Source organism: Sphingobium sp. YBL2 (genome assembly GCF_000943805.1).
GTDB lineage: Bacteria > Pseudomonadota > Alphaproteobacteria > Sphingomonadales > Sphingomonadaceae > Sphingobium > Sphingobium fuliginis.
The window spans coordinates 1,130,344-1,186,026 of sequence record NZ_CP010954.1 but is presented as its reverse complement, the minus strand read 5'-3'; the positions used below and the strand labels follow the sequence as shown (position 1 = coordinate 1,186,026).

Here is a 55,683-nt window from a genome sequence, read left to right as displayed (position 1 = left end):
CCGGCTGCACGACCGCGACTGGATGGAACGGGCGCTGATGACCATAGGAGAGATTCAGCGCGCCCAGCCCCGCTGCCTGATCCATGGCGACACGCATCTGGGCAATCTCTACATATTGGAGGACGGCACGCCCGGCTATTTCGACGCGCAGGTGGCGCAGACCGCCTGGCACCATGAAGTCTCCTATCATATCGTCTGCGCCGCCGACCTGGCTGACCGCGCCGCATGGGAAGGCGATCTTCTGCGTATCTATCTCGACGCGCTGGCGCGGGAGGGTGGTCCCGTTCTGGATTGGGAATCGGCCTGGCTCGACTACAGGCGGTCCATTCTGTGGGGCCTGTTCATCTTCCTCACCAATGAGGTGCGCTTCCAGACCGAGGCCGTCAACACCGCCTATGCCGCCCGCTTCGGGCAGGCGGCGCTCGACCACGATCTGCGTCTCCTATTGCCCTAAGGCAAATAGGAGACGCAGCGCGCGTTCATATCGCCAGTTCATTCATGAACTTGTCGATTCTGGCGTTCAGCCTGTCGACCAAAGCCCGGTCCGAAAGCTCCACATAATAACCAAGCTGCTCCACCGTATCGAGGTGGATCACCGCCGCATCGCCATTGGGCATTTTGGCGCCCCAACTCTCGAACACGCAATCGACGCCATCGGGCCGCTGCGACAGGTCGTCGACCGCATAGCCGAGATGGAAAATGCCTTCACCGCGCGTTTCCAGCCATTCCCTGGCGTTCCCTTGGCCGACCACCGGCTCGATCATTTCCAGATAGACGTCGCCCCATTTGGTGAAGGCGTTCCTATTGGCGAAGCGCCCGCGCCAGTCGCGATAGCGCCCTTCATAATCGGTATCGAGCCGCCAGAAAGGCCCAAGGCCCAGCAGATTGCGATAATGCGCCATGCCTGCATCGATGTCGCGCACGACGACGCCGATCTGATAGAAGTCGCCCTTGAATTTCATGGTCATGCTCGCTTCCATTCTGTGATCAGCCCGCGGCTTGGGCCTTCGCCTGGTCGCGCAGCAGGAATTTCTGGATTTTCCCCAAGGGCGTGCGCGGAAAGTCATCCACCAGGAACAAATGGCGCGGCACCTTGTAATTCGCCATCTGCTCGCGACTCCAGGCGGTCAGTTCAGCCAGCGTCAGCGCCGCGCCTGCCTTAAGGATGACGCAGGCTGCGCAGACCTCGCCCATGCGATCGTCGGGCCAGCCGATGATGCAGACATCAGCGATGGCGGGATGTTTGCGCAGGATATTCTCGATCTCCGCCGGATAGGCGTTGAATCCGCCGACGATGACGACATCCTTGAGGCGGTCGAGAATGCGGAGCGTGCCGTCCTCGCCAATGCACCCGACATCGCCGCTATGAAGCCAGCCATCCGCGTCGATCGTCGCCGCGGTCTGCTCCGGCTCCTCGAAATAGCCCTGCATGACCACTGGCCCGCGAATCAGCAGTTCGCCGCTTTCTCCGGGAGGCAGCGGATTGCCGTCCCCATCGACGATGCGCAGTTCGACGCCGGGCAGCGGCTTGCCGACGGTCTTCGCAATGGTTTCAAAGCTGGCGTCGGGATAGTTGACTGTGGCCAGCGCCGTGCATTCGGTCTGGCCGAAGCTGGTCAGGAACAGGTCGAACCCGAATATTTCCCGCCCGGCGCGGATCAACTCCACCGGAACATTGGATGCGCCCGTATGCCCGACCCGCAGGGATGAGATGTCGAACGCGCCGAAACGCGGATGCTCCATCAGCGAGAAGAAGATGGTCGGCGGTCCCATCAGCACGCTGATCTTCTCGCGCTCGATCAGCCCCAGCAGCGCTTCCGCGTCGAATGTCGCCAGCGGATAGACGGTGATTCCCGCGACCAGCGCGGAAATCCAGCCCGACCGGTAACCGAAGCTGTGGAAGAAGGGATTGACGATGGCCATGCGGTCGCCCGCCCGCAGGTCGTTGGATTCGTTCCAGATGGCCGGCACCCACAGCGCCTGCCCATGATTGTGCATCGCGCCCTTCGGCTGCCCGGTGGTGCCGCTGGTGAAAAGAATGTCCGCGATGGTCTGCGGCGTCACGGCCGCGATTCGCGCCGCCAGCGCGGCCTCGTCCGCCTGTTCGCGCTGGAAGGCGGCGAAGGCAGGCCCGTCCAGCGCCACGATATGGCTCAACCCCGGCAGGTCGCGCACCGGCCCGGTGTCGCCTGCGCCGCCGCCCGCCTGAACCAGCATGGCGGCATAGTCATTGCCCAGAAATCCCGTCACGGTGAACAGGATCTTGGCGCGCGTCTTCGCCAATATGTAGAGCGCTTCCCCACCCTTGAAGCGGGTGTTGACCGGCACCATGATCGCGCCGATGCTTTCCGCCGCCGCCGCCGCGATCATCCATTCCGGGCTGTTGGGCGCCCAGATCGCCACCCGGCCGCCATGGGCGACGCCATGGGCGATCAGGGCGCGGGCAAGACCGTCCACCCGGTCCTTATATTGCGCGAAGCTGATCCGCGCTCCGTCCTCGCCTATGATGAAGGGCGTGCTGCCATAGCGTGCCGCGACATGCGCGATGACTTCCGGCAATGTGTGTTCCAGCGTCTTCGGCAGGTCGGAAAAATGCGGATTCGCCATGGTCGTCGCGCCGGTCACAACAGCCCCTTTTCCTCCGCCGTCTGCACGTCCGGGGACACGCCCGCTTCCCGCATGGCCTCGATGACCGCCGTGGTGGCGGAGGCGATGCAGGGGAAGCCGACATAGGGCGTAAGCTGCACCAGCAATCCCTCCAGCTCTTGCGCCGTCAGTCCGTTGGCGATGCCGATCTTGACGTGGTTCTTCAGTTCCAGCGACTGTCGCATGGCGATGAGCGCCGATATGACGGCCATGCTCTTTTCCCTGGGCGCAAGGCCCTGATGCTGCCACGCGTCGTGAAAGGCCCAGCTTGCCGCCATGCGCGGAATGGGCGAGCCGAAACGGTCAGCGGTGCAGGCTTCCCGAAAGGCGTTGCCGAACCCTTCGCCCATGATGCCGCTGATGAAGTCGACGCCCGATTTCTGTTTCTCGTCCAGCTCAGCCATCCATTGCCTCCATGCGTTTTGATTGTCTGGCCTATGGGTGGCGGCGTGCCCGCGTCAATAACGCCGCCACCGCCATCGGAGGGTAACACACACTGATCGGCCATCTGATGGCATCAGCATCCCATCGCCTATGTGATGGCAGGGCCGGGCCGATATTCGCGACATGCAGCCATGCCTATATAGATTTCGACACTTACAGGTTTCGACACTCGGCGCCCGGGTTTGATGGCGGCGTGGTCCAGATCATATCGAATAACGTCATGGTTTTGGGGAAGGAACATCATGTCTGCACAAATCGAAGCGGCGGAAACTTCGCCTGTCTATTCCGGTCCGATCTTCGATGCCGATACGCATTTCTGGGAAACGGATGAGGCGTGGACGAAATATCTGCCCCAAGACGCCGCCGAACGTTATGGCGTCACGTTCAAGACAGGACCGGACAGCGACTTCGCCATGTATGTGGGGCCGCGCAAGGTGGAGATCAGCGCCGACCATCTGTTCGAGGATGGCCGCGTTCCCGCGCCCGGCAAGCTGCATGAATGGCTGCGCGCCATGAAGGAAGGCAAGGCCGAGATCGACATGCATGTGCCCAAGACCCCGGCCATGGTCGAGCCGGGGGAACGGGTGAAACTGCTCGATGCCTGGGATGTGCGTTCGTCCATCCTCTTCGTCGGCAACATGATCACGGCCATCAGTTTCCTGGACGACCCGCGCTATGCCTATCCGGTATTGAACGCCTATAATGGCTGGATGTACGACCAGTGGAAGTATAATTACAACGACCGCATCTTCTCATGCCCCATCATGACGCTCGACAATGTCGAGGAAGCCTGCAAGGCGCTGAAGGATGTCGTCGCCAAGGGCGCGAAGCTCATCCTGATGCCGATGGGCCCCTATAACGGCAAGGCGCCCGCGCATCCCGATCACGATCCCTTCTGGGCGATCGCCAATGAAGCCGGCATCCGCGTCGTCTTCCATGTCTCCGAAGCCATCTACATGAAGGATCATATGGCGCTGTGGGGGGAGGGGATGCAGCAATCGCGCATCCGGCAGTCCGCCTTCGTGTGGATGCACGGCTATTCGGAACGGCCGGTGATCGAGACGCTGTCGAGCTTCATCTTCTGGAACTTCTTCGAACGCTTTCCCAATATAAGGCTGCTGTCGGCCGAAAATGGCGCCGAATGGGTTCCGTCCATGCTGGTGAAGATGGACAAGTGCCGGGGCATCGCGAAGAACGGCCATTGGCCCGCCGGCCAGTTGAAGGACCGGCCGAGCGCCATCTTTGCTCGCCATATGTCGGTCGTCGCCTATCCGGAGGACGATCTGAAATCCATCATCGATCAGGTCGGCAATGCCGATTGGGTTCTGATGGGATCGGACTATCCCCATGCGGAAGGCGTCGCGGAACCGCGCCTGTTCGCGGAGGAAGCGTGCAGGGGCCTGTCGGCATCGGATGTGCGCAAGGTCATGTATGAAAACGGCATGCGCTTCATGGGCCTGCCGGTCTGAACCTGATCCGACCCGTCGCCGCGCGTCAGCTTCCCGCTGAGGCGTGGCGGCCCGCCTCCACCGTGGCATTCAGAAGCCGTTCGAAATTCTGCTTCATCCGGTCCAGCGGAGCCGCCAGCATGAGCGCCCCCAGCAGATCGCCGTCAGGGCCCATGACCGGCACCGCCAGGGCCGCGGTGTCGCTCAACATCTCCCCGAAGCTGGCGCAATAGCCCTGTTCGCGTATCGCCGCGAGGCCGGCGCGGATGACATCGGGGTCGGTCCGCGTGCTGTCCGTCAACTTCCTGAGATGGGCGCGGGCCAGATATTCCTCCACCTGTTCGGGGCTGGCAAAGGCCATGAGGACACGCCCGGCAGCGCTGGCGTAGAGCGGCGCACGCAGCCCCGCCTGCATGGCATATCGCACCGGCTGCGGGCTGTTGCTCGCCTCGGTGTAGATGGCCTGCCCGATTTCCCAATCGGCAATGGCGAACCCCACCGACTCGCGGGTTTCGGAGGCGAGCTGCTTGACCAGGGCGCGGATGAGTTCCGGCGCAGACCAATGGCGCACGATCCGGCTGGCGAAATGATAGGCCGCCGGACCCAGTCGGTATCGCCCCTCCTGACAGGACAGATAATGCATGTCGCACAGGCCCCGCAGCGTGTCGATGAATGTGCTCTTGGGCACCGTCATGACCACGCTGAGTTCGGCCAGGCTCATGCCGTCCTGCTTGCCTGCCAGCAGGGCCAGCAGATCGAGCACGCGGGTGATCGCCTTCGGTCCGCGGGCGCGGGTTTCCTCTGATTTGGCCTGCTGCATCGTCCCCTGTTCACCTTTCCGGTCTCAACTCGCATTGCATAGCCGTTCGAAAATTCGAACGCAATTCGAAAAACCGTTGGACATTATATTCATGATGCGGTACGAAAATCCGTGCAGCAGATGCAATTTCATGCATCCGCGGGAGGAAGAGGAAAGCCAATGGCCACCAGCGCATCCCGGACCATCAAATCCGCGCATCGAGTGCTGGAGATCCTGGAATATTTCGACCAGGATCGCCGCGTCGCCACCGTCATGGAAATGTCGCGCACGCTGAACTATCCGCAATCCAGCACATCCGAACTGCTCCGCTGCCTGACGCGGCTGGGCTATCTCCACTATAATCGCGTTCGCCGGACCTACAGTCCGACCGCGCGGGTCGCCCTGCTCGGCGCCTGGGTGAAGCCTTCATTGTTCCGTGGCGGGCCGGTGCTGTCCGCAATCGACGAGATCGCCAAGCTGACGGGCGAAACGGTGCTGCTGTCGACCAGTTCCAACTATGTGCTGCAGCATCTGCATGTCATCCACGGCAATAATGAGGATGCGCTCGATGCTCATGCGGGCGATCAGCTGTCCATCCTGCACAGCACGCAGGGGCGGCTGCTGCTTTCGAGCTACCGCAATGAAGGCATCCGTTCCGCGGTCCACCGCCTGAACGCGGAGGAAACAGACCTGTCCCGGCATGTCCGCCTGGCCGAGCTTCTGTCCGAATTCGCCGTGCTGCGTGAAAAGGGCTGGGCCATCGAACAGGATCGGGACGGGGTCGGCTGCGTCGCTGTATTGCTGCCTTTCGGCCGGAATATGGATCGGCTGACCGTCAGCGTCATCGCCCGGCCGTCCGTGATTGCGGAGCGCGGACAGGAAATGCTGGACCTGCTGATCAGCCGCAAAGCCCGGATTGCCGAACTGCATCAGGAGGAAGACGGGCTGGAGCGGGACAGCAGCAATGTCGTGAAAATGCCCGAGACGATCAAGATCGCCAGCTACCGGCGGCATTTCGCCTGAGCGCAGGGCCGGTATCGGCGTGAACCGCGCGGTGCTGCCCTGCGGAAAGGGGCGTGTCCGCCTTGCGGAGGCGCCGGCGCCGTCCGTGCCCCGGAATGATGAAGTGCTGGTGCGCATGGCCTATGCGCCTGTCAATCCGGCTGACCTTCTGGCGATTGAAGGCGGATATTCCTTTGATCTGCCGCATGACCAACCGCTGGGAGCCGAGGGCGCGGGGCTGGTGGAGGCAGTGGGCGAAGCCGTTGCCGACCTTCGTCCGGGCGATCTGGTGATGGTGCTTGGCCGGGGCAACTGGTGTGCGATGCGCCTTTTGCCCCGTCGCCATCTGATAGCTCTGCCGGCCGGATTCGATCCCGTGCAGGCGGCGATGTTGCGCATCAACCCTCCTACTGCGCATCTGCTCCTGCGCCATGCTGGCGTGCTTCCGGGCGATGCGATCATTCAAAATGGTGCGGGATCGGTCGTGGCGCATTGGGTTCGCACCTTTGCCGCGCGCATGGACGTCAAGGTTGTCGATGTCGTGGGAAGGCCGCATCCCGCGACACCCGATGCGCTGTTGGACGGCGACGGTCTGGCGGAGCGCGCACTGGCGGCGTCGGGCGGGCGGCCTGTCCGCGCCGCACTCGATTGCGTGGCGGGCGCGGCGACCGACCGGCTTGCAAGCTGCCTGGCGCCGGGCGGCCGGCTGTTGCTGTTCGGCCATCTCTCCGGCGAGCCGATCCAGGTTCGTTCGCAATTGCTGACCGGGGGTGGCCTCTCGATCTTGGGCTTCAGCCTTCGCCCCGCGGAGGAGGCCATGGGTGTTGAGGGCGTGCACGCCATGTTCGCGGAACTGGCCGCGCTCCATGCCGCCGATCCGCCGTCCCTGCCGGTGCGCGCCATCGTTCCGCTGTCCCGTGCGGAGGAGGGGATTGCGCTTGCCCGGACGGGCGGGGGCGGGCGCGTGCTGTTCGATCTGACGCAATGATATCGGGCATGTGAAGGCCTTGGTCGCGCCGTTGACTTGGAAGCCCGATGCCTGCTGGGGAAGGGGTTCTTATATGGGAACAGCGCGATGAAATTGGATTTTACGCCCGAGGAAACGGCCTTCCGCGATGAGGTGCGGACCTTCCTCAAGGAAGCCCTCCCAGAGGATCTGCGGCGCAAGATGATCAACCGCGATCATCTGACCAAGGAGGATACGGTGCGGTGGCAACGCATCCTCAACGCGCGGGGATGGGCCGTGACGCATTGGCCCGTCGAATATGGCGGGCAGGCCTGGACGCCGGCTCAGCGCTATATCTTTCAGGAGGAGATGGCGTTGGCCCATGCCCCGGAAGGATCGCCGTTCAATGTCAACATGATCGGTCCGGTGCTGTGCAAGTTCGGCACCCCCGCGCAAAAGGACAGGTTCCTGGCGGTCACCGCCAATATCGACATCTGGTGGTGCCAGGGCTTTTCCGAACCCGGCGCCGGTTCCGACCTTGCCAGCCTCAAGACGACGGCGGTTCGAGACGGCGATCATTATGTCCTCAACGGGCAGAAGATCTGGACGACACAGGCCCAGCATGCGGACTGGATGTTCGGCCTGTTCCGCACCGACAGCAGCGGCAAGAAGCAGCAGGGCATCACCTTCCTGCTGCTGGACATGAAGACGCCGGGCATCACCGTCCGCCCGATCGAGACGATCGACGGCGAGCATGACGCCAATGAAGTCTTTTTCGACGATGTGCGCGTGCCGGTGGAGAATGTCATTGGCGAGGAAGGCCGGGGCTGGGACGTCGCCAAGCATCTGCTGGGCAGCGAACGCAGCGGCATCGCCCGCATCGGTCTTTCCAAGGAAAGGCTTTCGCAACTGCGCGCGCTGGAGAGCCGCCTTGCCGCGGACGGCACCCTGACCGACGAAGAACAGCGCCGCCTTGCGCACAAGCTGGCGGAGGTGGAGGTGGAATTGCGGGCGCTGGAACTGACCCAGTTGCGCGTCGTCGCCGCCGATGCCCATGGCGGCGGCGCCAATGCGGCGGCGTCCATCCTGAAGGTCAAGGGCACGGAAATGCAGCAGCGCATGACCGAACTGGTCGCTGAGCTGGCAGGCCCGGCGGGCCTTGCCATGCCCGATCATGATCATGCGCCGAACGATCCGGACGATGGCTGGATCGGCGCTGCCGCTCCTTTCTATTTCACGATGCGCAAGGTGTCGATCTTCGGTGGGTCCAATGAGGTCCAGAAGAACATCATCGCCAAGACCATGCTGGGACTTTGACGCGCCATGGATTTCGACCTGAACGACGAACAGAAGATGCTGCAGGAAACCGTCACGCGGTTCGTGGCGGAAACCTACGACTTCCAGAAGCGCGAACATGCGCTCAGGACGCCCGATGGCTGGAGCCGGGAGGCCTATGCAGGTCTTGCGGAGATGGGCCTGCTCGCGCTGCCGTTCGCGGAAGAAGATGGCGGCTTCGGCGGCGGCGGCGTGGAGATGATGATCGTCATGGAGGCGCTGGGGCGCGGCCTGATGGTCGAACCCTATTTCGCAACCGTGGTGCTGGCGGGCGGCGTGCTGCGCCATGGCGCGTCAGCGCAGCAGCGCGGGGACATCGTTCCGGGCATTGCGGCTGGCGAGCGCATCCTGACGCTGGCGCATGGCGAGAAGGGCCTGCCGCGCCATACGCTGGCGGCGCGCACGACCGCGTCTGCGTCGGGCGATGGATGGACGCTCGATGGCCGCAAGATCGCGGTCCTGCATGGGCAGAGCGCCGATACGTTCATCGTGAGCGCAATAACGGGAGAGGGCCTTTCGCTCTTCCTCGTGGATGCGGCGGCGGCTGGCGTGACGGTCGAGGGGAAGCGCGGCTATGATGGCGTGCCGGTCGCCACGCTCGCCCTGTCGGGCGTCAATGTCCCGAAGGATGCGCTCATCGGCGCGACGGGGCAGGGGGAGGGCATATTGGCCCGCGTGTTCGAGGAAGCGACCGCTGCACTGGTGGCGGAATCGGTCGGCGCCATGGCGGAGACGTTCGATGTCACCGTCGACTATCTCAAGACCCGGCAGCAATTCGGCGTCGCCATCGGCAGTTTCCAGGCGCTCCAGCATCGCGCCGTCGAAATGCTGATGCAGCTTGAACTGTCGCGCAGCATGGCGATCCTTGCGGCGCTGTCGCTCGACAGCGATGCCGATCAACGGAGCCGCAACATCTCCGCAGCAAAGGCGCAGATCGGCAAGTCAGGCCGCATCATCGGGCAGGAAGCGGTGCAGATGCACGGCGCCATCGGCATCACCGCCGAATATAAGGTCGGGCATGCCTTCAAGCGGCTGACCGCCATCGACGCGCTGTTGGGCGACCGGGACTGGCATCTCGCCCGTCTCGTGGAAAAGCGCGGCGTCTATCCCGCCTCTGCCTGAGGGTCGTTGCTGATGTCGCTGACGGGGATCGGCGCGCTTCCGTCAGCATAGGGCGCATGTTCCAGGCGGTTAGGCCGCGTGGAGAGTTTCGGAATGGCGGGAAATTGGCCAATCCAAGACATTCCCCTCCCGTAAACGGGAGGGGTTAGGGGTGGGCGCGAGCGTAGCGAGCTTCTGACTTAGCCGTTGCAAAACAGCACAGATGCCGCGCCAGCCCACCCCCTAGCCCCCTCCCGCCTGCGGGAGGGGGAATGTCCTGATTCCACCCAAATTACTCAGTTCAGCGAGTCCTGAATTTGTCCACCCCGCCTAGAAAGTCGAACTGGGATTAGGCCTCTGACGGACTCGCCCCCAAAAGGCCTGCGCGGGGGCATCCAGCATGTCGGCGCCATAGGTGATCAGGCCCTGCTCCACGCGGTAGAGCATGGCCCATTCATAATGGATGTCCTCGCCATTCGCCGCGCTTTTGCGGTAGGCGCGGGCGTGGACGAAGGCGCATTGCCGGTCGACGCAGGTGATGGCGATGATCTCGTCCCGCCTTTCCGCCAGAGCCTCCGCGCAGGAGGCCGCGAATGCGAGAAAGGCGTCGCGCCCGACCAGCGTCTCCTTCGTGCCGCTGGGGCCGAACAGGCTGTGCACGACATCGGGATGGAAATAGTCCGCCGGCGACGGCCGGCTTTCGCCTCCGACAGGAAAGATGTCGGGACGGTGCCGGCCTTCTTCCGTGAAGCCGAACATGCGCGTCAACAGCTTCACGGCATCGTTCATCGCCTTGCCCTTATCCCTCCGCCGCCTTGCGCAGCATGACGGCGCGGTCGCCATCCCGCACCACGACCAGCCGCATGCCGGGCTTCATATAGGTGACGAAGCCATCGAAGCTCTCGCGCACGCCCGGATCGATGGGGCGCAAATAGCTGTCCTTGTCGATATTCAGCGTGATCTCCCCGACGCGATCCGCATCCACGGTGACGGTCGTGGGCGTGAAGGACTTGACGGTGGCCGCGATGGCGCTGGGGTTGGCGGCGGACTGCACCCGCGAGTCGAAGGAGACGCGCAGCCGGTCGCTATTATTGGGAAGGCCGCAATGCGGCGTGCACGGATGCACGACCAGCACGTCCCCCGGCATATAGTCGGTCGTCGCCCAGCTTTCCGCCGGGATCGCGTCGCGCGGGATCGGAAAGGGATTGGGCTTGCCGACATTGTGGAAATAGCCGCGCTTGTTCTGGCCAACCGCCAGCGCCAGCCCGCCCATGTCGCGGGTGCAGGGGGTCAGCGACACCCAGACCGGGCGATAATCCTGAATGCCGGGGCTGTAGAAGCCGTCCTGATGCACGGTGCCCAGCTTGCTCTGGGGCGGATAGGTCCGATATTGCACGATCGGGACGGAGCAGGCCGGTTCACCCAGCACCTTTTCCATCACCGCCTGATTGGCCGGGTCCTCGATCAGACGGGCGGCGATCCCGGCATAGAGATCGCTTTCCTCCATGCCGCCGACCGAAGGCTTGCCCGTCCACTTGCCAGTGGGATCGCCCGGCTCGACCAGCCCCATCTGAGCAGCGACCGCGAGCATTTCATCCCGCGCGCGCGCCACCGTATCCCTATCGAACACGCCGCGCAGCAGGATATAGCCCTTCTCCTCGTAGAAGCGGTTGAGCGCTTCCGGGTCGTCCAGCAGATGGTTGCAGCTTTCCAGTTCGCCCGCCGCGACGACATCCTGCACATGCAGGTCTTCGGCTTCCGGGCGATTGATCACATCGACGGTCATCTCTTCCTTCCTCTCCACTCGGACCGGCCAACCTTTGGAGGCGCCGGGACGGGACCATATTATCATGGCCGGGATCGGTAGGGTGGGATGATTTTCGTCTACTTTCGGCTATTATTGCTCATTGTCCGGCGCCAGCAGCTTCAGCATCTGCATCAGCTTCTCATCCTGCCGGGCGGCGATTTCCGCCACGCTTCGCCCGGCAGCGGCTTCCTCCATCTGCTCGACCAGCATCGCCTGCAAGGCCGGGTCGGCCAGCGGCGGATCGGCCATGCTTTCCCAGCGCCTGACGATGCCCGGCCCGAATTTGGGAAGGAATTCGGCCAGACCGCCCGCGCCGCCCGATGTGTGGAAGGTGGTGAACTGCCCCTGGATCGCCCATTTGAGCGCGAAGCTGTGTTTCATCGCCTTGTCGATGTCACCGACGCTGGCATAACCCTCCGCCACCAGCCGCACCGCCTCCCGGAACATGGCGGCGGTCAGCCGGTTGCCGATATGGCCGAATATCTCGCGCTTCAGCCGGATCGGCTGCTTGCCCATGGCGGCATAGAGGGCGAAGGCGGTGTCGACCGCTTCTTCTGCGGTCCATTCGCCGCCGCCCACTTCGACCAGCGGGATCAGGTGCACCGGATTGAACGGATGGCCCAGCACGAAACGATCGGCGGTCGCAAGGCCGGCCTGCAACTCGGTGACGGGCAGGCTCGACGTGCTGCTGGCGATCAGCACATCCGCGGGCGCCAGCCGGTCGAGATCAGCGAACAGCGCCTGCTTGACCTCGGTGCGTTCGGGGGTGCTTTCCTGGACGAAATCCGCGCCTGCGAGCGCGTCGGCCACCGTGTCGTGGACCGAAAGGCGCACAGACCAGTCGTCGTCGGCCTGGGCCAACCCAAGTTCGACCATCTGGTCCCATGCGCCCGCAACATGGGCGCGGGTGCGTTCGCCCGCGCCGGGCATCGGATCGTAAAGGCGCACGGCCCGGCCGCTGCCCAGAAAGGCAGCGACCCAGCCATTGCCGATCACGCCGCCGCCGATCGCGGCGACGGTGCTTATGCTGTCCGCGTCGCGATAGGCGGCCATGGCGATCAATATCCCTTGAAGACCGGCTTTTCCTTGTTGGCGAAGGCGGTCGTCGCTTCCTTGTAATCCTGCGTCAGCATCGTCATCGCTTCATAGGCGATGGACAATTCGCCCGTCAGGTTCACCTGATCGCGGATGCACTTGTTGACCGCCGCCTTGGACCAGCGGACCGCCCACATCGGCTGTCCGGCGATCTCGCGCGCGATCTTCAGCGCTTCCTCCAGCACCTGCTCCTTGGGGAAGGCATAGTTGACCAGGCCGATCTCCTCGGCCTTCCTGCCGTTCAGCAGCTTGCCGCGCATCAGATATTCCTTGGCCTTTTGCGGCCCGACCAGCAGCGGCCACATCACCGATCCGCCGTCGCCCGTCACCAGGCCGACGCGCACATGGGTGTCGCCCAGTTTCGCATCCTCCGCGACGATGCTCATGTCGCAGAAGGCGAACAGCGACGTGCCAAGGCCGATGGCGTCGCCATTGACCGCCGCGATGATCGGCTGCGGCGTCATCAATATCTGGTCCCAGATGCGCAGCGTGTTGATCGGCACGCGCAACGCATATTTCAGGCCATATTCGGTCTGGGCGCGTTCGGCCATCAGCTTGATGTCCCCGCCAGCGGAAAAGGCCTTGCCCGCGCCGGTCAGCACGATGACCTTGACGCGCTCGTCGCGCGCCAGCTTCAGCCAGATATCCTCCAACTGCCAATGATTATGCGGTCCCACCGCATTCAGCTTGTCGGGATCGTTCATCGTGACGGTGGTGACGCCGTCCTCGGCGATTTCGACCTTGAAGAAGTCGAACTCGCTATAGTCGATGTCGCGCTGAAACTCGTTGTCGCTCATAATCGTCTCCGAAAAATCCCTGTAATATTCTCTGTCTCGTTCAGGCCGCGGCGCGGCTTTTCTGCCAGTCGGCGAAGTTCTGGCCCCCGTCCGCCAGCTCTACCAGAAGCGCGGCGGGTTGCAGCGACGGATCGCCCGGCGTTTCGGCCGCCATCTCGCGCAGCTTGGCGACGATCGTCGCCAGGCCGGTTTCGTCCGCATAGAACATGGGCCCACCCAGATGCCGGGGCCAGCCATATCCGTTGATCCACACCAGATCGACGTCGGACGCCCGCAGCGCGATGCCTTCTTCCAGGATGCGCGCGCCTTCGTTGATCAGCGGGAACAGCAGCCGCTGCACCATTTCCTCCTCCGCTATGTCGCGGCGGGTGATGCCCAGCTTTTCCGATGTCGCGATGATGAGCGCCTCCGTCTCCGGACTGGGATGGGGCGTGCGGTCGCCCGGTTCGTAGCGATAATAGCCTGCGCCCGTCTTTTGTCCCAGCCGCCCGCTCTCGACGATGGCGTCGGCAATAGGGAAGGGGGTGCCGCGGCGCTTGCGGATCGAATAACCGATGTCCAGGCCGGACATGTCGTTCGTGGTCAGCGGCCCCATCGGGAAGCCCAGATTGGTGAGGGCGGCGTCGACTTGTTGCGGGAAGGCCCCCTGCTGCAACAGCCGTTCGGCCTGTGCGGAGCGCTTGGCGACCATGCGGTTGCCGATGAAGCCGTCGCAATTGCCCGACCAGACCGGCACCTTGCCGATCGTCTTGCCCACCGCCATCGCGGTCAGGATCGCCTCGGGGCTGCTGTGCCGGGCCACCACGACCTCCAGCAGCTTCATGACATTGGCGGGCGAGAAGAAATGCATGCCGACGAAATCCTGCGGACGCTCCAGCACCGACGCGATCTCATCCACGTCGAGCGCCGAGGTGTTGGAGGCAAGGATGGTGCCGGGCTTCACCCGCTTTTCCAGATCGGTGAAAATCTCCTTCTTGACGTCCATATCCTCGAACACCGCCTCGATCACGATGTCCGCGTCGGCCGCCGCCGCGCGGTCGGTGGCGCCCGCGATCAGCGCAAGGCGCTCGTCCATCTGCGCCTGACCGATGGACCCGCGCTTGACCGAGGTGGCGTAATTGCCCTTCACCCGCTCCAGACCACGATCCAGCGCTTCCTGCGTCGTGTCGACCACGGTGACGGGCACCCCGGCCCCGGCAAAGCACATGGCGATGCCGCCGCCCATGGTGCCCGCGCCGATGATCGCGGCTTTCTGCACGGGCCGCGCCTTTGCGGTTTCCGGCAGGCCGGGGATGCGGGCGGCTTCCCGTTCGGCAAAGAAAAGGTGACGCAGAGCGCGCGACTGGCTGCCCGCCATCAGTTCCCGATTGGCGGCGGCGTCGATCGCCAGCGCTTCGTCCAGGCTCATGGTGAAGGAGCGGCGGATCGAATCGATATTGGCCTGCGGCGCGGCCTGGCCCTTGCTGCGCGCCGTCAGCTTCTTCGCCAGCGCGTCGAAGGCCGAAGGATCGGCGCGGGTCGCCGCCAGCTTCTCGTCGCGGTCGCGCACCGGCACGGCAGGGATGTTTTCGTCGATCACGCGGCGGGCGAAGGCGGCGCCGATGACGGCGGGATCGCCTTCCTCCACGGCATCGACAATGCCCAGCTCCAATGCCTGCCTGGCGCCCACCGGCTTGCCGGACAGCACATGCTCCAGCGCTTTTTCCGGACCGATCAGGCGCGGCAGCCGCTGCGTGCCGCCGCCGCCTGCGAACAGGCCCAGGTTGATTTCGGGCAGGCCCATCCGGGCGGAAGGGATCGCGACGCGGAAGGCGCAGCCCAGCGCCGTCTCCAGCCCGCCGCCCAGCGCGGTGCCGTGGATCGCGGCGACCACCGGCCTGGCTGAGCTTTCCAGCGCGGCGATGATGTCCTGCAGGGTGGGCGACTGGCGCGGCTTGCCGAATTCGGTGATGTCGGCGCCCGCGAAGAAGGTCCGTCCCGCGCAATAAAGCACGATAGCCTTCACGCCCGGGTCGGCGTTCAGTTCTTCCAGCGCGCCGACCAGTCCCTGCCGGACGCCGATGCCCAGCGCGTTCACAGGCGGATTGTCGCTGACGATGAAACCTATATCGCCTTCGATGCGGGTGGAGATCTTGTCATTGATCTGGGTCATGGCTGGATCGAGGGGCCCTGTCTTGAAAATGCGTCTGAAACCTGTCCCCACAAGCTATTTGCCGGTCATAACTGTCAAGCTGGGGCGGCGGGCGGCGGCGATGCATCGTAAATGTGAAGGATCGCAGCGGTAATCTTCGCATCGCGATCATCCCCGATTAGGTCGAGGATAGCAGTTTATCCGCGGCATATGAGCCGCCCTATGGGAAGCGATCGAATGCAGTTCGACCTGAATGAAGAGCAGACCATGTTCCGCGACGCGGTAGCCGCCTTCGCGCAGCGCCATCTGGCCGCCGGAGCGCTGGAGCGCGCGCATAGCGACGATTATCCGTGGGACGTGGCCAGGATGATGGCCGAACAGGGCCTGATCGGCATCACCGTGCCGGAGGACAAGGGCGGTCTGGGCGGAAGCCTGATGGACGCGGTCATCGCGATCGAGACGATCGCGTCGGTGTGCCCCCGGTCTGCGGATGTCGTGCAGGCGGGCAATTTCGGGGCGATCCGCACTTTCGCCCAGTTCGCCACCGACGCGCAGAAGGAACAATATCTGGCCCCCCTGCTACGCGGCGAGGGGCTGATTTCGGTCGCCATGACGGAGCCGAATGCCGGTTCCGCCGTGACAGAGCTGACCACCACGGCAGTGGAGGATGGCGATGGCTACCGCATCACCGGGCAGAAGATCTTCACGACCCACGGCACCCATGCCACCGTGTTCCTGGTCTATGTCCGCTATGGGCCGGGCACCGGCAATATCGGATCGGTGCTGATCGAGCGCGGCCAGGAAGGCTTCAGCTTCGGCAAGCCGATCCGTTTCCTGTCGGGCGAGGAATGGAACCCGCTGTTCTTCGACAATGTCTATGTGCCCAAGGACAAGGTACTGCTGGGGCCGGGCGGCTTCAAGAAGCAGATGTCGGGCTTCAACGTCGAACGCATCGGCAACACGGCGCGCAGCCTTGCGCTCGGCCGCTACGCCTTCAACGCGGCGGTCGAGCATGCCAAGACGCGCAGACAGTTCGGCAAGGCGCTGTGCGAATTTCAGGGGTTGCAGTGGAAATTTGCGGAAATGAAGCTGAAACTCGATGCGGCCCAGTTGCTGCTGTATCGTGCGGCGACCAATGCCGACGCGGGCCTGCCTTCGCCGGAAGAGACCGCCATTGCCAAGGTCGCGTGCAACCGCGCCGGTTTCGAATGCGCCAATGAGGCGATCCAGATCATGGGCGGCGCGGGCTACAGCCAGGACAGCCTGGTCGAATATTGCCTGCGCCGCACGCGGGGGTGGATGATTGCAGGCGGCGCGATAGAAGTGCTGCTCAACCGTATTGCGGAAGGCGTATTCGACATGCGTTTCCCCCAGGGCCCCGCAAAAGGCTGAAAGGCTGAAGCGTCCCGCCAAGGAGAGGATCGGACAATGAACGAAATGATCAGCGTTTCGAGGCAGAAAGTCGCGGTGACGGCCGATCGCATCCCGGTCGACGCCTATATTTCGCGCGACTATGTGCGGCTGGAAAAGGAACGGCTCTGGCCCAAGATATGGCAGGTCGCCTGCCGCGCCGAAGAGATTCCCAATCCCGGCGATTTCTACACCTACGACATCGCGGATGAATCGATCGCGGTCGTCCGCCAGAAGGACGGGACCATCGCCGCCTATTTCAACGTCTGCCCCCACCGGGGCCGCCGCCTGACGGAAGGCTGCGGCCGGATGGGCAAGTTCCACTGCAAATATCATGGCTGGCAGTGGAGCCTGGACGGCAAACCGACAGAGATTGTCGACCGCCACGACTGGGGCGATGCCCTGCCGGACGAGGACGTTGCCCTGCAAAGGGTGAAGGTCGGGCAATGGGGCGGCTGGGTCTTCATCAACATGGACCCGGACAGCGAAAGCCTGGAGGATTTCCTGGGCGAGGCCAAGACGATCCTCGACCCGTTCGAGATCGAGCATATGCGCTATGCCTGGCGCAAGCGCATCATCATGCCCTGCAACTGGAAGACCGCGCAGGAGGCCTTCATGGAGGGCTATCATGTGCAGACGACGCACCGCCAGCTGCTCGCCTACCAGGACGATTACACCTATTCCAAGGCCTATGGGAAACATGCGATGTTCGGCTATGCGCCGACCGCGCTGTTCGGCCTGCCCAGCCCGCGCGTCAGCGACCAGAGCGGCGACATCCGCAAGGGTTTCTACGAGTTCAACAAGGAAATCTGGGACACGCTCCAGGCGACCACCACGCAGGAAATGCTGGCGGCGGGCAAGCGCCTGATGGAATTGCCCGAGGGCGTCGATCCCTTCGCGCTCTACGGCGCCTTCGCCCAGTTCCATGCGGAGGAATCGGCCAGGAGCGGCCGTCCCTTTCCGGCGATCAGCGGGGAGCAGTTGATGAAGGCGGGGACCGACTGGAACATCTTCCCCAACCTCGTCTTCCTGCAACAGGCGACCAATGTGCTCTTCTATCGCGCCCGCCCCTATGGCGACGACCCGGACAAGTGCATCTTCGAAGTCAATGTGCTGGAGCGTTACGCGCCGGGCGCCGAGCCCAAGGTCGAGGTGAAAGACGGCGGCGACGGCAGCGACGGCCAATGGCGCGCCCTCAATTGGGGCCTCATCCTGGAGCAGGACTTCCAGAATATGGAGGAAGTGCAGAAGGGCATGAAGTCGCAGGCCTTCAGGACCGCCCGGACCAATCCCGTTCAGGAGGTGGAGATCAGCAATTTCCACCACGTCTATCATGACTATATGGGGAAGGCGGACTGAATGGACGAGACGAAGTTCGACGAGGTTGCCGACTTCGTCATCATCGGTTCGGGCGGCGGGTCGATGGCGGCGGGGCTGTACCTGAAGTCCATCGGCAAAACGCCGCTGATCCTGGAGAAGACCGACAGGCTGGGTGGTTCCACCGCCATGTCCGGGGGCGTGCTGTGGGTGCCCAACAATCACATCATCAGGGCCAAGGGCATCAAGGACAGCCATGAGATGGCCCGCACCTATATGGATGCGACCGTCGGCAACGATGGCGGGCCGGGCGCCACGCCGGAGCGCAAGGAGGCCTATCTGCGCAACGGGCCGGTCATGCTGAAATGGCTGGAAGATCAGGGCATGAAGTGGCTGCACACCGAAGGCTGGTCGGACTATTATGACGACCGGCCCGGCGGCGTGACGCGCAGCCGCTCCATCGGCGCGCCGATGCTGGATGCGCGGGAGATGGGGCCGCTGTTCGACAAGCTGCGGCTCGGGCCGATGGTGATGCCGCTGCCGACGGACAAGGCGGGTATTATCGGCCTCGCCACGCGGACCCCCCGCGGCATGTGGGAGGGGCTGAAGCTGCTATGGCGCATGCGTGTCGTCGCCAGGCGCGGAAAACCGATACTCAGCTTCGGTGGCGCATTGCAGGGGCGTCTGCTGATGCTGGCGGACAAGGCCGGCGTCGACATGCGCACGGAGCATGGCGTCACCGAGCTGATCGAGGAAGACGGCAGGATCGTCGGCGTCATCGCGGAGCATGGCGGCAGGACATTGCGCATCGGCGCCCGCGATGGCGTGCTGATCAATGCGGGCGGTTTTTCCCGCAATGCGGAGATGCGCAAGCAATATGGTCCTCAACCCAGTTCGGTGGAATGGACCAACGCCAATCCCGGCGACACCGGAGAGCTGATCCAGATTGCCGAAAGACATGGCGCCGCACTGGACCTGATGGACCAGGCCTGGTGGGTTCCCGGCACGGTCGTGCCCGAAGGCGGACCGGCGAACATGCATAATACGGACATTTCCAAGCCGCATTGCATCATCGTCAACCGCCATGGCCGCCGCATCCTGAACGAAAGCGGCTCCTATATGGAGAATGGCCAGCGGCTGTACCGCAATGACGTGCCTGCCTATGTCATCCTGGATAGCCGCCACCGCAAGCGCTACGCCTGGGGCTATTATCCGCCCGGCAAGACGCCGCAGTCCTGGCTGGACAGCGGCATGATGAAGAAGGCGGATTCGATCGAGGAACTGGCGCGCATCACCGGCATCGATCCCGCCGGGCTGAACGCGGAGATCGAGAAGTTCAACGGTTATTGCGAGACCGGCAAGGATCTGGACTTCAACCGGGGCGGGCGCGGCTATGACAATTGCTTTGGCGATCCGACGGTCAAACCGAACCCCAATCTGGGCAAGATCGACAAGCCGCCCTTCTACGTCATGGAGATCGTGCCCGGCGACGTCGGCACGTCGGGCGGTGTCGTGACCGACGAGAATGCCCGTGTCCTGCGCGCTGACGGATCGGTGATCGAGGGTCTCTACGCCACCGGCAATTCCACGGCTTCGGTGATGGGCCGCTGCTACCCGGCGGCGGGCGCGAGCATCGGCGCGTCCTTCATTTTCGGATGGATCGCCGCCCACCATGCCGTAGGCGGCAATGGCTGATCGGGGCCAGGCCCCTCCCGAACAGGGCGGGGCCTGTCAGTCAGGCTTCATTTTCGCCGCGGTTTCGCCCGCCATTCGCTAGCGGTCATGCCGGCATGCTGGCGGAACATCGCCCGAAACAGTCGGCTGTCCGAATAGCCGACCAGTTGCGCGATGCGGTCCACCGATCGCGTGGATTTTTCGAGCATGCGCACCGCCGCCTGAAAGCGAAGCTGCCCGACATAGGCCTTGGGCGACAGGCCCAGCGCCTTGTGAAAGCGGCGGTTGAGCGTCGCCGGGCTGGTCGACAGATGCCCCGCCAGTTCGGCCATGTTGATCGGCCCGGTGAAACGCTGCTCGATCCACAATTGCGCGCGGGCGACCAAAGGGTCGGGCGCCAGCAGTTCCTTCTCCTCATAGTCCTGCCCCACGATCGAGGAGAGCCATCGGGCAATGTCGGGGGAGATCATCCGCTCCAGCACCCGGATGATCAGTTGCAGGTCGTTGCCCATGCCGTTGCCGATCAGCAGATGGCCGTGATCCACCAACCCAAACCGCTCCTCGAACGGCTGGCGGGGGAAAAGCATGCGGGTCAGCGGCTGCATCGCCCGCGCCACCGGAACCGCAAGATCGGCGGTGAAACCGCCCGCCATCAACAGGGTGGAAGCCGCTCCGCTGGCGCCGATCACCGCGCCCATCGCCGATTGGCGGCGGAGCCAGTCGAGCAGCGGACCTGCCTCCGCCAGGCGGCGTTCCAATGGCTCGCGCCCCCCGGCGCGGAAGGCGGGCAGCCAGATGAAAGCCATCGGTTCATCCCGGTTCGCGGGGCCGTCGACCGGAAAGGATCGGCCGTCGCCCAGCACGACCGGCCCGCCGTCGGCGGAGAGGATATGCAGCTTCGTTTCCATGCGCATCTGGTCTTCGCCGGCGAAAACATGCTCCACCCGGTCGCGGGCGATCAGGAAGCTGTCCACGAGCGCGCCGATGCTGCTGAAATAGGCGCCGGGCAGCGCGACAAGGGCGAAATCAAAGGCCATGACTGAGAGAAAATAGCCGGTATATGCGCAAATACTCCCTGTCAATCTGCCTCGCCCTGGGCGAACAGCAGGTCTTGCACGCTGGACGGATCACGCGCTTGGGTCCATCTGCGCGACCGACGAGGAGAGAGCCCGCATGCCCGAACCGATCCGCCATTATGACCGCCTTGCCGGAAAGGTGGCGATCGTCACCGGCGCTGGAGCGGAAGGGGATGATGTCGGTATCGGTCGTTCCATCGCCCTGCTCATGGCAGCGGAAGGCGCACGACTTGTTTGCGCCGATCTGGACCCGGCGCGGGCGCAGACAACGGTGGAACGGATCAAAGCCGATGGTGGGTGCGCCGTTGCGGCTGGAGGCGATGTCGGTGACCCGGACGTCTGCGGAAAGCTGGTCGATGCGGCCGTTGCGGCATTCGGCAGGCTCGACATATTGGTCAACAATGTCGGCATTTCGGGACCGGCCACGCTCGAAACCATGACGCTGGACCAGTGGAACCGGACGCTGACCACCAATCTGACCAGCGTGATGCTGATGAGCCAGGCGGCCATTCCCCTTATGGTGCGCGGCGGCGGGGGATCGATCGTCAACATCTCCTCGCTGGCGGGCATAAGGGCGATGGGGGCGATCGCCTATGGCCCGTCCAAGGCGGCGATGGCGCAGCTTTCCCGCGAGATCGGCGTGCTGCATGGCCGCGACGGCATCCGCGTGAACACCGTGGCGCCCGGCCATGTCATGACGCCCCATGCAGCGCGTTACATGTCCGAGGAGATGCGCGAGATGCGGCGGAAGGTAAGCCCCCTCGGCATTGAGGGCGACGCCTGGGACGTGGCGCAGGCGGTGCTGTTCCTCGCCAGCGACGAGGCCCGCTTCGTCAACGGCGTCGAACTGGCGGTCGATGGCGGCGTCGTGGGGATCGGACCGCTCGCAGGCCATGGCTTCATCGCGGAAAGCTGACGGGGTCGCGGGCAAATATCATGACTGCGATCAATCTCGTCCCGACGCTCGGGACGATTGAGTAAAAATATCCTTTCGACATGATCGTTCCCCAGAGCCGCAACAGCGGCCAGACCGGCGCCAGTGCCGGACGATCAGGAGAGGAAGGATGACCATGTTCCGGTCCGCATTGCTTGCCGCCACATCGCTCTTCGCCACCGCAGCCGCCGCGCAGGACGCCGCACCGCAGGACTCGGGCATGGCCCAGGCGTCCGACATCATCGTGACCGCCCGCCGGCGCGAGGAGGCGTTGCAGGACGTGCCGATTTCGATCACCGCCGTCAGCGGCGACTCTCTTGCGCGAAGCGGCGTCAGCGACGCGCTGGGGCTGCAAAGCCGCGTGCCCTCGCTCAGCCTCACCAACCAGGGCACCAGCCGGAACGAGCTGGGCTTCGCCATTCGCGGTCAGCGCACCCAGGAATCGCAACTGCTCACCGATCCGCCGGTCGGCACCTATTTCGCTGAAGTGGTCCAGGCCCGCAGCGTCGGCTTCGCCTACGCGCTCTACGACCTGCAATCGACCCAGGTGCTGAAGGGCGTGCAGGGCACGTTGTTCGGCCGCAACATGACCGGCGGCGCGGTGCTGATCGAACCCAACAAGCCGGTGGACGATTTTCATGCCGAATTGCGCGGCCAGATCGGCAATTACGACATGCGCGACATTTACGGCATGGTGAACCTGCCCCTTACGGAAGGTCTCGGCGTGCGTTTCGCGGGCAAGATCAGGAAGCGGGATGGCTTCACCAGGGATGTTCTGACCGGTCGCGACTATGACGATCAGGATTACCAGACCTTCCGAACCTCGATCCGCTTCGCGCCGACGCCTGAATTCGAATCCAATACGATCGTCGATTATATCAAGACGAACGAACATGGCACGGCGCTGGTCGGCACCGCCGCCAATCCCGCCGCGCCCGCCATCGCCGGATATGCGACGCTGCGCGGCTTCGGCATTCCGGTATCGGACGTCGTCGGCCAGTTCGCGGCGCAGCAGGCGCGGCCGCATTATCGCTTCGCATCGGGATCGGGAACGGGCGGCACGCTCGACGCCTATCAGACCCAGCCTTTTGAACGGCTGAAGAACCGGGGCGTCACGAACCGCACCACCTACAGCCTTGATACCATCACCTTCAAGAATATCGTCGGCTATCGCAAGCTGGACTTCGACCAGGTCATGGACCTGGATGGCGTGCCCGCCTATCTCATCAATTCCAATCGCTATCGCAGCATCGAACAGTTCAGCGAGGAATTCCAGATCCAGGGCAAGGCGATCGAGAACCGGCTGGATTATGTATTGGGCGCCTATTATTTCGTCGAGAAGGGGAAGGATGGTTCCACGTCCAGCCAGTTCCCGGAACTGGCGATAGCCGGCTCGGGATTGCCGCTCAACACTCCGGCCGCGACTTTCCTCAACGCCTATGCGGGCAGCGGCAAGGCGAAGACTTTCGCGCTGTTCGCGGCGGGCACCTATGCCTTCACCGACCAGTTCAAGGTTTCGGCGGGCATCCGCTACACGACCGACAAGCGCAATGCGCGGATTTTCGCCTATTATCCCAATCTGGGCACATGCCTGTTCCGCGTGGACACCGGCACGACCTCCTTCGTTCCCGCGACGCTGGCCGACTGCCCGCAGACCAACAGCAAGAAATGGGACGCCTTCACCTGGGACGTCACGCTGCAATATGAACCCAACGCGAATCTGACGACCTATATCTCGACCCGGCGCGGTTTCCGCTCCGGCGGTTTCTCGCTGCGGGCGGCGTCGACCGAAGAATTGCAGCCCTTCGATCCGGAAACCGTGCAGGAATATGAGGTGGGGCTCAAGACGCGCCATCCGCTGGGCGGCGCCACGCTGACCAGCAGTCTCGCCATCTTCTATCAGGACTATAAGAACGTCCAGAAGCAGACATCGTCCATCGACAGCGCGGGCAATGTCAACACGATCATCGACAACACCGCCCGGCAGAAAAATTATGGCGGCGAGCTGGAACTGGGCCTCATCGCGGGTCCGCTCAACATCAGCGCCTTCTATTCCTATGTCGGCGTGGAGATCAGCCAAGGCCGCCAGCCGGGCGAATTCGCGCTGGTCGGGTCGCCCCATCATCAGATGGGCGCGAATGTCAGCTATGAGATCCCCCTGTCGGGCGATGCGGGCGCGATCAACCTCAACGCCAATGTCAGCTATCGCACCAAACAGCATCTCGACAAGAATGACGTGCTGGCGACCGAACCGGGATATGAACTGGTCAACCTGCGCGCGGGTTGGGACAATATCTTCGGTACCGGACTGGGCGCGGCGGCCTTCGTCAACAACCTGACCAAAAGCTATTATCGTGTGGGCGTGATCGGCATCTACAACGAGGCCGGCTACATCTCCTCCGTCTATGGCGAACCGCGCACCTATGGGATGGAATTGTCCTACAAATTCTGATCGAAGCGTCACCGGCGCCGGACCTTCGAGTCCGGCGCCGATGATTGAGGGCGGGCATGGCCAAGCCGCTTCGACATCCAATCCCGGTACATCAGCACATCGCCAATCACCGGACCGATACTTGCCGAATAAACTATCCTCCCGTTCCGAGTGCGTCTAACGGGGCGGGATGAACGGTGGCGGACAAGGGTATCACGACAATGCGCGCGGGGCGCTGTGGATGCTGGCCTCCGGCTTTGCCTACAGCATCGCCATGGCGCTGGTGAAGCTGCTGGGCGACGACTATTCGTCGGCAACGCAGAATTTCGTGCGGCAGGGCGTCGGCCTGATCGCATTGGCGCCCTTCATCCTGCGGCGGCCCCGCAGCGCTTTCATGCTGCGCCGGCCGATGCTGATGATCCTGCGCTGTGCGGCCACCAGCCTGTCGATCATCCTTGCCTTCAACAGCTTTCACTTGTTGGGACTGGCGGAAGCGAACGCCCTGTCCTTCACCCGCACCCTGTTCCTCGTGCCGCTTGCCGCCCTGCTGCTGGGCGAAAAGCTGGATCGGCAAAGGCTCTTCGCCACGCTGGCGGGCTTTGCCGGGGTGCTGATCATCATCGCGCCCGGCTCCGCCCATTCGCTGATCGGCTGGCCGGCGGCCCAGGGGCTGCTGGCCGCGCTGCTCGTCTCCTGGTCGGTGATCAGCGTGAAGCAGATGACGCGCGATCATAGCGACCTGTCGCTTCTCACCTGGTCGACATTGCTGGGCCTCATCTTCACCGCACCGCTGGCCTGGAGCAGCTGGCGCATGCCCACCGCCGGGGATGCGCTGCTGCTGGCCGCCATGGGCGTGCTCGGCGTCGTGTCCCAAGCCTGCTACATTCGCGGCATGACCTTGGGAGAAGCGAGCCTGATGGGGCCGCTCGACTATGTCCGCATCCTTTTCGCCACGGCGCTGGGATATATGCTGTTCAGCGAATGGCCGCAGCCCGGCACCTATGTGGGATCGGCGCTGATCATCGGCACCGCCATCTACATCACCCTGCACGGGCGGCGGCGCGCTTGATCCTCGCTCAGCCTCTTTCCACGTCCGGGCCGAAATCGGGCGTCTCGGCGGCCGTCCAGGGCAGATGGCGGAAATAGCGCGCGCCTGCTTCCGCCTGATTGTGCACGGGCGTGAGCAGGCTTTCGTCCCCGATCTCCCCGATCCTTTGGGCGACCCGCTCGGCGCTGATCTCCGCGTCGAAAATCTCCCCTGTTTCCGCGAAGATCAGGCTCGACAGGCGACCGCCGCCCGTCAGCAGGATGCGGCCGGTCTCGGTGCAATCGCGGCTCAGGAACCAGGCCATTGCCGCCGCCACCTTCTCGGGCGGCAGGTTGTCGCGGAACCAGGCGACCGTGGAGGGATCGGGTATCTGCTCGATCAGCCGGGAATAGGATGTCGGCATCACGGCATTCACCACTATGCCCAGCGGCCCGCCCTCAATCGCGGCGTCCAGCGTCAAGCCCAGCATGCCCGCCTTGGCCGCAGCATAAGGGGCATTGCCGCCGACGCCAAGCGCGCCGTTGGAACTGACATTGAGGATGCGGCCATGGCGCTGCGCCGCCATATGCGGCCAGGCGGCGCGCATCAGATGGTGGCCACCGATCAGGTTCGTCGCATAATGGCGCTCGATCGCCTCGTCATCATGGGCGGTGAAGGGTCCGGCAATACCCGTGCCGGCATTGTTGACCAGAACATCGATCCGTCCAAAGGCACTCAGGGCCGTTTGGACGATGGCCCGCGCATTCGCCGCCGTGCCGACCGCCAGACCATTGGCGATCGCCTGCCCACCCGCCGCCGTGATTTCCGCGACCACCGCTTCGGCTGGAGCGGAACTGCCATTCTGTTCGCCCAGAACGCCGCCGCCATAGTCGTTGACGACCACGGCGGCGCCGCGCCGCGCCAGTTCCAGCGCATAGGCGCGCCCCATGCCACCGCCTGCTCCCGTCACGATGGCCGTCTGGCCGGAAAAATCGATGGTCATGCTGTCATCGCCTTCACCAGTTCCGGCATGATCTCCGCGCCGGACGCAAAAGAGCTGGTCCATTCGGGCTGCGCGGTCAGGCCCCGCATCACGCTGTCGATGTCGCCTTCCGACAATTGGCGAACCGGCCCTTCCAATATCTGGACGCGGCGGACATGGCCTGCGCCCGCATGATAGATGCCGCCCGAGGTCGAACATCTGTCGCTGCATAGCCAGCCAACGACCGGCGCGACATGATCGGGCGAGGCATAGTCGGCCCATTCCGCCGGAATGCTGCCCGAGGACATAGGCGTATAGGCTGCGGGAGCGACGACATTGACGCACAGGTCCGCGCCAGCCGGGACATCGATCGCCAAAGAACGGGCGAGGCCCACCATCGCCGCCTTGGACGCCGCATAATCGGCCGATCCGACCTGTCCCCACAGTCCGGCGCTGGAGCCGGTCAGCACGATCCGCCCATAGCCCGCTTTCACCATGGCGGGCCACACGGCCTTCAGCCCCACCAGCACGCCGCGCAGGTTGATGTCGAGCAACGCATCCATTTCCTCCAGCGTCACCGTGCCGAAATCGCGGAACGCCTGAACACCCGCATTGCTGACGAAAATGTCGGGCGCGCCGAAATGCCGCCCGGCGATCCGCACCATTTCGGCGGCGGCCTGCGGCATCTGCACAGGCCCGTCATGCGCGACCGCCCGGCCGCCTGCCGCCACGATCTCCTCCACGACGGCCCGCGCCGAGGATGAGCCGTCCGGCGCCGGACGGTTGCTCACGACCACGGCGCAACCATGGGCGGCGAGCCATTGCGCATAGGCGCGGCCCAGCCCCTTAGCGGCGCCGGTGACGATGGCGGTGCGGCCCGAAAGGTCGAGCATCCCGCTCACAACATCATCTGCCCGCCGTCGACATTGATCGTCTGGCCCGTCACATAACGGCTGTCCTCGCTCGCCAGGAACAGCACGGCAGGGCCGATGTCCTCTGCGCAATCGCCCAGATAGCCGAGCGCGATCAGCTTCATGACCTTCTCCGCTTCTTCCGGGAAGTCCTTCACCCATTGTTCGGCAATGGGGCTGAGAGCGGCCGGGCAGATCACATTGACGCGGACTTTATATTTGCCCAGTTCCCGCGCGGCGGTGCGGGACAGGCCGCGAATGGCCTCCTTGGTCGCGGCATAGGCGGCGAATCCGACGCCGCCATGAATCCCCTCATAGGAACCGAAATTGATGATCGATCCGCCCTTTTCCTTCATATGCGGGACAGCCGCCTGCATATGCTGGAACGTTCCATAGAGACCGGATTCGATCGTCAGCGCGAACAGCGCGTCGTCCGTATCCTCGAACATGGTGCCGGGTTTGGACGTCTGGGCGTTGTTGACCAATATGTCGAGCCCGCCGAACAGTTGGACCGCCCTGGCGACGGCGGCCTCCGCATCGGCGCGCACGCCGGCGGTCCCCGCGATCCACGCCGCTTCGCCGCCCTCCGCCTTCAAGCCGGCGACCGCCGCTTCCAGCTTGTCGGGCGTGCGGCCGGTGATCAGCACCTTCGCGCCTTCCCGCAGGAAAACCTGCGCGATGCCCAGACCCACGCCCTGGCCGCCGCCGGTGACGATCGCGACCTTGCCGCTCAATCTGCCAGCCATATTCTCTCCTTTTGAATCTTTTGGGGTCAGGCGCCGATGAACTCGCGCAGCGCCCGGTGGAAATTCGACACGCTCCGTTCCTGCACGGGATTGGTGCGCGATCCGGTGAAGCCCGTGGAGCGCATGCCCCGCTGCACTTCGGTCATATTCTCGAAATCCTGCGTCAGGATCAGGCCCCAGGCGTCATGATCGCGCCAATCCTTGAATTCCTGCCGTTCCAGCGGCGGCTCCTGTCCTTCGGGATAGAGGACCAGCGAATAGACTTCGAAGATGCACCGTTCCGGATCATTGCGGTCGGGACGCGCGCGATAGGCGAGCATCGCATCGGGCGCGGGCAGGAAGACCATGTTCGGGAACAGGTGCCAGTCCGCCCCGGCTCGCCCGATCTCCTCCGGCGTCAGCGATGGGAAGGGGATGCCGCGTTCCTGCGCCGCCTCGAAGGCGATCTGGCCATATTTCATCAGCACGTCGAGCAGGGAGGCGTCCTCCGGCAGTTCGTCGACAAGCCGGTCCGCCAGTTCCGCCATGTGCGGCGGGATCGAGGCTTTCAGATCCTCCTCCAGCATCAGGACGAAGTCGCGGACGTTGCGGCGATAGTCGACCTGCGTGCTGGCAAGCCGGGGGGAGCGCTCGCCCAGCGAAATGCGCCCCGGCGCAAGCTGGTAACTGCCATGGCGTCCCTCGGCAAAGGACAGGGCCTCGTCATCGTGGACGGGCAGCAATTGGGTATGGGTCGTCTGGACGTGATAGCCCTCGTTGAAGGCTTCCAGCGCGGTCTTCCAGTTGCAGTCGATGCCCGTGCGCTTGTACCAGCGATAGCGCATCTTCTCGAACGGATAATTGCGGAAAACATCCGGAATGGGCGAGAGGAAGTCGAGCAGCGGTTCGGCATCCCCGTCCATGCAGATGAAGACGAATCCGCCCCAGCGATCAACCCGGACTTGCGGCAGGGCGATGTCCTCGTCCTTCAGGCTGCCGTCCCAATTATCGCGGTCGACCACATGGGCGATGGTGCCGTCCAGCTTCCAGGACCAGCCATGAAAACGACAGTACAGGCGGGCGGCATGGCCGCACCCTTCCGTCAGGCGGCGGCCGCGATGCTGGCACGCATTATGATAGGCCGCGATCCTGTCCGCCGCGACACGCACGACGATGATGGATTCGTCCAGCACGTCATAGGTCACATAATCCCCGACGCGGGGAATCTCCTCCTCGCGGCAGGCCATCTGCCAGGTGCGGGGCCAGAGCCGCCGTTGTTCCAGCCGCGCGAAATCGCGGCTGACATAATCTTCCTTCGGGATGAAATCCTCTGGCCCTGCCTTTTTCCTGCGGGTGATCTTCGGCTGTAGCGCGGCGGCTGGCTGGTTCACGATTGCTGCCCTCTCCTGAGACCTTGCCATCAGCTTCCCGCGCCCACATGGCGCAAGTCAATGTCGCGGGTCCACGCGGCCCGGATCATCGCCAGTCTGATCCCTGCCCGCCCGATCGGATGGATTTACCGTCAACCGTTCGGCTGCGAGAAGCGGATCATGGCAGGCTCACATCGGCGGCGACGCGCCGTCATGGGCCGCGATGGAGGCCATGATCTCCGCCGTGGTGGGATTGCGGCGCAGCGTCAGCCCGCCCGTCACATGGAAGGTCTGGCCCGTCATGAAACATTCGTCGCTGGCCATGAACAGCGCCGCATTGGCGATGTCTTCCACCGTGGTGATCCGGCCCAGCGGATATTCCTTCGCATAGGCCTCCACCATGCCGGGCACGTTGAACCCGCCCAGCATCGGCGTGATGGTCAGGCCCGGCGCCAGGATGTTCGCGCGGATGCCATGCCTGCCATATTCATAGGCGACAAAGCGCGTCATCTGGTTGAGCGCGGCCTTGGCGCCCATATAGCTGCAATGATCGTCGGACATGATGTCGGCCACGGCGGAAGAGATGTTGACGATCGCGCCGCCCCTTCCGTCCGGCCGTTCCCGCTTCATCGCGCCGACCATCACCTGCATGAAGAACAGCCCGCCCTTGAAGATGACGGAGAGGATCGAATCGATCTGCTCCTCCGTCTCCTCCTCGAAGGGCGCGAGGAAGCCGATGGCCGCCGCATTGACGGCGATGTCGATCGCGCCATGCCGCGCCAGCACCGCGTCCGCCAGCGACTGGATCTGGTCGCGGCTGCGGATGTCGCACGGAATGGCGGTGGCTCCGGTCGCGGCGGCGAACGCGTCCAGCCCTTTCTGGCCGCGACCGGACACGACGACATGCGCGCCTTCCTCCAGGAAGCGATGGGCGATCGCCTGTCCCATATTGCCTTCCCGCGTCGCGCCCATGATCACAGCGACCTTGCCTGACAGACGGCCCATGATGCTCTCCTTATCCATTCTGTTCCGACGACCGCGCGATCAGCGATTCAAAGTCGCGATGGGGCGGGAATTTGCGGCGGAAGACCGCATTGGCGCGCAGCGCTATCTCGCCGTCCGCGCTGAAGCGGCATTGCGCGAAGCCAAGATTGGGCGTCCAGCGCAGAACCTCCGCCCGTCCTTCCACCCATTGGCCTTCCGCCGCCGCGCCCAGGAAGTCGATGCTCATCGAAACGGTGGGCCCGCTCAGTCCTGTCACGAACCCGACATTCACGCCCATGACCACATCGGCCATCGTGGCCCAGGTGCCGCCATGACAATGGCCGCGCGGGTTGCAGTGCTGCTGTCCGACATGAAAGCCCAGCGTCACATGGCCGTCCGCTTCCCGGCGGATGTAAACCGGGTCGAAGCCGCCGATCACATCGTCCATCCGGTCCAGCCGGTGGAAGCCCGCCGGCACGTCCGCCATCCTCGCCTTTGCATTTTGCATAAGCGGCAGGACTGCGCCCTCCACCCGGACGGGGCAAGACGGGGAGGGTGCAAGGATCACATGGCCGATAGGCGGCGGGGCCAGCCTCGCCAGCGCGGCACGGGGCGCGCTATGCTGGCGCGATAGGGATTTGGAGAGCGGAACATGGGCATGAAATGGCTGAAATCGACGGACTGCATCAGCTTCGCGGTGCGCGACAATGTGGCCCGCATCACCCTGAACCGCCCCGAAAAGCGCAACGCCCTGTCGGGCCAGATGCTCAAGGAATTGCATCAGGCGCTGCTGGAAGCGGACGACCGGCGGGACGCCAATGTCATCCTGCTTTCGGGCGAGGGCAGGGATTTCTGCGCTGGCTACGACCTGACGGACAGCTATGGCGGCGCGGCCGACGCGGCGACGGACTATCATCCCGCCGCCTATCGCAGCCGCGCGGGGACCATCGACGACGACATCTGGAATCTGGAGCGGCAGCAGGAGCTGACCTCCATCATGCTGGACCTGCACAAGCCGATCGTGGCGAAGGTGCAGGGCAATTGCCTGGCGGGCGGCACCGACCTCGCTTTCTCCTGCGACATCGTGCTTGCCGCCGACGACGCGAAGATCGGCTTCCCCGCCGCCCGCGCCAACGGCACGCCGCCGACGAACCTGTGGTTCTATCATTGCGGTCCGCAGTGGACCAAGCGCATGCTGTTCACCGGCGACACGATCAGCGGCATCGACGCGGCGCGCATCGGCATGGTGCTGGAAGCCTATCCGGCCGAGGAACTGGATTTCGAGGCGGATGAGATGGTGCGCCGCATCGGCAGCGTCGACGCGGAAATACTCGCCACGCACAAGCGCGTCGTCAATGCGCAGATGGAGCTGGCGGGGGCGAAACAATCCCTGCGCTATGCCGCCGAACTCGATGCCCGCGCCCATCTCAGCACCGGCCCGCGCCGCAGCCGGTTCCGCAAGGACATGGCGGAAAAGGGATTGAAGGAAGCGCTTGCCAATCGCGACGCGCCGTTCGGCAAGGGGCGGATAGAGCTTCGCGCCCGCCGTCCCCGGCCGGAATAGGGACGCCGCCTCATCCTTCACAATTGCGATATGGCAGGGGCGGGGCTTTCCTGCCCGCCAAAACATGGCAGATGCTGGACGGCGTATAGCGAAAATCCGGCCTTTCGAAAGGACGTCTGAAATGAGCAACAGGGCAACCCCCGATGCGGCGACACAGTTAGAGATCTACCGCCGCATGGCGCTGATCAAGGCGAATGACGAACGGTCGCGCAAGGTCATCATGAACGGGCGGCTGGTCATGCCCTATTACAGCCCGCGCGGTCAGGAAGTGATCCCCAGCGCCATTTCGGTCAATCTGACGGATGAGGATTATATCTGCACCATCTATCGCGGCAGCCACGACCAGCTAGCCAAGGGCCTGCCGCTCAAGGATCTGTGGGCGGAGGTCGCCGGCCGCACCACCGGCACCTGCAAGGGGAAGGGCGGTCCGATGCACGTCACCTATCCCGCCAAGGGCATCATGGTGACGACCGGCATCGTCGGGTCCACCATGCCCATCGCCAACGGCCTTGCCTGGGGATCGCAGCTGCGCGGCGACGGTCGCGTGACGGTCGCCTCCTTCGGGGATGGCGCGGCCAATATCGGCGCCTTCCATGAATCGCTCAATCTGGCCGCCGTCTGGAAGCTGCCGGTGATCTTCGTGTGCCAGAACAATGAATGGGGCGAGCACACCGCCTATGACAAGACCAGCAACGTCAAGGTCGCGGATCGCGCCGCCGCTTATGGCATGCCGGGCGTGCGGGTGGACGGCAACGACCCCTTCGAAATGTACGCCGTGGCGCAGGAGGCGATCGCCCGCGCCCGCGCCGGAGAGGGGCCGACGCTGATCGAGGCGATGACCTATCGCTTCTTCGGCCACGTCTTCGGCGATGCCGACGCCTATATGGACAAGGCGCGCAAGGCCGATGCGATGGCGAACGATCCCGTCCCGCGCTTCCGCGCGCAGCTCATCGAAACCGGCGTCGCGACGGAGGAGCAATTGGCCGAAATGGAAGCCGCCATAGAGAAGGAGATCGACGAAGCGGTCGAATTCGCGCTGGCAAGCGACTTCCCCGGCGTGGAGGAACTGAAGCGCGACGTGTTCGCGGAGGAGATGGCCTGATGAACGCCGAGACCCCAATGGCCCCCGCAAATATTGTGAAGGCCGCCAAGGCGAATATCCTCCAGGGCATCAACGCCGCCATCGCGGACGCCATGGAGGAGGATGAGAATGTCATCGCGCTGGGCGAAGACCTGGCCGATCCGGAGGAAGGCGGCGTCTGCGGCGTCACCAAGGGGCTGTCGTCGCGCTTTGGCGAGCATCGCGTGCGCTCCACGCCCATTTCCGAACAGGCGATCATCGGCGCGGCCATCGGTGCCAGTCTGGTGGGCTTCAAGCCCATTGCCGAGATCATGCTGATGAACTTCACGACCGTGGCGATGGACATGATCGTCAACCATGCGGCGAAGCTGCGCTTCATGTCGGGCGGGCAGACCCATGTGCCCATCGTCATCCGCACCATGACGGGGACGGGTTTCGCCAGCGGCGGGCAGCATTGCGACTATCTGGAAGCCTGGTTCGCGCATACGGCGGGCATCAAGGTGGTCGCGCCCTCCAGCCCGAAGGACGCCTATGGCCTGATGCGCAGCGCCATCGACGATCCCGATCCGGTGCTGTTCATCGAGAATCTGCCCACCTACTGGTCGCCCGCCGAAGCGCCGGAAAAGGGCCATCGCGTGCCCATTGGCAAGGCCAATGTGCTGAGCGAGGGCAGCGACGTCACCATCATCGCCTATGCCCGCATGATCCAGGAGGCGATGCCCGCCGTCGCCAAGCTGAAGGAAGCGGGCATCTCCGCCGAACTCATCGACCTGCGCACCATCGCGCCGTGGGACAGGGAAACGGTGGTGAAGTCGGTCGCCAGGACCGGCCGCGCCATCATCGTGCATGAGGCGGTGACGCCCTTTGGCGCCGGCGCGGAGATCGCGGCTGTGCTGAACGAGGAACTGTTCGGCAGGCTCAAGGCCCCGGTCCGACGGCTGGGCGGCGCTTTCTGCCCGGTTCCCTTCTCCAAACCGCTGGAAACCGCCTTCGCCCCGCAAACCGCCGACATCGTCGCGGCGGCAGAGGCCCTCGTCAAATCCTAATATCGCTCAGGGAGTTCCCAATGGCTGTTGAAGTATTGCTGCCCAAGATCGGCTTTTCGATGAATGAAGGCACGCTGGCCGAATGGCTGGTGGAAGATGGCGGCCAGGCCGTCGAAGGCCAGCCGCTCTATGCGCTGGAATCGGAAAAATCGACGCAGGAAGTGGAAAGCCCCGCCAGCGGCACCCTCAGGATCATCGCCCAGATCGGGGAAACCTATGAGGTCGGCACCCTTCTGGCGACCATCGGCTAAGCCCGATGCGCTACATCCTGCATGTCACCTCGCGCGCGGTGGCCGGGCGCGAGGCCGAATATGACCGCTGGTATGATGAGGTCCATTCGGTCGAGATGTGCCGGTTGCCGGGCATCCTGTCCTGTACCCGCTACAGGGAACTGGACATGACCGGAACCGAAACCGGCCTGTTCGTTGCCGATTATGAGGTTGAGACGAACGATCCCGCAGCCCTGCTGAATAGCGTGTTCGCGGCGGCGCCGACCATGCGGCTGACGGATTCCATCGACATGGAAAGCCCGCGCTTCACATTCCTCAAGCCAACGGGGCCTGAGCGCATATGAGCGATCTCCTGGCAGGTCTGGCCCCCTGGCCCACGGGCGACTTCTCAGTCTTTGGAGAGGTCGAGCAGCGCCCCCTCAGCAAGATCCAGAAATTCGTCGCGGCCTTTCTGGGCCGCAACTGGGTCGCCATTCCGCACGTCACCCATCAGGACGATGCGGACATCACGCAATTGGAGGAACGGCGCAAGGCGCATAACGCGGCGGGCGGCACGAAGCTGACCGCCGTGCCGCTGCTGGTGAAGGCGCTGGCCGACGGCCTGGCCGCCTTTCCGCAATTCAACGCCTCGCTCGATCCGGCGAGCGGCATGCTGACGCTCAAGAAATATGTGCATGTGGGCGTGGCGGTGGACACGCCGGGCGGCCTGCTGGTGCCGGTCATCCGGGACTGCGACCGCAAATCCGCGACGCAGATCGCGGAGGAGGTTGCCGCCCTTTCCGACAAGGCGCGGACCAAGGGCCTGTCGATGGCGGAAATGTCCGGCGGCTGCATCACCCTGACATCATTGGGGCATATTGGCGGGACCGGCTTCACGCCAATCGTCAACGCGCCCGAAGTCGCCATTCTGGGCGTCACGCGCGCCCGGCCGGTGCCGGTCCCGGGGGATGACGGCGGGATTGCGTGGCGGCAGATGCTGCCTCTGTCGCTCAGCTATGATCATCGCGTGATCAATGGTGCGGATGCGGCGCGTTTTTGCCGCTTCATCGCCGACCGGCTGGCGGCGGCCGACCTCTTCGCCTGAAAGCCGAAATGCGGTGCTGAACGAAATGCGGTTCTGGGGACGTCTCGTCTTTCGGCGGATCATTTTCCCGCTCTCATGGCCGCGAGCGCGTCCGCCGTCTCCGTCCAGATCGCGCCCATGTCCGGATGCCGGCGCGCTTTCGCCCGATAGCCCGCCAGATTGGGGCAGTCCGCGAGAGGATCGTCGAGCCCGAAGATTTGGGCGACCACCTCGCACAGCAACAGGCTGGGCAGCAATATGCAGTCCGCCTTGCTGATGGCGCCGCCCGCGGCGAAAGGGGCGTCTGCCGTGAACCGGTCGGTGAGCGCCAGCCCGTTGCGCCAATTGGCGATCTCGGCCGCGACCGTCGCCTCGTCGCGGGTCACAGGGTCCATCTGCTTGAACAAACGCGACATGGCAGGCGTGGCATAGAGTTCGAAACTGCGGATGATGTTGCGCATCCGCACCCGTTCGCCCGTATCGGCGGGCAATAAGGATGGAGCAGGGAAGCGCTCGTCCAGATAGTCGATGATGGTCTCCGATTCGGCAATCGCCAGCCCGTCGTCCGTCACCAGCACCGGCAATTTCCCGATCGGATTGATCGCCAGAAATTCGGGCGACCGCGTGCCGCCGCCCGGCGGAGGCTGCATGGCATAGTCCAGCGTCTTGACGCGCAGCGCCAGCCGCACGCGGGCGGCGAAGGGCGAAAGGGTGACGGCATAGAGGATCATGCCTCATCTCCATCGCGATAGAGGCGCGCCAGCGTGCCTGCGAGCGGCGTCGGCACGAAACCGTCGCCAAAGGGCCAGTCCAGCATGCCCGCCGCCGCCATGGTGCCGCCGTCGACATGCAGCGTCATGCCCGACACGAAGGTGGACAGGTCAGAACCCAGGAACAGCACGGCATCGGCCAGCGCATCGACCGGCGGCTGCTCGCCCCTGGGGATGTACATTTCCAGGCCCTTGCCCTGGGCGTGAGCGGGCAGCCTGGCAAAACCCTCCGCGAAGGAGGGGGGCATGGCGGCCATATTGCCCCGGCTCAATGTCGTGTCCGGCGCGATGCAACTGACGCGGATCCTGTCCTTGCCCAGTTCCACCGCCATCGAACGGGTGAAGTTCGTCGTCGCCGCCTTGGCGCCCGCATAGACCGAAAAGCTGGCGGCGCCGCGATGCGCCTCTATGGTGGTGAAATTGACGATGCTGCCGCCATCGCCGGAACGCTTGATCAGCGGCACGGCGCGCTGCACTGACTGGACGACATAGCCATAGTTGCGATGGATGTCCCGGGCGATGTCGGCCCGGCTGGCTTCGGACAGCAATTGCCGCTTCGTTCCGCCCGCCACGTTCACCACTATGTCGAGACGTGGGCAGGCGCGTTCGACCTCGTCGTAAAAGGCGTCCAGCGCGGCTTCGTCGGTGGCATCGACGACCATGGCCGTGACCTGGCGGCCCATGGACCTGACCGCTTCCTCCGTCCCCGCCAGCGCAGCCGCATCGATGTCGCAGATCGCAAGGTCCACCCCGGCCTTGGCCAGCGCCAGCGATATGCCTGCCCCAATGCCGCCTCCGCCGCCGATGACGGCCGCCACTTTGCCGGCCAGATTGGCGCGTTCGTCCAGAAAACCGCTCATTCAGGACTCCTCTCCGGATCATGTTGTTGCAGGGTTGCATGCAATGCGGCAAGGACGCCGCGGCAGACATCAAAAGGCCGATGAGATGGGGAGGAAGCCTATGCCGCGCGGCATTCCGATGTAGGATGCACGGCTCGACCATCCGGAACTTCCACAGCCTTGCCGAACGCTTCCTCGCATTTCCCTATTCCGGTCCGCCTGCGGCTCTGGACCGTTGCTGACCGCGGCAGGAGCAGAAGATGGATCGACTGACCGCGATGGAGGCCTTCGTCGCCGTGGCTGAGGCCGGTTCCTTCACACGCGCCGCGCTGCGCCTCAACATCTCGACGCCGATGGTCACCCTGCATGTCAGGCGGCTGGAGGAACATCTGGGCGTGCGGCTGTTCAACCGCTCGACGCGCCGCGTCGACCTGACCGCCGAAGGGGGCCATTATCTGACCTATGCGCAGGCTGCGCTGGACGCCGTGGCCACGGCCGACATGGCGGTGCGGCCGGGGGCAGGCATAGCGGGACGCGTGCGGCTGGATGCCCCGGCCTCCATGGGGCAGGCGTTCGTCATGCCAGCACTGGCCGAATTCCAACGGGCCCATCCGCAGCTGATCCTCGACCTGACGCTAGGCGATCGAGGGACTTTCTTTCGCGTCGACGGCTTCGACCTGGTCATCCGCGCGGGCGAAGCGCCGCCCACGGGATGGAAGACCCTGACGCTCGGCACGACAAGGCTGATCTGCCTGGCATCGCCTGACTATATCGCACAGCACGGCCAGCCGTCGGAAGCCGATGACCTGACTCAGCATCGCGCCATACTCTATGCCAGCGTGGAAATGCCGGGCGGCAATCCGCTTCAATTGCGGCACGGCGACCGCACCGTCCGCGTGCGACCGCCGACGGCCTTCACATTCAACGACGGCGCGGCGATATTGTCCGCAACCCTCGCCGGTCTGGGCGTCGGCCAGACGCTGGAAATGCTGGCCCGCGACCATATCCGCGCCGGTCGCCTGATCCCGCTGCTGCCGGAAGCGAACTGGCCCCGGCTGCCTGTCGTGCTGATGGGCGCCCCGGATCGTATCGCCCTGCCGCATGTGCAGGCCGCGCTCGCCTTCCTGACGGAGCGGATCGACTGGCGCCTCGACCCCGGCTGATCCGTCAGGCCGCCAGATCGGCCGGCCTGCACAGCGCGGGCGTGCCCTTGGTGCTGATCCGGTAGAGCAGCCGCCGCTTGCCGGGTTCGTCGGAATATTCGATCGGCGTGGCGCTGTGCAGCACCTGGAAATTGTCCCACAGGAAGATGTCGCCGGCCTCGACCTTGTAGCGCGTGACGAACCGGGGCTGCGTGCAATGGGCGCGCAACCGGTCGATCAGCGCGCGCCCCTCGTCAACGTCCAGCCCCTCCGCGCCGAAGGCCGAACCGGACAGATAGAGCGCCTTTCGTCCCGACACCGGATGACGCATCACCAACGGATGCGAAACAATGCCGTGCCGTGCGGTATTTTCCGGAATGAAGGGAATCTTCTCGCCCGGCAGGGCCGGGGACCCGCCCAGGCAATGCAATCCGGTGAGCCCGTCGATCCTGGCCTTCATGTCCTCGTCCAGCGCATCATAGGCCATGACCGTGCTGGCGATCAGCGTTTCGCCGCCTTCATCGGGCGTTTCCACACCATAGAGCATGGTCACGCTGGCGGGCACCGCTTCATAGCTGCTGTCCTGATGCCAGAATTTGGCGCCGTCGCGATAGCGCTCGGGCGTGGCGGCGGCATTGGTGATCCGGATCATCTCCGGAAAGTCATCCTTCCTGTGCGACGGCAGGTGGAACATCAGCGGGTCGCCCCATTGATGGCCAAAGGCGACATAGTCCGCATCGGTCAGCCGCTGCCCGCGTATCGCGAGAATTTGATGTTCGTGCAGCGCCGCGATCAAGGCGCGCAAGGTCTCGTCGCTCTGGGGGACGGAAAGGTCGACGCCTTCGACGATGGCGCCGAAGGGACCGGGCATGGCGCTGATGATCATGGGGAATCCTCTCAATTTCCTGGGAGGCATCATAGGCTCCAACAAAAATAAAGCAAATGCTTTAATATGAGGTCTGGCCATCCTTTGCGGGCCAGCTACAAGCATCGCCATGGCCTCCTCTTCCCGCAGCGAAACCACCCGCCGGCAGCTTTGCCTCGCGGCAGAGACATTGGTGGCGCAATCGGGGATCGGCGTGGCGACGCTGCGCGCTGTCGCGATTGCCGCCGGGCAGAAGAACACCGCCGCCGTCAGCTATCATTTCGGCAGCGTGGAGGAACTGCTGCGCGCCGTCATCGACATGCGGCTCCGGGATACGGAGGCGGAGCGCGCACGGATGATCCGGGAAAGCGGTCCCTCGCTGGAGGATGTTGACGCCTTCACCGCCTGGCGCTGCATGATGCGGCCCTATTTCCTCCTTGACGATGAACAGACGCCGCACGCCCATATCCGGTTCATGATGCACATGAGCGCGGCGGGCCTGCTCAGCGATCCGTTCGATGCGCGCATCCCGCGGCCCGGCGCGCCCAGCATCGCGGCCCTGCTGGAGCGGTTGCACGCCGCGCTGGCCTGGCTGCCGCCGCAACTGGGCCGGGTCCGCATTGCGCTGGCGGGGACGATGATGTGGAATGCGGTGGCGCTGTTCGACAAGCATGGCTTTGGCGAGGAGCAGCCCGCGCTGGAGATGGAGACGCTGCTCACCGATGTCGAGAAACTGGTGCGGCTGGTGTTGAGCGCACCCGCCTAAAGGAGGGCAGGGCGCGCCCATTCCGCCCTGCTATACGGTTTCGGCCGTTCCCAGCACGACCGTCGCTTCGCTCGACAACACGCCGCCATTGCCATGCGCGACGGCAAGGCGGGCATTCTTGACCTGCCGTTCGCCGCATTCGCCGCGAAGCTGACGCGTGGCTTCCACCAGCAGGAACAGGCCATACATGCCCGGATGCACGCAGGACAGGCCGCCGCCATTGGTATTGAGCGCCAACCCGCCGCCCGGCGCGACATGCCCGCCCGAGACGAAGCGTCCGCCTTCCCCCTTGGGGCAGAAGCCCAGATCCTCCAGGAACAGGATGGGCGTGATGGTGAACGCGTCGTAGAGCATCGCCACATCCATGTCGGCGGGCTTGACCCCGGCCTGCGCGAAGGCCTGCGGACCGGAAATCGCCGCCCCCGTCACGGTGAGGTCGGGCATGGAGCTGATTTCGCGATGGGTGACAGCATGGGCCGCGCCCAGCACATGGACCGGCGCCCTGGCGCAATCCTTCGCCCGGTCGGCGCGCACCATCACCACGGCGGTCGCGCCGTCGTTGAACAGGCAGCAATCGCGCACGGTCAGCGGATCGGACACCATCCGCGCCTTCAGCACATCCTCGATGCTCAGCGGATCGCGCACAGCCGCTTCCGGATTCAATTGCGCCCATTGCCGCGCCGCGACCGCCACTTCGGCCAGTTGCTCGCGGGTGGTGCCGTAGAGATGCATGTGCCGGCTCGCCGCCAGCGCATAGGAGGAGAGGGGAGCGAGCGGCTTGTACGGCGCTTCCCACGGGCTCTGGCGCGTCATGCCGACGCCGGGCGGCGGGTTGCTCGCCGGGTTTGAGCCATAGGCGATCAGCGCGCAGTCGATCAGCCCCGCCTCCAGCGCGAGCGCCGCCTGCTGCACATAGACTTCGAAAGCGGAGCCTCCGGTGCGGTTGCAGTCAGTGACCTTCGGCGTCAGGCCCAGATATTCGGCCAGTTCCATGCCGCCCAGCGCCTCATAGGGCGCGGAGGTGTAGAGCGCATCCACTTCCGACAGGGCAATGCCCGCATCGGCCAGCGCCAGCAGCGCGGCCTTCGCCGCCATGTCCACGGCGGACAGGCCGGGGCATTGGCCGATGCCATAGGTCGACGCGCCCACGATCGCGGCGCGCCCGCGCGGAAATCCATTGCCCATGCTCATGCGGGCACGAAGACGAGCAAAGGCTTGTCCCCCTCCTGGATGATGCTGGCCCTGACGGCCATGCCGATATGGATGTCATCGACCGGCACGCCATCGACGCGGCTCATGAGGCGCGGTCCTTCGGCCAGGTCGACCAGAACGACGCTGTAGCTGTCGGCCGGGTCCTTCTTGCGCACGATGGTGACGGCATGCACCGAGGCCGCGCCGGATGCGCTCACCCATTCCAGATCCTCCGCGCCCGTGCCCGGCTCCATGACGCGGGGGTAGAAAACATGGCCGCCGGTCGACCGGCTGCGCTGGATCATGAAACGACCCTCGGCCAGGTGCGCGCGCCATTCCGCTTCGGGCTGGAGCATCCGCGTCACTCGCCCCGGAACAGCGGCTTGCGCTTTTCGCGGAAGGCCGCCAGCCCTTCCTCATGGTCTTCGGTGCGGCTCATCAGCGGCTGGATCGCGGCCTCCAGCTCCAGATATTGCTCGAACCCGTTGTTCCAGCTCAGATCGAACTGGCGCTTTGCCATGCCCATGGCGATGCTGGGGCCGGACGCGAAGCTTTCCGCCAGTTCCATCGCCCGGTCCATCAATGCATCCTGGGCGACCTTCTCATAAGCGATGCCCATGGCCACCGCTTCGTCGGCACGGATGATGCGGCCCGAATAGACCAGTTCCTTGGCCTTCTGCACGCCCAGCGACTGGCGCAGGTGCCAGACAAGGCCGCCATCGGGCGCCAATGCGATGTTGCGGAATATCGCGGCAAAGCGGGCCTGTTCGCCCGCCAGCACGATGTCGCAGGCCAGCGCGTAGGAAAAGCCCACACCCACGCATATGCCCGGCACGGCTGCAATGGTCGGCTTCTTGAGCGAATATATGGCCTTCGCGATGCGGTTGAGCGTGTACATCCGGTCCATCGATCCGGTGACGCCGCCCTTGCGCATGCCCGATACGTCCATGCCCGAACAGAAGTCGCCACCTGCTCCGGTCAGGATGACCGCGCGCACGTCCTGATCCATCGCGATGTCCTCGAACGCGCCATATAGCTGGCCGCGCATCTCCTGGGTGATCGCATTCTTGGTCTGCGGGCGGTCAAGCGTCACGATCGCGACCGGACCCTGCTTTTCGACGATGATGGTCATGGGGAGCGCTCCCTGTTTCTTGTCAAACCTGCTTTGTGGACCGGCATGGTCCGGGTCAAGAATGGCGCGCGGCTTCATCAAAGACGTGATGAGGCAAGCGCCTTTATGGAAAGCCGCGCCATCAGCCCCTATCTGCGCCCCAGCTTCTGACGGGAGATTTCGAAGCATGAAGGATGCGGCCATCGTCGCCACCGCGCGCACGCCGATCGGTAAGGCGCACCGGGGCGCTCTCAACAATATCCATGGCGCGACGCTGGCGGCGCACTCCATCCGCGCCGCCGTGGAACGTGCCGGAATCGATCCGGGGGAGATCGATGACGTCCTGCTGGGATCGGCGCGGTGCGAAGGCGCTGTGGGTTCCAACGTCGCGCGCCAGGCTGCGTTGCGCGCGGGCCTGCCGATCAGCGTGTGCGGCATGACGCTGGATCGAAAATGCTCCTCCGGTCTCCAGACCATCGCCATCGCCGCGCAGCGCATCCGCAGCGGGGAGGGGGGCGTCTATGTAGCCGGCGGCGTGGAAACCGTCAGCCTGGTCGACCCGCATCGCAACCTATTTCGCAGCAAGGACGAATGGCTGCTGGACCATAAGCCCGAAATCTACATGGCGATGAACCTGACCGGCGACATCGTGGCCCGCCGCTACGGCATCAGCCGCGAAGCGCAGGATGCATTCGCCGTGACGAGCCAGTCTCGCACCGCGAACGCCCAGGACAAAGGCTGGTTCGACGAGGAGATCGTGCCGGTGGCCACGACGAAGAATGTCGTGGACAAGGCGCTGGCCGTCACGGGTCAGGAAAAGGTCACGCTGACGCAGGACGAATGCAACCGGCCCGGCACGGACATGGAGGGGCTCGCCAAGCTGAAGCCCTTGTTCGAAGGCGGTTCGGTGACGGCGGGCAATTGCAGCCAGTTGTCGGACGGCTCCAGCGCCTGCGTCATCATGGACGCGGACGAAGCGGCGCGGCGCGGTCTGCCGATCCTGGGTCTCTACAAGGGCATGCAGGTGGCTGGATGCGAGCCGGACGAAATGGGCATCGGGCCGGTCTTCGCCGTGCCGAAGCTGCTCGACCGGGCCGGGCTTTCGGTATCCGACATCGACATTTGGGAACTGAACGAGGCTTATGCCAGCCAGGCGCTCTACTGCATCGACCGGCTGGGCATCGACCGGGCCAGGGTCAATGTCGACGGCGGCGCCATTTCGATCGGACACCCGTTCGGCATGACCGGATCGCGCATGACCGGCCATGCCCTGCTGGCCGGCAAGCGGCTGGGCGCGAAGAACGCCGTCGTCACCATGTGCATCGGCGGCGGCATGGGCGCCGCCGCGCTGTTCGAAATCATTTGACGGCCAGGCGGGCGATGGCGCCCGCTTGCCGCTTCCTTTGCGGCAGGGCGGGGACGTTCAACCGCCCTTCGTCACCGGAATCAGTGCTCCACTGACGGCGCGTGCCGCCGGCGAGGCAAGGAACTGGATGACCTCGGCAATCGCGCCCGGTTGCACCCATTGGCTGAAGTCGGCATCCGGCATGTCGGCGCGATTGGTCGGCGTGTCGATAATGCTAGGCAGGATCGCGTTCACCGTGATGTCCTTGCCCGCCAGTTCGGCCGCCAGGCTCTCGGTCAATTTATGCACGGCCATTTTCGATGCGGCATAGCCGCCCATGCCCGCTGCGGCGACGACGGCGCCCCCCGCGCCGATGTTGACGATGCGGGCTTGCGCCGCCTTCTCCAGTTCCGGCAGGGCCGCCTTGGTCATGTTGACGCAGGTGGTGGCGTTCATCGCGAACATGCGGTTCCATGTCGCGCTGCCTCCATCCGCCAGCGTCTCCCATATGAAGCCGCCCGCGACATTGACCAGCACGTCGATCGATCCCAGCGTTTCCACGATGTCCGCCACCAGCTTCTGCGTTGCGGAGAAGTCGGTCAGATCGACGCCGCCCATGTCGAAGCAGCCCGCCGGAGTCTCCGCCGGGGCGGGGGCGTAATCGACCCGCGCTACCCTGTCTCCTGCTGCCGCGAAGGCAGAAGCGACGGCGCCGCCCAATATCCCGAAAGCGCCGGTGACGACGACAGTTCGTGCGGTCATGCAATATCCTCTGGTCAGATGTTGAACCTGTCATATCCATATATTCGGCAAGTGGAGCGGGCAAATCAGCCCGCCGCAGCCTTGCGCACCAGCGGCCGGACATAGGAGATGTCGCTCTTGTCGCGCCGGTTGGGGCCTGTGCTGAAGATGCGCGCCTTCCATTCGTCGGGAATTTCGGCCGCCGTCAGCGTCGCCGTCATTTCATTGACGCAGACCCTGTCGGCAATGCGCCACTCGCCGTTGCGCCTTTCGAACCGGTCCACATAGCGGCCGAAGCTGAGCTGGGGCGGTGCGCCCTTATTCTCGCCCCAGAAAGTATAATAGGTTTCCCCATGCGCCGTCTCGCCGTCGATCTCGACCGTGTGGTTGCTGATCGCGTGATGATGCCTGGTCTGGAATTCGCCATGCCATCCGATCGCCCAGTCGACGAAATCGGCGGCATAGCCTTCCGCAACGCCATGATCGTCGAAAGCGTCGGGCCAATAGGCCGACAGCATCAGTTCGCGGTCGTGCCGGTCGACGCCGCGCGTATAGCGCAGCAGGCAATCGTGGATGGCGGTGCGGTCCTTCATCTCCTGAAGGAAGGCGATGAGGTCGGGCGTGAGTTCGGTCATGGCAATCCCCTCTGCGCTGTCGGTGCATGGGCGGGCGAGGCGGCGGTCCGCTTCGCCCGCCCTGATCCTTCAGGCCGGCTGCAGGCTCTTTTCGGGCGCGGTTTCCGGCGCTTCCTTGCCCCCGCGCACGAGGCGGCCGGGCAGCGCGCCCGTGGAGCGGCCGTTGCGATAGGTGACCACGCCGCTCACGATCGTCGCGTCATAACCGTCCGCGCGCTGTTGCAGGCGGCGGCCGCCCGTCGGCAGATTATAGACGACATGCGGGGCGTAGAGGTGCAGCCTTTCCATGTCGATGATGTTGAGGTCCGCCTTGTACCCCGGCCTGATCAGGCCGCGGTCGTGCAGGCCGACGGCATGGGCCGGCTCATAGGTCAGCTTGCGCACGGCGTAGGGCAGGTCGACCTTCCTGTCGCCCTTGGCGTCGCGCACCCAATAGGTCAGGAAGTAGGTGGTATAGGCGGCGTCGCAGATCATGCTGTAATGCGCGCCGCCATCCCCCAGCGCCGGGAAGGTCCTGTCGTTCTTCACCAGATTGCGGCCGGAGCTTTCGAACTTCTCGCCTTCCGAATTGCCGAGAGGACGATAGAGCACTTCCCGCCCGTCGCGCTGGAGCAGCGCGTCATAGATCAATTCCTTGGGATCGACGCCCATGGCGCGGGCGCGGGCGCCGATGCTCTCGTCGCTGCGGGGATTGTAGTTCGGCGGATTGCCGAGCACGAACATGGCGTCAAGATCGGAGATGACATAGACGAAGAAGGCCTGCGGATCGTCCGGCTCCTCCGCGATCAGCTTCTTGCGGAACTCCGGATCGCGCATCCGTTCCACCTTCTCCTCCAGCGGCAGATGCTCGATAGCGCGGAAGCTGGGGTTGAAGGAGAAGGGATGCATGGACAGTTCAAGGCCCAGCAGCGCGCCGGTCGGACGCGGAATGATCTGGCCGCGCACTTCCAGGCCTTTATGTTTGGAGGCCTCCAGCCGGGCGACCATTTCCTGCCAGTCGCCTTCGCCCTTGGGCGTCTGCATGAAGGTGAAGGAAACCGGGCGGCCCGACGTCCGCGCAATGTCGTCCAGCAGGTCCATGCGCTCGGCCGCCGTCACGTCATAGCTGGGCACCATCTGGAACACGCCTTTGCCGGCGTCGCGCAGGCCCTCGGCCAGCGCCAGCACTTCCTGGTCCTCGCTCTTGACCGAAGGGGCGGGGCGACCGTCGCGGAACTGGTGCGCATAGCTGCGCGACGTGGTGACGCCCAGGGCGCCGGCGTGGATCGCCTCCGCAGTAAGGCGGCGCATTTCCGCCAAATCCTCTTGCGTCGGCGGTTCCAGATTGGCGCCGCGTTCGCCCATCACATAGACGCGCAGAGGACTGTGCGGCAATTGCGCGGCGAAATCGATGTCGCTTTCGCGCTTCTCCAGCGCATCCAGATATTCGGGGAAGGTTTCCCAGTTGAACGGCACGCCTTCGGCCATGACGACTTCGGGAATGTCCTCTACGCCTTCCATCAGCTTGATCATCAACCTGCGATGCTCGGGACGGGAGGGAGCGAAGCCGACGCCGCAATTGCCCATGACCACCGTCGTCACACCATGATCGGAGGAGGGGGCCAACCTGTTCTCCCAGGTGATCTGCCCGTCATAATGGGTATGCACGTCGACAAAACCCGGCGTGACGATGCGGCCGGCGGCGTCGATCTCTTCCCGCGCGATGCCCTGGACATCGCCCACCGCCGCGATCAACCCGTCCTTGACGGCGACATCTGCAACGAACGGCTCTCCGCCGCTGCCGTCATATATGCTACCCCCCCGGATGATGAGATCATAGTCGGGCATGAATGCTTCCTCTCAACTTGGCCTTCGGGCCTGTGATCTGATTGAGCAGTTCGATCGCAAAGCCTGCATCGCGGCCATTGCATCCTGTCAGCACGGAAGCCTGACTTATGGCCGCCCATGTGCCAAGCCGTCTCGTCCCGCACCGCGCCACATTTCAGATAAGCGATACCTGCACGGCCGATGGAGGAGGAGGAGGAAGAAGGAAGGAAGCAACGCCAAAATCCACGAAAGTACGATAATATATCTTATGTTAAATCAAATTGCGGCCGCTTCCAGCCTGTTCGTCCTGCCCAGCTTCATGGCGGCGGGCTGCGTTTACCTGATGATGGGCCGCTATCCTCGACACAAGGACTAAGCGCTGTCCCACCAATGCCCGCCCGGAGGACTCCACCGATAGTTAGGCCCCTAAAGGACTTTTCGTTCAATCCCGGAACAGCACCCCTTATGCTTCCGTCCGGCATCATGACGGAGGATGGGATGACTGAAATCACCAGGGCGAAGACACAGGAGCCCAAGGAACGGCGGCTGAAGACTGCGGTCGATCATGTCTTCGATCCTTTGGACCCGGAAACGATCCGCAATCCTGGCCCCGCCTATTCGGCGCTTGCCGCCCAATGTCCCTTTTATCACTATAAGGGAGAGGAATATCAGTTCTACATCACCAGCGATTACAAGGAAATTCGCGACAAGATCCTGTCCGACAATCCCATATGGTCGTTCAAATGGGGCGATGCACCCATGGATTGGGAAGCGTTCAGCGATTTCGGGATATTGACCGATCCCCCCTTCCACCTCGAATATATCGCCGCCCTGCGCAGGGGGATGACGCCGGCCCGCATGCGCTATTATCTGCCGGAGGTGGAGACGATTGCGGAAGATCTGGTCTCCGGACTGGAAAGTCGGGCGGACAAGCAGGGCAATTTCCACGATCTCTTCTGCCTCCCGCTGCCTGCCCGGACCATGTGTTTCATGCTGGGAGCCGACCAAGCGCTCCATGCCGATTACAAGCGCTGGGCGGATGAATTGCAGTCGCTGCTGTTCAACGACAGGAATCCGAACGCCGAACAGACGCTCATCGCGGAAATCCAGCCACATTTCATGGGCCTGATCGAAGCGCGCAGGCAATTGTTGCGCGACGCGGGCATCGATGAACCGACCCATGAACATTGGGGAACGGTGCTGCCGTTCGACTATATCTCGCTCGGTCTCGTCAGCCGCGTGGAGGGTAGGCGCTTCAACGACATGGAATTGTTCCAGATCTGCACCGCGCTATTGACCGGAGGGCAGGAAACGACCACCAGCCTGCTCACCAATGTGGTCTGGCGGCTGCTGGAAGCCCCCGAACGGTGGGAGCGGTTGAAGGCCGAGCCGCATCTGGTGGAAAATGTGATCGAGGAAAGCCTGCGCTTCGATCCGCCGATCAATTCCCATTTCCGCACCAGCCTGTGCCCGGTACAGATGCATGGCGCGGAGCTGCCCGAACGCAGCAAGCTCATGTTCTCGATGATGGGGGCCAATCGCGATCCGGACATCTTCCCCGATCCCGACAGCTTCATCATGGATCGGCCGCTCAACCAGGTGAAGCGGCATTTGTCCTTCGGCTATGGCGTTCATTTCTGCCTGGGGGCGCCCATCGCCCGCCTGGAGGCGCAGGTCGGCTTGCGGAAGCTGGTCGAACGCCTGCCCGATCTGCGTCTGACGGGAAGTCCCGAGCGGATCGATAGCTGGATCTATTGGGGACAACGCCAACTGCCTGTCGCCTGGGACTGATCACCTCTTTTCGTGCACTGAATGGCGATGGACACGGTGCGGCGATCATCGCGCCTGTCCCTGCATCCCCGCAAGGATCGCCATGCCCTCCATGGCCAGTCCCTGATCCAGTTCCGCGGCCAGCCGCCCCTTGATCTCACGCGTAAGCAGCATGCGGGTATAGCGGTTGGCAATGGCGGGTCGCGCGGCAATCGTGCGGGCCAGTTCCCACGCGCGGGGCATCAGGGCTTCGGGCGACAGCACCTCCCCCACCAGGCCCAGCGACAGGGCTTCGGCCGCGCCGATCTCCTGCCCCGTCATCAGGAAATAACGGCCGCGGTTCGGCCCCAGCAGCATCGGCCAGATGCTGTGCACGCCGTCGCCCGGCACCACGCCGGCCAGCGCGTGCGGCCTGTCCGCAAAGACGGTCTCTTCGGCCGCCAGCACGACATCGGCCAGCAGCGCGATCTCCGCATGGATGAAGGCGGGTCCGTTGACGGCCGCCAGCACCGGTATCTCGATCGCCAGCAGATTGTTGAGCAGCGCCCTGCCCTCGCGGAAGATCACGTCCCACGTCGCCGCGCCCATCTGCGGCATGTCGCAGTCCATGTCGAACTCCGCGCAGAAGCTGTCGCCCGTGCCGGTGATCAGCAGCACGCGCGCGTCGGGATCGGCGGCGACCTGCGCGAAGGCGATGCCCAGTTCCCTGTGCAACCCGCCCCAGAGCGCCCATTTGGCCGGGCCGCCGCGATGGTGGATGCGCAATTCGACGATCCCGTCATCCTGCGTCATTATGATATTGTCGAACGCCTCGCCCATCGCTCTTCCCCTCGTCCTTTTCCGTGCTATCAAGTGCATACTTGATAACTGGCGCCGACGCCATGGCAAGCAGGAAAGGCGATTGGAAGGATGACGAAGGTCAACGACGCGGTTCAGAACGTGCTGGACCAGCTTGTCGCGGAGGGCAAGGAAATCGGCATTCAGGTCAGCGCCTGGCTGGGCGAGGAACAGATTGTCGACTGCTGGGCGGGCCTTGCCGATGCCGCCACGGGCAGGCCGGTCGACGGCGACACGCTGTTCAACGTCTATTCCGTGTCGAAGGCGGTGACCGCCACCGCCCTGCATATCCAGGCCGAACGGGGCCTGGTCGAATATGATGCGCCCGTCGCCGCCTACTGGCCCGAATTCGCCCAGGCCGGAAAGGGCGACGTCACCCTCCGCCACGTCCTTTCCCATGTGTCTGGCGTGCTGCGCATGCCGCCCGACGTGACGCCCGAACTGATGACCAACTGGGACTGGATGTGCCGCCGCATCGCGGAGATGGAGGGGGTCTATCCCGCCGGCAGCCGTTCCTCCTACCAGTCGATGACCTTCGGCTGGATGGTGGGCGAAGTGGTGCGCCGGACCGATCCGAAACGCCGCCCCTTCGGCCAGTTCATCAAGGAGGAGATAGCGGACCCGCTGGGCGCCGCCGATCTGTGGATGGGCATAGCCGATGCCGTCGAACCCCGCATCGCCAGGCTGGACGCCGCCGCCGTCTATGTCGCCCCGGACAATAATATGATGCGGGAGGCGCAGCCCCTGATCGTCGACCTGATGCCCGATCCGTTCGAACGCCCCTATGTGCGCCGCGCCTGCATTCCGGCGGTCGGCGGCATCTTCAACGCGCGGAGCAACGCCCGTTTCTGGGCGATGCTGGCCAATGGCGGGCAGTTCAACGGCGTCCGCCTGCTGTCGGAGGAACGCGTCGCCAGCTTCGCCGCGCCGCGCCCGCATTTCGAGGACGCCGATCCCGTCTTCTTCGGCATGGTGGTGCCGATCGCCTGGTCGGGCTTCTGGCTGGGCGGCGCGGAAAATCCGCCCGTATCTGCCCCTCGCAACATGCGGGCGCTGTGCCATCCGGGCATGGGCGGCAATATCGGCTGGGCCGACCCCGACCTGAAGCTGGCGGTCGGCATCTGCCACAACCGCATGTTCGATACCGTCGATATTGCGGAAGACAGCCGCACCATCATTGGCGATGCCATCCGGGCGGCGCTCCGATGACCTATGATTATATCATCGTCGGCGGCGGCTCCGCCGGATGCGTGCTGGCCGACCGCCTGTCGGAAAATCCGGCGAACAGCGTGCTGCTGCTGGAGGCGGGGCCGGAGGACCGCAACCCCTTCATCCACATGCCGCGGGGCGCCGCAAAGCTCTACACCGACCCCCGCCATGTCTGGTATTTCCAGACCGAGGAGCATGAGGGCATTCCCGCCGAAACCTGGATACGCGGCAAGATGCTGGGCGGCTCCTCTTCCGTCAACGGCATGATGTATTTCCGCGGCCAGCCCGAAGATTATGACGGGTGGGAAGCGCTGGGCGCGAAAGGCTGGGGATGGAACCGGATCGGCGCGGCCTTCCGCGCGATGGAGGGGCATGAGCTGGGCGGCGACGCGCTGCGCGGGGGCGACGGGCCGCTGCGCATCTCGGTGGAACCGATGCGCGACCCGCTGACCGAAGCCTTCATCGCCGCGGGCGAGCAGATGGGCGTGCCCCGCGTCGACGATCTCAACCGGTCGGGTCGCGCAGGCGTCGGCTATACGCCGCGCACCATCTGGAAGGGCAAGCGGCAGAGCGCGGCCCAGACATTTCTGAAACGGGCGCGGGGCCGATCCAATCTGCACATCGTCACCGGCGCGATCGTCGACAGGGTCTTGTTCACCGGCCAGCGCGCAACCGGCGTCCGCGCCCATGTGAACGGCGTTGCCCGGGACTTCGCCAGCGGCCGCGACATCATCGTCAGCGCGGGCGCGCTGATGTCGCCGCAAATCCTCCAGCGCTCCGGCATCGGGGCGGCCGAACTGTTGCGCGACCTGGGCATTCCCGTCGTGGCGGACAGTCCGGGCGTGGGCGAACATATGCTGGAACACCGCCTGCTCTCCATGGTCTATGACCTTGCTGTTCCGCACAGCCAGAACAAGGAACTGGCCGGCCTGAAACTGGTCGGCAATGTGCTGCGCTATTATCTCACCCGCACCGGGCCGATGGCGGCGGGCTACGGCAATGTCGGCGCCTTCGCGACCGTGCTGCCGGAATCGGAGACGCCCGACATAGAGATATTGCTTTCCCCTGCCGTCGCGGCGCCGGACGCCAAGGGCAATATGGTCGCGGATGCAGCGCACAGCATCACCCTGTTCGGCTATCCGTTGCGCTCGCGCAGCGAAGGGTCCGTGCGGATCACGGCGGCCGATCCCATGGCCCCGGCGAAGATCCGCGCGGGCTATCTGACCGATCCCTATGATTGCGCGGTCACGGTCGCGATGCACCGCTATCTGCGCGACTGGATGTCCCGTCCCGCCATCGCGCCGATGATCGCGGGGGAGCGCGAGCCGACCCGATCGCTCCGGACCGACGATGAAATCCTCTCGGCCTTCCGCCAGATCGGCCAGGCGGGCTATCACGCCTGCGGCACCTGCCGCATGGGCGATTTCGACGATGCGGTGCTGGACGAAAAACTGCGCGTGAAGGGTGTCGACGGCTTGCGCGTCATGGATGGATCGATCATGCCTATGATGGTTTCGGCCAATACCAACGGGCCGATCATGGCGTCGGCATGGAACGCGGCCGACATTATCTTGGAGGGGCGCAATCGCTAAAATCCTGACAGACGAAACCGCCTCCGCCGAAGATGGCGGGCGCATGCGGCGGCGGCGGCGCACGCGCGAGGATGTGGTCCAGCGCATCTGCGACGCAGCGCGGCAATTGTTCGCGGAGCGCGGCTATGGCGGCACCACCACGCGGGAGATCGCGCGTCTGGCCGACGTCAGCGAAACCCTGCTGTTCCGCTATTATGGCGATAAGGCGGGACTGTTCAATGAAGTGGTGATCGCGCCGTTCGACGCGCTGATGGCCGACTTCGTCGAACTCCATCCCGATCCCACCGCGCCATTCCCCAGGCAGGCGGAAACGCGCCGCTTCACCCGGCAGGTCTATGAATTGTTCGAAGGCAATGAGGCGATGTTCCGCGCCCTGCTGGCCGGACCGCCAAGCGGCGGCGAGGATGCGGCGCCGGGCCTGCGCGGCCTTGCGCCCTTTTTCCAGCAATCGGTCGATCAGGTCCGTCAACGCTATGCGCTGGCGGGGATCGATCCGCCCTTCGACCTTGGCATCGGCGTGCGTCTGGGCTTCGGCATGATCGCCGCCAGCGTGATCCTGCGCGACGCGCTCTTCCCCGATCCGCCGGGCCGTGAGGCCGTGTTGGACGTGCTGGAGCAACTGATCGCCCAGTCGCTGGTGGGGCCGCCCATCGATTGACAGCCCGACTGGCCCGACTTATGTAGCATATGCTTCATAGGAGAGATTCCGGCCATGGAACCCGCCGTCAGAATTCAGGAATATGACGATCCGAGCTACGATCCGTTCAGCGCGGACGACATCAATTTCGGGGACACGCTCGATCCCTATGCGAAGATCGCGAAATGGCGGGCGCAGACCCCGGTGCTGGAAGGCGATTACCGCCCCAAAATGGGCCTGCAATCCGCCACTTACCCGGATCGCAAGATGTTCACGATCGTCGGTTCGGACGAGATATTGACGGTCCTGACCGACACCGACCGCTTTTCCAACCATGGCTACAGGTTCAACATCGGGGAAACCTTCGGCCAGGGCAGCATCAGCGTCATGGACAATCCCGAACATGGCCGCTGGCGGAAGATCTTCCAGAAAATATTCCTGCCCCAATATGTGAAAACATGGGGTGAAACCATTGTCGATCCGGTGGTTCATAAATTGATGGGCAGGTTCATGGGCACCGGCCGCGCCGACCTCATCGAACAATTCACCCTGCTTTATCCTTTCGAGGTGATCTATCAGCAGCTCGATCTCCCGGAATCGGACGTACGCACCTTCCAGCGGCTGGCCATTGGCCAGACCGACTATATGCACATCGACAAGGCGCAGGAGGCATCGCGCAAGCTGGGCGAATATTTCACCGCGCTGGTGGACGAACGGCGGCGCAATCCGGGCGACGATCTGGTCAGCCTGCTCGCCAATACCGAAGTGGACGGCGATTATCTGCCGCCGCTGGTGCTGATCTCCTTCCTGCGGCAATTGATGAACGCGGCGGGCGACACCACCTATCGCGGGACCAGCGTGCTGCTGACCGCGCTGCTGGAAAATCCCGACCAGCTCGACGCCATCCGGGAGGATCGAAAGCTCATACCCGTCGCAATCGAGGAGGCGCTGCGCTGGGACGGCCCCGTCGCCGTGCAGCTTCGCATGGCGAAGCAGGATGTGGTGCTCGGCGGCGTCGAAATTCCGGCCGGATCGCTGCTCGACGTGGTGGCGGGCGCCGCCAATCGCGACCCGGCGATCTTCCCCGATCCCGACAAGTTCGACATCTTCCGCGAGCGCAAGGCGCACTTCTCCTTCTCGCGCGGACCGCATATCTGCGTCGGCCAGCATCTGGCGCGGGTGGAGATGACCCGCGCGCTGCATGCGGTGCTGGATCATCTGCCCAATCTGCGCTTCGACCCCGACAAGCCGCGGCCCGAGATACGCGGCTCGATGATGCGCGTGCCCAGGCATCTCCATGTCCGCTTCGGCGACTGATCTTCATCCAGGGGACCCAATATGCCAAATGTGATCGTCACCACCCGCGATGGCGCGGAAAGGGAAATTGCCGCCGAAACCGGACTGTCCTTGATGGAAGCGATCCGCGATGCCGGGATCGACGAGATGCTGGCGCTTTGCGGAGGATGCTGTTCCTGCGCGACCTGCCATGTGAAGGTCGACCCGGCCTTCTTCAGGCTGTTGCCGACGGTCAGCGAGGATGAAAGCGACCTGCTGGACAGTTCCGAACATCGCGACGAATATTCGCGATTGTCCTGCCAGATTCCTCTCACGGCGGAGCTGGACGGCCTGCGCATCGCGATTGCGCCGGAGGATTGAGAGGCGGCGACCGGCGGGAGCCGCGATCCATCGCATCTGTGAAATCCTGACCCATGCGCAGGCGCGGCCCTTGCCTCGCCTGCCCCCTGGGTCAAGACAGTTTCGGAGAGGGAAAACAGAGAATGAGCGCTGACATGACAAGCGTGGCTGAAGGCGAGCTGGCACCGCGTCCCGACCATGTACCGGCCGCGCTGGTGCGCGATTTCAACATCTACGATATTCCGGGGTCGGCAGAGGATGTGCAGGCGGCCTATGCCGCGATCCAGCAGGCCAATCCCGATATATTCTGGACCCCCCATAATGGCGGTCACTGGGTTGCAACCCGCAGCGACGACATCATCGCGATGCAGCGCGACTATCATCATTTCTCGCACAAGCACATCGTCCTGCCCCCGATGCCGGAAGGCACGCCGCGCCAGATCCCGCTGGAGATGGACCCGCCCGAACATGCGCGATACCGGCGCCCGCTGATGCAGTCGCTGATGCCTGCCGTGGTCTCCGAACTGGAGAGCAAGGTGCGCGATGTCGCGGTGGAGGCGATAGAGCGCGTGCTGCCGCGGGGCGAATGCGAATTCATCGAGGATTTCGCCAAGATCCTCCCCATCCACGTCTTCCTGGAACTGGTCGATCTGCCGATCTCCGACAAGCATCGCCTGTTGCCGATCGCGGAACGTTCGGTGCGCGGCCACACCGCCGAAATACGGTTGCAGGCGCAGCAGGAAATGGGCGGTTATCTGATAGATGAAATTCGCGCCCGTCGCGACAATCCCGGAGAGGATTTGCTGAGCAAGCTGGTCAACGTCAATGTCGGTGAAGGTCGGATTTCCGAAATGGAGGCCGTCAGTTACGCAACGCTGGTGTTGTTCGGCGGGCTCGACACCGTGGCCGGCATGATTGGTTTCATCGCCCGTTTCCTGGCCCTGAATCCAGGTCATCGCCGTCAGTTGGTCGAGCGGCTGGATGATGAGGATTTCATCAAGCATGCGATTGAGGAGATGATTCGTCGTCACGGTCTGGCCAATACGTCCCGCGTGATCACCGAGAACCTCGAATATAAGGGCGTATATTTCCAGGCGGGCGACCGCATATTGCCCGCCAATCTCTGGGTCGGTACGGACGACCGGGTGAACGCAGATCCGCTGGTGGTGGATTTCAGCCGTGAAAAGCCGGTGCACGCGGCGTTCGGAAACGGAGCCCATGCCTGTCCGGGCGCAGTGCTGGCGCGGCGGGAAATTCGCATTTTCCTCCAGGAATGGCTGAGCCGCATTCCGGATTTTCGCATCAAGCCGGGAACGAAGCCGGTACTGGCGACGGGCATGGTCAACGGTGTGCTCAGTCTGGACCTGTGCTGGCCCTGAGCCGCCGTCGATAGCTCCATGCCGGTGGAGGGCAGCG

The 55,683-nt window shown here is 64.2% G+C and carries 54 protein-coding genes (1 of these 54 only partly in view); 28 read left to right on the top strand and 26 right to left on the bottom strand.

Annotated elements, in window-relative coordinates; translation table 11 throughout:
* On the top strand, nucleotides 1-454 hold the end of the coding sequence (locus TZ53_RS05615; protein WP_226870405.1) for a phosphotransferase. The gene continues 635 nt to the left of window position 1, outside the view; only the last 454 of its 1,089 coding nucleotides appear in the window; the start codon falls outside the window, past its left edge; it ends in the stop codon at nucleotides 452-454.
* A 25-nt stretch (nucleotides 455-479) separates the two neighbouring features.
* Here TZ53_RS05615 and TZ53_RS05610 read toward each other — a convergent pair whose 3' ends face one another.
* The 3 genes from TZ53_RS05610 to TZ53_RS05600 are packed head-to-tail and all read right to left on the bottom strand — an operon-like array spanning nucleotide 480 to nucleotide 3,050.
* Complete coding sequence (locus TZ53_RS05610) at nucleotides 480-968, bottom strand: VOC family protein (RefSeq protein WP_226870406.1); 489 nt, start codon at nucleotides 966-968, stop codon at nucleotides 480-482.
* 19 nt (nucleotides 969-987) lie between these two features.
* Nucleotides 988-2,625 (bottom strand): AMP-binding protein, encoded by a 1,638-nt coding sequence (locus TZ53_RS05605; protein ID WP_084694320.1) that lies wholly within the window; start codon nucleotides 2,623-2,625, stop codon nucleotides 988-990.
* On the bottom strand, nucleotides 2,622-3,050 hold the full coding sequence (locus TZ53_RS05600) for a carboxymuconolactone decarboxylase family protein (protein WP_025550538.1): 429 nt from the start codon (nucleotides 3,048-3,050) through the stop codon (nucleotides 2,622-2,624). Before TZ53_RS05600 ends, TZ53_RS05605 begins: the two co-directional genes overlap by 4 nt.
* Before the next feature lie 282 nt (nucleotides 3,051-3,332).
* On the opposite strand from TZ53_RS05600, the gene TZ53_RS05595 reads away from it, so the two are divergent.
* Nucleotides 3,333-4,559, top strand: coding sequence for an amidohydrolase family protein (locus tag TZ53_RS05595; protein WP_025550540.1), 1,227 nt, complete (start codon nucleotides 3,333-3,335; stop codon nucleotides 4,557-4,559).
* 25 nt (nucleotides 4,560-4,584) lie between these two features.
* Here TZ53_RS05595 and TZ53_RS05590 read toward each other — a convergent pair whose 3' ends face one another.
* Nucleotides 4,585-5,358, bottom strand: coding sequence for an IclR family transcriptional regulator (locus TZ53_RS05590; protein WP_044660671.1), 774 nt, complete (start codon nucleotides 5,356-5,358; stop codon nucleotides 4,585-4,587).
* Between the two features lie 159 nt (nucleotides 5,359-5,517).
* Between TZ53_RS05590 and TZ53_RS05585 the strand changes: the two genes are divergently transcribed.
* The 4 genes from TZ53_RS05585 (at nucleotide 5,518) to TZ53_RS05570 (ending at nucleotide 9,742) form a co-directional block, all read left to right on the top strand.
* Nucleotides 5,518-6,360 (top strand): IclR family transcriptional regulator, encoded by an 843-nt coding sequence (locus TZ53_RS05585; protein ID WP_025550544.1) that lies wholly within the window; start codon nucleotides 5,518-5,520, stop codon nucleotides 6,358-6,360.
* Between the two features lie 85 nt (nucleotides 6,361-6,445).
* A complete protein-coding gene (locus TZ53_RS05580) occupies nucleotides 6,446-7,327 on the top strand; it encodes an MDR family NADPH-dependent oxidoreductase (RefSeq protein ID WP_238320119.1) in 882 nt (293 codons plus the stop codon).
* Between the two features lie 87 nt (nucleotides 7,328-7,414).
* Nucleotides 7,415-8,602, top strand: coding sequence for an acyl-CoA dehydrogenase family protein (locus TZ53_RS05575; protein ID WP_025550548.1), 1,188 nt, complete (start codon nucleotides 7,415-7,417; stop codon nucleotides 8,600-8,602).
* 6 nt (nucleotides 8,603-8,608) lie between these two features.
* Nucleotides 8,609-9,742 carry an acyl-CoA dehydrogenase family protein gene (locus tag TZ53_RS05570; RefSeq protein ID WP_025550549.1) on the top strand — a complete coding sequence of 378 codons (1,134 nt, stop codon included), beginning with the start codon at nucleotides 8,609-8,611 and terminating at the stop codon, nucleotides 9,740-9,742.
* A gap of 309 nt (nucleotides 9,743-10,051) precedes the next feature.
* Here the strand turns inward: TZ53_RS05570 and TZ53_RS05565 are convergent, their stop codons facing one another.
* From TZ53_RS05565 to TZ53_RS05545, 5 genes are all read right to left on the bottom strand, one after another.
* The gene (locus tag TZ53_RS05565) at nucleotides 10,052-10,510 is read right to left on the bottom strand and encodes a nuclear transport factor 2 family protein (protein ID WP_025551479.1); all 459 of its coding nucleotides are present in this window, start codon (nucleotides 10,508-10,510) and stop codon (nucleotides 10,052-10,054) included.
* 10 nt (nucleotides 10,511-10,520) lie between these two features.
* Entirely contained in the window at nucleotides 10,521-11,507 is a 987-nt protein-coding gene (locus TZ53_RS05560) for a phytanoyl-CoA dioxygenase family protein (RefSeq protein ID WP_025551477.1), read from the bottom strand.
* A 111-nt stretch (nucleotides 11,508-11,618) separates the two neighbouring features.
* A complete protein-coding gene (locus tag TZ53_RS05555) occupies nucleotides 11,619-12,581 on the bottom strand; it encodes a 3-hydroxyacyl-CoA dehydrogenase NAD-binding domain-containing protein (protein ID WP_025551475.1) in 963 nt (320 codons plus the stop codon).
* Between the two features lie 5 nt (nucleotides 12,582-12,586).
* Nucleotides 12,587-13,420, bottom strand: coding sequence for an enoyl-CoA hydratase/isomerase family protein (locus tag TZ53_RS05550; protein WP_025551473.1), 834 nt, complete (start codon nucleotides 13,418-13,420; stop codon nucleotides 12,587-12,589).
* Nucleotides 13,421-13,460: 40 nt separating this feature from the next.
* Nucleotides 13,461-15,572: a 3-hydroxyacyl-CoA dehydrogenase NAD-binding domain-containing protein gene (locus TZ53_RS05545; protein ID WP_130029987.1), complete on the bottom strand. Its 2,112-nt coding sequence runs from the start codon at nucleotides 15,570-15,572 to the stop codon at nucleotides 13,461-13,463.
* A 201-nt stretch (nucleotides 15,573-15,773) separates the two neighbouring features.
* Between TZ53_RS05545 and TZ53_RS05540 the strand changes: the two genes are divergently transcribed.
* From TZ53_RS05540 to TZ53_RS05530, 3 genes are read left to right on the top strand one after another with little or no spacing between them, the layout of a single operon-like run.
* Nucleotides 15,774-16,943 (top strand): acyl-CoA dehydrogenase family protein, encoded by a 1,170-nt coding sequence (locus TZ53_RS05540; protein ID WP_226869687.1) that lies wholly within the window; start codon nucleotides 15,774-15,776, stop codon nucleotides 16,941-16,943.
* Between the two features lie 36 nt (nucleotides 16,944-16,979).
* Nucleotides 16,980-18,320, top strand: a complete 1,341-nt coding sequence (locus TZ53_RS05535) for an aromatic ring-hydroxylating oxygenase subunit alpha (protein ID WP_044660669.1) — start codon at nucleotides 16,980-16,982, stop codon at nucleotides 18,318-18,320.
* Nucleotides 18,321-19,973, top strand: a complete 1,653-nt coding sequence (locus tag TZ53_RS05530; protein ID WP_025551467.1) for an FAD-binding protein — start codon at nucleotides 18,321-18,323, stop codon at nucleotides 19,971-19,973.
* Nucleotides 19,974-20,020: 47 nt separating this feature from the next.
* Here the strand turns inward: TZ53_RS05530 and TZ53_RS05525 are convergent, their stop codons facing one another.
* Nucleotides 20,021-20,989: a GlxA family transcriptional regulator gene (locus TZ53_RS05525; protein WP_025551465.1), complete on the bottom strand. Its 969-nt coding sequence runs from the start codon at nucleotides 20,987-20,989 to the stop codon at nucleotides 20,021-20,023.
* 136 nt (nucleotides 20,990-21,125) lie between these two features.
* Here TZ53_RS05525 and TZ53_RS05520 point away from each other — a divergent pair, with 136 nt between their 5' ends.
* From TZ53_RS05520 to TZ53_RS05510, 3 genes are all read left to right on the top strand, one after another.
* Complete coding sequence (locus TZ53_RS05520) at nucleotides 21,126-21,944, top strand: SDR family NAD(P)-dependent oxidoreductase (RefSeq protein WP_025551463.1); 819 nt, start codon at nucleotides 21,126-21,128, stop codon at nucleotides 21,942-21,944.
* Between the two features lie 148 nt (nucleotides 21,945-22,092).
* Complete coding sequence (locus tag TZ53_RS05515) at nucleotides 22,093-24,414, top strand: TonB-dependent receptor (RefSeq protein ID WP_044660668.1); 2,322 nt, start codon at nucleotides 22,093-22,095, stop codon at nucleotides 24,412-24,414.
* Between the two features lie 169 nt (nucleotides 24,415-24,583).
* Nucleotides 24,584-25,462, top strand: a complete 879-nt coding sequence (locus tag TZ53_RS05510; protein WP_044660667.1) for a DMT family transporter — start codon at nucleotides 24,584-24,586, stop codon at nucleotides 25,460-25,462.
* Nucleotides 25,463-25,469: 7 nt separating this feature from the next.
* Here TZ53_RS05510 and TZ53_RS05505 read toward each other — a convergent pair whose 3' ends face one another.
* The 6 genes from TZ53_RS05505 to TZ53_RS05480 all read right to left on the bottom strand — a co-directional run bounded on the left by TZ53_RS05505 (nucleotide 25,470) and on the right by TZ53_RS05480 (nucleotide 30,900).
* Entirely contained in the window at nucleotides 25,470-26,423 is a 954-nt protein-coding gene (locus TZ53_RS05505; RefSeq protein ID WP_044660666.1) for an SDR family NAD(P)-dependent oxidoreductase, read from the bottom strand.
* Nucleotides 26,420-27,295, bottom strand: coding sequence for an SDR family NAD(P)-dependent oxidoreductase (locus TZ53_RS05500; protein ID WP_044660665.1), 876 nt, complete (start codon nucleotides 27,293-27,295; stop codon nucleotides 26,420-26,422). Before TZ53_RS05500 ends, TZ53_RS05505 begins: the two co-directional genes overlap by 4 nt.
* 5 nt (nucleotides 27,296-27,300) lie before the next feature.
* Nucleotides 27,301-28,059 carry an SDR family NAD(P)-dependent oxidoreductase gene (locus TZ53_RS05495; protein WP_025550250.1) on the bottom strand — a complete coding sequence of 253 codons (759 nt, stop codon included), beginning with the start codon at nucleotides 28,057-28,059 and terminating at the stop codon, nucleotides 27,301-27,303.
* Between the two features lie 26 nt (nucleotides 28,060-28,085).
* Nucleotides 28,086-29,429, bottom strand: coding sequence for an aromatic ring-hydroxylating dioxygenase subunit alpha (locus TZ53_RS05490; protein ID WP_025550251.1), 1,344 nt, complete (start codon nucleotides 29,427-29,429; stop codon nucleotides 28,086-28,088).
* A 168-nt stretch (nucleotides 29,430-29,597) separates the two neighbouring features.
* The gene (locus tag TZ53_RS05485) at nucleotides 29,598-30,413 is read right to left on the bottom strand and encodes an SDR family NAD(P)-dependent oxidoreductase (RefSeq protein WP_025550253.1); all 816 of its coding nucleotides are present in this window, start codon (nucleotides 30,411-30,413) and stop codon (nucleotides 29,598-29,600) included.
* 10 nt (nucleotides 30,414-30,423) lie between these two features.
* Nucleotides 30,424-30,900, bottom strand: coding sequence for a PaaI family thioesterase (locus TZ53_RS05480; protein WP_083198938.1), 477 nt, complete (start codon nucleotides 30,898-30,900; stop codon nucleotides 30,424-30,426).
* Between the two features lie 150 nt (nucleotides 30,901-31,050).
* Here TZ53_RS05480 and TZ53_RS05475 point away from each other — a divergent pair, with 150 nt between their 5' ends.
* From TZ53_RS05475 to TZ53_RS05450, 6 genes are all read left to right on the top strand, one after another.
* Nucleotides 31,051-31,956: a crotonase/enoyl-CoA hydratase family protein gene (locus TZ53_RS05475; protein ID WP_229742582.1), complete on the top strand. Its 906-nt coding sequence runs from the start codon at nucleotides 31,051-31,053 to the stop codon at nucleotides 31,954-31,956.
* 121 nt (nucleotides 31,957-32,077) lie between these two features.
* Nucleotides 32,078-33,058 (top strand): thiamine pyrophosphate-dependent dehydrogenase E1 component subunit alpha, encoded by a 981-nt coding sequence (locus TZ53_RS05470; RefSeq protein WP_044660664.1) that lies wholly within the window; start codon nucleotides 32,078-32,080, stop codon nucleotides 33,056-33,058.
* A complete protein-coding gene (locus TZ53_RS05465) occupies nucleotides 33,058-34,083 on the top strand; it encodes an alpha-ketoacid dehydrogenase subunit beta (RefSeq protein WP_170825573.1) in 1,026 nt (341 codons plus the stop codon). Before TZ53_RS05470 ends, TZ53_RS05465 begins: the two co-directional genes overlap by 1 nt.
* A 20-nt stretch (nucleotides 34,084-34,103) precedes the next feature.
* A complete protein-coding gene (locus tag TZ53_RS05460) occupies nucleotides 34,104-34,334 on the top strand; it encodes a biotin/lipoyl-containing protein (protein ID WP_025550263.1) in 231 nt (76 codons plus the stop codon).
* A gap of 5 nt (nucleotides 34,335-34,339) precedes the next feature.
* Nucleotides 34,340-34,657 carry a DUF4286 family protein gene (locus tag TZ53_RS05455; RefSeq protein ID WP_044660663.1) on the top strand — a complete coding sequence of 106 codons (318 nt, stop codon included), beginning with the start codon at nucleotides 34,340-34,342 and terminating at the stop codon, nucleotides 34,655-34,657.
* Nucleotides 34,654-35,397, top strand: a complete 744-nt coding sequence (locus TZ53_RS05450; RefSeq protein WP_025550267.1) for a 2-oxo acid dehydrogenase subunit E2 — start codon at nucleotides 34,654-34,656, stop codon at nucleotides 35,395-35,397. Before TZ53_RS05455 ends, TZ53_RS05450 begins: the two co-directional genes overlap by 4 nt.
* Nucleotides 35,398-35,456: 59 nt before the next feature.
* Here TZ53_RS05450 and TZ53_RS25570 read toward each other — a convergent pair whose 3' ends face one another.
* Nucleotides 35,457-36,107 carry a glutathione S-transferase family protein gene (locus TZ53_RS25570; protein WP_025550269.1) on the bottom strand — a complete coding sequence of 217 codons (651 nt, stop codon included), beginning with the start codon at nucleotides 36,105-36,107 and terminating at the stop codon, nucleotides 35,457-35,459.
* Nucleotides 36,104-37,006, bottom strand: a complete 903-nt coding sequence (locus tag TZ53_RS05440; RefSeq protein WP_025550271.1) for an SDR family NAD(P)-dependent oxidoreductase — start codon at nucleotides 37,004-37,006, stop codon at nucleotides 36,104-36,106. The genes TZ53_RS25570 and TZ53_RS05440 overlap by 4 nt, the downstream gene beginning before the upstream one ends.
* Nucleotides 37,007-37,245: 239 nt before the next feature.
* Between TZ53_RS05440 and TZ53_RS05435 the strand changes: the two genes are divergently transcribed.
* Nucleotides 37,246-38,148, top strand: coding sequence for a LysR family transcriptional regulator (locus tag TZ53_RS05435; protein ID WP_025550273.1), 903 nt, complete (start codon nucleotides 37,246-37,248; stop codon nucleotides 38,146-38,148).
* A 4-nt stretch (nucleotides 38,149-38,152) separates the two neighbouring features.
* Here the strand turns inward: TZ53_RS05435 and TZ53_RS05430 are convergent, their stop codons facing one another.
* Entirely contained in the window at nucleotides 38,153-39,013 is an 861-nt protein-coding gene (locus TZ53_RS05430) for a TauD/TfdA dioxygenase family protein (RefSeq protein WP_025550275.1), read from the bottom strand.
* Nucleotides 39,014-39,122: 109 nt separating this feature from the next.
* Between TZ53_RS05430 and TZ53_RS25565 the strand changes: the two genes are divergently transcribed.
* Entirely contained in the window at nucleotides 39,123-39,758 is a 636-nt protein-coding gene (locus TZ53_RS25565; protein WP_052628101.1) for a TetR/AcrR family transcriptional regulator, read from the top strand.
* A 30-nt stretch (nucleotides 39,759-39,788) separates the two neighbouring features.
* On the opposite strand, the gene TZ53_RS05420 is transcribed toward TZ53_RS25565, so the two are convergent.
* From TZ53_RS05420 to TZ53_RS05410, 3 genes are read right to left on the bottom strand one after another with little or no spacing between them, the layout of a single operon-like run.
* Complete coding sequence (locus TZ53_RS05420) at nucleotides 39,789-40,949, bottom strand: thiolase (RefSeq protein ID WP_044660662.1); 1,161 nt, start codon at nucleotides 40,947-40,949, stop codon at nucleotides 39,789-39,791.
* A complete protein-coding gene (locus TZ53_RS05415) occupies nucleotides 40,946-41,305 on the bottom strand; it encodes a Zn-ribbon domain-containing OB-fold protein (RefSeq protein ID WP_044660661.1) in 360 nt (119 codons plus the stop codon). The genes TZ53_RS05420 and TZ53_RS05415 overlap by 4 nt, the downstream gene beginning before the upstream one ends.
* Before the next feature lie 5 nt (nucleotides 41,306-41,310).
* Nucleotides 41,311-42,081 carry an enoyl-CoA hydratase/isomerase family protein gene (locus tag TZ53_RS05410; protein WP_044660660.1) on the bottom strand — a complete coding sequence of 257 codons (771 nt, stop codon included), beginning with the start codon at nucleotides 42,079-42,081 and terminating at the stop codon, nucleotides 41,311-41,313.
* A gap of 166 nt (nucleotides 42,082-42,247) precedes the next feature.
* Here TZ53_RS05410 and TZ53_RS05405 point away from each other — a divergent pair, with 166 nt between their 5' ends.
* A complete protein-coding gene (locus tag TZ53_RS05405) occupies nucleotides 42,248-43,426 on the top strand; it encodes an acetyl-CoA C-acyltransferase (protein ID WP_044660659.1) in 1,179 nt (392 codons plus the stop codon).
* 57 nt (nucleotides 43,427-43,483) lie between these two features.
* On the opposite strand, the gene TZ53_RS05400 is transcribed toward TZ53_RS05405, so the two are convergent.
* The 3 genes from TZ53_RS05400 to TZ53_RS05390 form a co-directional block, all read right to left on the bottom strand.
* Nucleotides 43,484-44,167 carry an SDR family NAD(P)-dependent oxidoreductase gene (locus TZ53_RS05400; protein WP_044660658.1) on the bottom strand — a complete coding sequence of 228 codons (684 nt, stop codon included), beginning with the start codon at nucleotides 44,165-44,167 and terminating at the stop codon, nucleotides 43,484-43,486.
* 65 nt (nucleotides 44,168-44,232) lie between these two features.
* The gene (locus TZ53_RS05395; protein ID WP_044660657.1) at nucleotides 44,233-44,781 is read right to left on the bottom strand and encodes a nuclear transport factor 2 family protein; all 549 of its coding nucleotides are present in this window, start codon (nucleotides 44,779-44,781) and stop codon (nucleotides 44,233-44,235) included.
* Between the two features lie 69 nt (nucleotides 44,782-44,850).
* On the bottom strand, nucleotides 44,851-46,608 hold the full coding sequence (locus TZ53_RS05390; protein ID WP_044660656.1) for an N-acyl-D-amino-acid deacylase family protein: 1,758 nt from the start codon (nucleotides 46,606-46,608) through the stop codon (nucleotides 44,851-44,853).
* A gap of 477 nt (nucleotides 46,609-47,085) precedes the next feature.
* Between TZ53_RS05390 and TZ53_RS25560 the strand changes: the two genes are divergently transcribed.
* A complete protein-coding gene (locus TZ53_RS25560; RefSeq protein WP_025552200.1) occupies nucleotides 47,086-48,378 on the top strand; it encodes a cytochrome P450 in 1,293 nt (430 codons plus the stop codon).
* A gap of 45 nt (nucleotides 48,379-48,423) precedes the next feature.
* Here the strand turns inward: TZ53_RS25560 and TZ53_RS05380 are convergent, their stop codons facing one another.
* The gene (locus TZ53_RS05380) at nucleotides 48,424-49,176 is read right to left on the bottom strand and encodes an enoyl-CoA hydratase/isomerase family protein (RefSeq protein WP_025552201.1); all 753 of its coding nucleotides are present in this window, start codon (nucleotides 49,174-49,176) and stop codon (nucleotides 48,424-48,426) included.
* A gap of 90 nt (nucleotides 49,177-49,266) precedes the next feature.
* On the opposite strand from TZ53_RS05380, the gene TZ53_RS05375 reads away from it, so the two are divergent.
* From TZ53_RS05375 to TZ53_RS05350, 6 genes are all read left to right on the top strand, one after another.
* The gene (locus TZ53_RS05375; protein WP_025552203.1) at nucleotides 49,267-50,403 is read left to right on the top strand and encodes an EstA family serine hydrolase; all 1,137 of its coding nucleotides are present in this window, start codon (nucleotides 49,267-49,269) and stop codon (nucleotides 50,401-50,403) included.
* The gene (locus TZ53_RS05370; RefSeq protein ID WP_025551993.1) at nucleotides 50,400-51,995 is read left to right on the top strand and encodes a GMC family oxidoreductase; all 1,596 of its coding nucleotides are present in this window, start codon (nucleotides 50,400-50,402) and stop codon (nucleotides 51,993-51,995) included. The genes TZ53_RS05375 and TZ53_RS05370 overlap by 4 nt, the downstream gene beginning before the upstream one ends.
* A gap of 43 nt (nucleotides 51,996-52,038) precedes the next feature.
* Nucleotides 52,039-52,653, top strand: a complete 615-nt coding sequence (locus TZ53_RS05365; RefSeq protein ID WP_025551994.1) for a TetR/AcrR family transcriptional regulator — start codon at nucleotides 52,039-52,041, stop codon at nucleotides 52,651-52,653.
* 54 nt (nucleotides 52,654-52,707) lie between these two features.
* Nucleotides 52,708-53,949, top strand: coding sequence for a cytochrome P450 (locus tag TZ53_RS05360; RefSeq protein WP_025551996.1), 1,242 nt, complete (start codon nucleotides 52,708-52,710; stop codon nucleotides 53,947-53,949).
* Nucleotides 53,950-53,970: 21 nt separating this feature from the next.
* A complete protein-coding gene (locus TZ53_RS05355; RefSeq protein WP_025551998.1) occupies nucleotides 53,971-54,288 on the top strand; it encodes a 2Fe-2S iron-sulfur cluster-binding protein in 318 nt (105 codons plus the stop codon).
* A 134-nt stretch (nucleotides 54,289-54,422) separates the two neighbouring features.
* On the top strand, nucleotides 54,423-55,646 hold the full coding sequence (locus TZ53_RS05350) for a cytochrome P450 (RefSeq protein ID WP_025552000.1): 1,224 nt from the start codon (nucleotides 54,423-54,425) through the stop codon (nucleotides 55,644-55,646).
* Nucleotides 55,647-55,683 lie beyond the last annotated feature (37 nt).

Excerpts from the sequence above, each read along its gene's own strand:
- TZ53_RS05610 (WP_226870406.1), bottom strand. The coding sequence starts at position 968 with ATGACCATGAAATTCAAGGGCGACTTCTATCAGATCGGCGTCGTCGTG.
- TZ53_RS05600 (WP_025550538.1), bottom strand. The coding sequence starts at position 3,050 with ATGGCTGAGCTGGACGAGAAACAGAAATCGGGCGTCGACTTCATCAGC.
- TZ53_RS05595 (WP_025550540.1), top strand. The coding sequence starts at position 3,333 with ATGTCTGCACAAATCGAAGCGGCGGAAACTTCGCCTGTCTATTCCGGT.
- TZ53_RS05590 (WP_044660671.1), bottom strand. The coding sequence starts at position 5,358 with ATGCAGCAGGCCAAATCAGAGGAAACCCGCGCCCGCGGACCGAAGGCG.
- TZ53_RS05585 (WP_025550544.1), top strand. The coding sequence starts at position 5,518 with ATGGCCACCAGCGCATCCCGGACCATCAAATCCGCGCATCGAGTGCTG.
- TZ53_RS05575 (WP_025550548.1), top strand. The coding sequence starts at position 7,415 with ATGAAATTGGATTTTACGCCCGAGGAAACGGCCTTCCGCGATGAGGTG.
- TZ53_RS05570 (WP_025550549.1), top strand. The coding sequence starts at position 8,609 with ATGGATTTCGACCTGAACGACGAACAGAAGATGCTGCAGGAAACCGTC.
- TZ53_RS05565 (WP_025551479.1), bottom strand. The coding sequence starts at position 10,510 with ATGAACGATGCCGTGAAGCTGTTGACGCGCATGTTCGGCTTCACGGAA.
- TZ53_RS05560 (WP_025551477.1), bottom strand. The coding sequence starts at position 11,507 with ATGACCGTCGATGTGATCAATCGCCCGGAAGCCGAAGACCTGCATGTG.
- TZ53_RS05555 (WP_025551475.1), bottom strand. The coding sequence starts at position 12,581 with ATGGCCGCCTATCGCGACGCGGACAGCATAAGCACCGTCGCCGCGATC.
- TZ53_RS05550 (WP_025551473.1), bottom strand. The coding sequence starts at position 13,420 with ATGAGCGACAACGAGTTTCAGCGCGACATCGACTATAGCGAGTTCGAC.
- TZ53_RS05545 (WP_130029987.1), bottom strand. The coding sequence starts at position 15,572 with ATGACCCAGATCAATGACAAGATCTCCACCCGCATCGAAGGCGATATA.
- TZ53_RS05540 (WP_226869687.1), top strand. The coding sequence starts at position 15,774 with ATGGGAAGCGATCGAATGCAGTTCGACCTGAATGAAGAGCAGACCATG.
- TZ53_RS05535 (WP_044660669.1), top strand. The coding sequence starts at position 16,980 with ATGAACGAAATGATCAGCGTTTCGAGGCAGAAAGTCGCGGTGACGGCC.
- TZ53_RS05530 (WP_025551467.1), top strand. The coding sequence starts at position 18,321 with ATGGACGAGACGAAGTTCGACGAGGTTGCCGACTTCGTCATCATCGGT.
- TZ53_RS05525 (WP_025551465.1), bottom strand. The coding sequence starts at position 20,989 with ATGGCCTTTGATTTCGCCCTTGTCGCGCTGCCCGGCGCCTATTTCAGC.
- TZ53_RS05520 (WP_025551463.1), top strand. The coding sequence starts at position 21,126 with ATGCCCGAACCGATCCGCCATTATGACCGCCTTGCCGGAAAGGTGGCG.
- TZ53_RS05515 (WP_044660668.1), top strand. The coding sequence starts at position 22,093 with ATGACCATGTTCCGGTCCGCATTGCTTGCCGCCACATCGCTCTTCGCC.
- TZ53_RS05510 (WP_044660667.1), top strand. The coding sequence starts at position 24,584 with ATGAACGGTGGCGGACAAGGGTATCACGACAATGCGCGCGGGGCGCTG.
- TZ53_RS05505 (WP_044660666.1), bottom strand. The coding sequence starts at position 26,423 with ATGACCATCGATTTTTCCGGCCAGACGGCCATCGTGACGGGAGCAGGC.
- TZ53_RS05500 (WP_044660665.1), bottom strand. The coding sequence starts at position 27,295 with ATGCTCGACCTTTCGGGCCGCACCGCCATCGTCACCGGCGCCGCTAAG.
- TZ53_RS05495 (WP_025550250.1), bottom strand. The coding sequence starts at position 28,059 with ATGGCTGGCAGATTGAGCGGCAAGGTCGCGATCGTCACCGGCGGCGGC.
- TZ53_RS05485 (WP_025550253.1), bottom strand. The coding sequence starts at position 30,413 with ATGGGCCGTCTGTCAGGCAAGGTCGCTGTGATCATGGGCGCGACGCGG.
- TZ53_RS05480 (WP_083198938.1), bottom strand. The coding sequence starts at position 30,900 with ATGCAAAATGCAAAGGCGAGGATGGCGGACGTGCCGGCGGGCTTCCAC.
- TZ53_RS05475 (WP_229742582.1), top strand. The coding sequence starts at position 31,051 with ATGAAATGGCTGAAATCGACGGACTGCATCAGCTTCGCGGTGCGCGAC.
- TZ53_RS05470 (WP_044660664.1), top strand. The coding sequence starts at position 32,078 with ATGAGCAACAGGGCAACCCCCGATGCGGCGACACAGTTAGAGATCTAC.
- TZ53_RS05465 (WP_170825573.1), top strand. The coding sequence starts at position 33,058 with ATGAACGCCGAGACCCCAATGGCCCCCGCAAATATTGTGAAGGCCGCC.
- TZ53_RS05460 (WP_025550263.1), top strand. The coding sequence starts at position 34,104 with ATGGCTGTTGAAGTATTGCTGCCCAAGATCGGCTTTTCGATGAATGAA.
- TZ53_RS05455 (WP_044660663.1), top strand. The coding sequence starts at position 34,340 with ATGCGCTACATCCTGCATGTCACCTCGCGCGCGGTGGCCGGGCGCGAG.
- TZ53_RS05450 (WP_025550267.1), top strand. The coding sequence starts at position 34,654 with ATGAGCGATCTCCTGGCAGGTCTGGCCCCCTGGCCCACGGGCGACTTC.
- TZ53_RS25570 (WP_025550269.1), bottom strand. The coding sequence starts at position 36,107 with ATGATCCTCTATGCCGTCACCCTTTCGCCCTTCGCCGCCCGCGTGCGG.
- TZ53_RS05440 (WP_025550271.1), bottom strand. The coding sequence starts at position 37,006 with ATGAGCGGTTTTCTGGACGAACGCGCCAATCTGGCCGGCAAAGTGGCG.
- TZ53_RS05435 (WP_025550273.1), top strand. The coding sequence starts at position 37,246 with ATGGATCGACTGACCGCGATGGAGGCCTTCGTCGCCGTGGCTGAGGCC.
- TZ53_RS05430 (WP_025550275.1), bottom strand. The coding sequence starts at position 39,013 with ATGATCATCAGCGCCATGCCCGGTCCCTTCGGCGCCATCGTCGAAGGC.
- TZ53_RS25565 (WP_052628101.1), top strand. The coding sequence starts at position 39,123 with ATGGCCTCCTCTTCCCGCAGCGAAACCACCCGCCGGCAGCTTTGCCTC.
- TZ53_RS05420 (WP_044660662.1), bottom strand. The coding sequence starts at position 40,949 with ATGAGCATGGGCAATGGATTTCCGCGCGGGCGCGCCGCGATCGTGGGC.
- TZ53_RS05415 (WP_044660661.1), bottom strand. The coding sequence starts at position 41,305 with ATGCTCCAGCCCGAAGCGGAATGGCGCGCGCACCTGGCCGAGGGTCGT.
- TZ53_RS05410 (WP_044660660.1), bottom strand. The coding sequence starts at position 42,081 with ATGACCATCATCGTCGAAAAGCAGGGTCCGGTCGCGATCGTGACGCTT.
- TZ53_RS05405 (WP_044660659.1), top strand. The coding sequence starts at position 42,248 with ATGAAGGATGCGGCCATCGTCGCCACCGCGCGCACGCCGATCGGTAAG.
- TZ53_RS05400 (WP_044660658.1), bottom strand. The coding sequence starts at position 44,167 with ATGACCGCACGAACTGTCGTCGTCACCGGCGCTTTCGGGATATTGGGC.
- TZ53_RS05395 (WP_044660657.1), bottom strand. The coding sequence starts at position 44,781 with ATGACCGAACTCACGCCCGACCTCATCGCCTTCCTTCAGGAGATGAAG.
- TZ53_RS05390 (WP_044660656.1), bottom strand. The coding sequence starts at position 46,608 with ATGCCCGACTATGATCTCATCATCCGGGGGGGTAGCATATATGACGGC.
- TZ53_RS25560 (WP_025552200.1), top strand. The coding sequence starts at position 47,086 with ATGACTGAAATCACCAGGGCGAAGACACAGGAGCCCAAGGAACGGCGG.
- TZ53_RS05380 (WP_025552201.1), bottom strand. The coding sequence starts at position 49,176 with ATGGGCGAGGCGTTCGACAATATCATAATGACGCAGGATGACGGGATC.
- TZ53_RS05375 (WP_025552203.1), top strand. The coding sequence starts at position 49,267 with ATGACGAAGGTCAACGACGCGGTTCAGAACGTGCTGGACCAGCTTGTC.
- TZ53_RS05370 (WP_025551993.1), top strand. The coding sequence starts at position 50,400 with ATGACCTATGATTATATCATCGTCGGCGGCGGCTCCGCCGGATGCGTG.
- TZ53_RS05365 (WP_025551994.1), top strand. The coding sequence starts at position 52,039 with ATGCGGCGGCGGCGGCGCACGCGCGAGGATGTGGTCCAGCGCATCTGC.
- TZ53_RS05360 (WP_025551996.1), top strand. The coding sequence starts at position 52,708 with ATGGAACCCGCCGTCAGAATTCAGGAATATGACGATCCGAGCTACGAT.
- TZ53_RS05355 (WP_025551998.1), top strand. The coding sequence starts at position 53,971 with ATGCCAAATGTGATCGTCACCACCCGCGATGGCGCGGAAAGGGAAATT.
- TZ53_RS05350 (WP_025552000.1), top strand. The coding sequence starts at position 54,423 with ATGACAAGCGTGGCTGAAGGCGAGCTGGCACCGCGTCCCGACCATGTA.